41 protein-coding genes are annotated in these 44,278 nt (G+C 69.6%); 13 read left to right on the top strand and 28 right to left on the bottom strand.

Annotated features, from left to right (window positions below; all coding sequences use genetic code 11):
* The 6 genes from B2869_RS03235 to B2869_RS03210 all read right to left on the bottom strand — a co-directional run.
* On the bottom strand, positions 1-667 hold a 667-nt coding region (locus tag B2869_RS03235; protein ID WP_292762660.1), incomplete at its 3' end, for a glycerate kinase.
* Entirely contained in the window at positions 664-1,734 is a 1,071-nt protein-coding gene (locus tag B2869_RS03230) for a LacI family DNA-binding transcriptional regulator (protein WP_292762657.1), read from the bottom strand. The genes B2869_RS03235 and B2869_RS03230, both read right to left, overlap by 4 nt.
* A 142-nt stretch (positions 1,735-1,876) precedes the next feature.
* Complete coding sequence (locus B2869_RS03225) at positions 1,877-2,797, bottom strand: sugar phosphate isomerase/epimerase family protein (protein ID WP_292762655.1); 921 nt, start codon at positions 2,795-2,797, stop codon at positions 1,877-1,879.
* Positions 2,794-4,071, bottom strand: coding sequence for a dihydrodipicolinate synthase family protein (locus B2869_RS03220; protein ID WP_292762652.1), 1,278 nt, complete (start codon positions 4,069-4,071; stop codon positions 2,794-2,796). Before B2869_RS03220 ends, B2869_RS03225 begins: the two co-directional genes overlap by 4 nt.
* A 7-nt stretch (positions 4,072-4,078) precedes the next feature.
* Positions 4,079-5,242, bottom strand: coding sequence for a Gfo/Idh/MocA family protein (locus tag B2869_RS03215; protein WP_029259868.1), 1,164 nt, complete (start codon positions 5,240-5,242; stop codon positions 4,079-4,081).
* A 247-nt stretch (positions 5,243-5,489) separates the two neighbouring features.
* Positions 5,490-6,446, bottom strand: coding sequence for a LacI family DNA-binding transcriptional regulator (locus B2869_RS03210; protein ID WP_292762647.1), 957 nt, complete (start codon positions 6,444-6,446; stop codon positions 5,490-5,492).
* A gap of 206 nt (positions 6,447-6,652) precedes the next feature.
* Between B2869_RS03210 and galT the strand changes: the two genes are divergently transcribed.
* The 3 genes from galT to galE are packed head-to-tail and all read left to right on the top strand — an operon-like array spanning position 6,653 to position 10,075.
* The gene (galT, locus tag B2869_RS03205) at positions 6,653-7,855 is read left to right on the top strand and encodes a galactose-1-phosphate uridylyltransferase (protein ID WP_292762644.1); all 1,203 of its coding nucleotides are present in this window, start codon (positions 6,653-6,655) and stop codon (positions 7,853-7,855) included.
* The gene (gene galK, locus B2869_RS03200; protein ID WP_292762641.1) at positions 7,852-9,045 is read left to right on the top strand and encodes a galactokinase; all 1,194 of its coding nucleotides are present in this window, start codon (positions 7,852-7,854) and stop codon (positions 9,043-9,045) included. The genes galT and galK overlap by 4 nt, the downstream gene beginning before the upstream one ends.
* A gap of 49 nt (positions 9,046-9,094) precedes the next feature.
* Positions 9,095-10,075, top strand: a complete 981-nt coding sequence (gene galE / locus B2869_RS03195) for a UDP-glucose 4-epimerase GalE (protein ID WP_021200024.1) — start codon at positions 9,095-9,097, stop codon at positions 10,073-10,075.
* Positions 10,076-10,078: 3 nt separating this feature from the next.
* Here galE and B2869_RS03190 read toward each other — a convergent pair whose 3' ends face one another.
* The 4 genes from B2869_RS03190 to B2869_RS03175 all read right to left on the bottom strand — a co-directional run bounded on the left by B2869_RS03190 (position 10,079) and on the right by B2869_RS03175 (position 15,366).
* Positions 10,079-11,416, bottom strand: a complete 1,338-nt coding sequence (locus B2869_RS03190; protein ID WP_292762638.1) for an MFS transporter — start codon at positions 11,414-11,416, stop codon at positions 10,079-10,081.
* On the bottom strand, positions 11,413-12,342 hold the full coding sequence (locus B2869_RS03185) for a polysaccharide deacetylase family protein (RefSeq protein WP_292762635.1): 930 nt from the start codon (positions 12,340-12,342) through the stop codon (positions 11,413-11,415). Before B2869_RS03185 ends, B2869_RS03190 begins: the two co-directional genes overlap by 4 nt.
* Before the next feature lie 92 nt (positions 12,343-12,434).
* On the bottom strand, positions 12,435-13,583 hold the full coding sequence (locus B2869_RS03180; protein ID WP_292762632.1) for an ROK family transcriptional regulator: 1,149 nt from the start codon (positions 13,581-13,583) through the stop codon (positions 12,435-12,437).
* 250 nt (positions 13,584-13,833) lie between these two features.
* Complete coding sequence (locus B2869_RS03175; protein ID WP_292762630.1) at positions 13,834-15,366, bottom strand: HNH endonuclease signature motif containing protein; 1,533 nt, start codon at positions 15,364-15,366, stop codon at positions 13,834-13,836.
* A 758-nt stretch (positions 15,367-16,124) separates the two neighbouring features.
* On the opposite strand from B2869_RS03175, the gene B2869_RS03170 reads away from it, so the two are divergent.
* Both B2869_RS03170 and B2869_RS03165 read left to right on the top strand, forming a co-directional pair.
* A complete protein-coding gene (locus tag B2869_RS03170) occupies positions 16,125-16,904 on the top strand; it encodes a M23 family metallopeptidase (protein WP_292762626.1) in 780 nt (259 codons plus the stop codon).
* Between the two features lie 52 nt (positions 16,905-16,956).
* Complete coding sequence (locus B2869_RS03165) at positions 16,957-17,481, top strand: GNAT family N-acetyltransferase (protein ID WP_136023993.1); 525 nt, start codon at positions 16,957-16,959, stop codon at positions 17,479-17,481.
* A 101-nt stretch (positions 17,482-17,582) separates the two neighbouring features.
* Here the strand turns inward: B2869_RS03165 and B2869_RS03160 are convergent, their stop codons facing one another.
* Positions 17,583-19,034: a gamma-aminobutyraldehyde dehydrogenase gene (locus B2869_RS03160; RefSeq protein WP_292762623.1), complete on the bottom strand. Its 1,452-nt coding sequence runs from the start codon at positions 19,032-19,034 to the stop codon at positions 17,583-17,585.
* Positions 19,035-19,133: 99 nt separating this feature from the next.
* On the opposite strand from B2869_RS03160, the gene B2869_RS03155 reads away from it, so the two are divergent.
* Genes B2869_RS03155 through B2869_RS03145 form a run of 3 tightly spaced genes read left to right on the top strand, consistent with a single transcriptional unit; the run spans position 19,134 to position 21,398 of the window.
* On the top strand, positions 19,134-19,601 hold the full coding sequence (locus B2869_RS03155; RefSeq protein ID WP_021200288.1) for an Lrp/AsnC family transcriptional regulator: 468 nt from the start codon (positions 19,134-19,136) through the stop codon (positions 19,599-19,601).
* A 49-nt stretch (positions 19,602-19,650) separates the two neighbouring features.
* Positions 19,651-21,054 carry an NAD(P)/FAD-dependent oxidoreductase gene (locus B2869_RS03150; protein ID WP_292762617.1) on the top strand — a complete coding sequence of 468 codons (1,404 nt, stop codon included), beginning with the start codon at positions 19,651-19,653 and terminating at the stop codon, positions 21,052-21,054.
* Complete coding sequence (locus B2869_RS03145; RefSeq protein WP_292762614.1) at positions 21,051-21,398, top strand: cupin domain-containing protein; 348 nt, start codon at positions 21,051-21,053, stop codon at positions 21,396-21,398. Before B2869_RS03150 ends, B2869_RS03145 begins: the two co-directional genes overlap by 4 nt.
* Positions 21,399-21,470: 72 nt before the next feature.
* Here the strand turns inward: B2869_RS03145 and B2869_RS03140 are convergent, their stop codons facing one another.
* Genes B2869_RS03140 through B2869_RS03130 form a run of 3 tightly spaced genes read right to left on the bottom strand, consistent with a single transcriptional unit; the run spans position 21,471 to position 25,053 of the window.
* Positions 21,471-22,208, bottom strand: a complete 738-nt coding sequence (locus B2869_RS03140) for a phosphatase PAP2 family protein (RefSeq protein ID WP_292762611.1) — start codon at positions 22,206-22,208, stop codon at positions 21,471-21,473.
* On the bottom strand, positions 22,205-23,716 hold the full coding sequence (locus B2869_RS03135; protein ID WP_292762608.1) for a carboxylesterase/lipase family protein: 1,512 nt from the start codon (positions 23,714-23,716) through the stop codon (positions 22,205-22,207). The genes B2869_RS03140 and B2869_RS03135 overlap by 4 nt, the downstream gene beginning before the upstream one ends.
* Positions 23,717-23,745: 29 nt before the next feature.
* Positions 23,746-25,053: an MFS transporter gene (locus B2869_RS03130; RefSeq protein WP_292762606.1), complete on the bottom strand. Its 1,308-nt coding sequence runs from the start codon at positions 25,051-25,053 to the stop codon at positions 23,746-23,748.
* 183 nt (positions 25,054-25,236) lie between these two features.
* On the opposite strand from B2869_RS03130, the gene B2869_RS03125 reads away from it, so the two are divergent.
* Positions 25,237-25,806 carry a TetR/AcrR family transcriptional regulator gene (locus tag B2869_RS03125; RefSeq protein WP_021200294.1) on the top strand — a complete coding sequence of 190 codons (570 nt, stop codon included), beginning with the start codon at positions 25,237-25,239 and terminating at the stop codon, positions 25,804-25,806.
* Positions 25,807-25,815: 9 nt separating this feature from the next.
* On the opposite strand, the gene B2869_RS03120 is transcribed toward B2869_RS03125, so the two are convergent.
* The 5 genes from B2869_RS03120 to B2869_RS03100 all read right to left on the bottom strand — a co-directional run bounded on the left by B2869_RS03120 (position 25,816) and on the right by B2869_RS03100 (position 30,576).
* On the bottom strand, positions 25,816-26,781 hold the full coding sequence (locus B2869_RS03120) for a DNA-methyltransferase (RefSeq protein WP_036331750.1): 966 nt from the start codon (positions 26,779-26,781) through the stop codon (positions 25,816-25,818).
* A gap of 59 nt (positions 26,782-26,840) precedes the next feature.
* Positions 26,841-27,890 (bottom strand): lipoate--protein ligase family protein, encoded by a 1,050-nt coding sequence (locus tag B2869_RS03115; protein ID WP_292762598.1) that lies wholly within the window; start codon positions 27,888-27,890, stop codon positions 26,841-26,843.
* Positions 27,891-27,927: 37 nt separating this feature from the next.
* Positions 27,928-28,719 carry a DUF1684 domain-containing protein gene (locus tag B2869_RS03110; RefSeq protein WP_292762595.1) on the bottom strand — a complete coding sequence of 264 codons (792 nt, stop codon included), beginning with the start codon at positions 28,717-28,719 and terminating at the stop codon, positions 27,928-27,930.
* A 212-nt stretch (positions 28,720-28,931) separates the two neighbouring features.
* Positions 28,932-29,783: an alpha/beta fold hydrolase gene (locus B2869_RS03105; protein ID WP_029259852.1), complete on the bottom strand. Its 852-nt coding sequence runs from the start codon at positions 29,781-29,783 to the stop codon at positions 28,932-28,934.
* 55 nt (positions 29,784-29,838) lie between these two features.
* Complete coding sequence (locus B2869_RS03100) at positions 29,839-30,576, bottom strand: copper homeostasis protein CutC (RefSeq protein WP_292762592.1); 738 nt, start codon at positions 30,574-30,576, stop codon at positions 29,839-29,841.
* 59 nt (positions 30,577-30,635) lie between these two features.
* Here B2869_RS03100 and B2869_RS03095 point away from each other — a divergent pair, with 59 nt between their 5' ends.
* The 3 genes from B2869_RS03095 (at position 30,636) to B2869_RS03085 (ending at position 32,767) form a co-directional block, all read left to right on the top strand.
* The gene (locus B2869_RS03095) at positions 30,636-31,076 is read left to right on the top strand and encodes a MarR family winged helix-turn-helix transcriptional regulator (protein WP_021200300.1); all 441 of its coding nucleotides are present in this window, start codon (positions 30,636-30,638) and stop codon (positions 31,074-31,076) included.
* Between the two features lie 5 nt (positions 31,077-31,081).
* The gene (locus B2869_RS03090) at positions 31,082-32,416 is read left to right on the top strand and encodes an MFS transporter (RefSeq protein ID WP_292762663.1); all 1,335 of its coding nucleotides are present in this window, start codon (positions 31,082-31,084) and stop codon (positions 32,414-32,416) included.
* A 63-nt stretch (positions 32,417-32,479) separates the two neighbouring features.
* Positions 32,480-32,767, top strand: coding sequence for a hypothetical protein (locus tag B2869_RS03085; RefSeq protein ID WP_021200302.1), 288 nt, complete (start codon positions 32,480-32,482; stop codon positions 32,765-32,767).
* 114 nt (positions 32,768-32,881) lie between these two features.
* Here the strand turns inward: B2869_RS03085 and rocD are convergent, their stop codons facing one another.
* The 7 genes from rocD to B2869_RS03050 all read right to left on the bottom strand — a co-directional run bounded on the left by rocD (position 32,882) and on the right by B2869_RS03050 (position 41,385).
* On the bottom strand, positions 32,882-34,123 hold the full coding sequence (gene rocD / locus B2869_RS03080) for an ornithine--oxo-acid transaminase (RefSeq protein WP_021200303.1): 1,242 nt from the start codon (positions 34,121-34,123) through the stop codon (positions 32,882-32,884).
* Positions 34,120-34,998: a dimethylargininase gene (ddaH, locus tag B2869_RS03075; protein WP_021200304.1), complete on the bottom strand. Its 879-nt coding sequence runs from the start codon at positions 34,996-34,998 to the stop codon at positions 34,120-34,122. Before ddaH ends, rocD begins: the two co-directional genes overlap by 4 nt.
* A 171-nt stretch (positions 34,999-35,169) precedes the next feature.
* Positions 35,170-36,183: an NAD(P)-dependent alcohol dehydrogenase gene (locus B2869_RS03070; RefSeq protein WP_292762582.1), complete on the bottom strand. Its 1,014-nt coding sequence runs from the start codon at positions 36,181-36,183 to the stop codon at positions 35,170-35,172.
* Positions 36,180-36,410 (bottom strand): helix-turn-helix transcriptional regulator, encoded by a 231-nt coding sequence (locus B2869_RS03065; protein WP_021200351.1) that lies wholly within the window; start codon positions 36,408-36,410, stop codon positions 36,180-36,182. Before B2869_RS03065 ends, B2869_RS03070 begins: the two co-directional genes overlap by 4 nt.
* Entirely contained in the window at positions 36,410-36,844 is a 435-nt protein-coding gene (locus B2869_RS03060) for a hypothetical protein (RefSeq protein WP_292762578.1), read from the bottom strand. Before B2869_RS03060 ends, B2869_RS03065 begins: the two co-directional genes overlap by 1 nt.
* 81 nt (positions 36,845-36,925) lie before the next feature.
* Complete coding sequence (locus B2869_RS03055; protein WP_292762575.1) at positions 36,926-40,576, bottom strand: proline dehydrogenase family protein; 3,651 nt, start codon at positions 40,574-40,576, stop codon at positions 36,926-36,928.
* A gap of 248 nt (positions 40,577-40,824) precedes the next feature.
* Positions 40,825-41,385 carry an acyl-CoA thioesterase gene (locus B2869_RS03050; protein WP_292762572.1) on the bottom strand — a complete coding sequence of 187 codons (561 nt, stop codon included), beginning with the start codon at positions 41,383-41,385 and terminating at the stop codon, positions 40,825-40,827.
* Between the two features lie 131 nt (positions 41,386-41,516).
* Here B2869_RS03050 and B2869_RS03045 point away from each other — a divergent pair, with 131 nt between their 5' ends.
* The gene (locus tag B2869_RS03045) at positions 41,517-42,026 is read left to right on the top strand and encodes a GNAT family N-acetyltransferase (RefSeq protein WP_029267742.1); all 510 of its coding nucleotides are present in this window, start codon (positions 41,517-41,519) and stop codon (positions 42,024-42,026) included.
* A gap of 78 nt (positions 42,027-42,104) precedes the next feature.
* Here B2869_RS03045 and B2869_RS03040 read toward each other — a convergent pair whose 3' ends face one another.
* A complete protein-coding gene (locus B2869_RS03040; protein ID WP_292762564.1) occupies positions 42,105-43,256 on the bottom strand; it encodes an acetyl-CoA C-acetyltransferase in 1,152 nt (383 codons plus the stop codon).
* A gap of 33 nt (positions 43,257-43,289) precedes the next feature.
* The gene (locus tag B2869_RS03035; protein WP_292762561.1) at positions 43,290-44,153 is read right to left on the bottom strand and encodes a cytochrome b/b6 domain-containing protein; all 864 of its coding nucleotides are present in this window, start codon (positions 44,151-44,153) and stop codon (positions 43,290-43,292) included.
* Positions 44,154-44,278: the final 125 nt, after the last annotated feature.

The following is a 44,278-nucleotide window of genomic DNA, read 5'->3' as shown; positions in this document are numbered from 1 at the left end:
CGATGTCGTCCGGCGATCGCAGGCCCTTCTGCGGGCCGAACACCGCGGCGGCACCGCGCGGACCGGTGAGCGGATTGGTGACGTCGGTGAGCACGCGCACCTCGGGTGCCGGGCGCAGGGCGGTCAGATCCGCCGATGCGACGGAGGCGAGCCCCCGCGCGCCGCGGGGAACCGGCGCCCCAGCGGCATCGAGGAACAGCGCACCGAGCGCCGAGAGCATCCCGGTGCCACCGTCGGTGGAGGCGCTGGAGCCGATGCCGACGACGAGTCGCGAGACGCCATGGTCGAGAGCCGCGGCCAGTGCCTGCCCCAGACCGGTCGTGTCGGCATCCCACGGACGCAGCTCGCGCAGCAACTCGATCCCGGAGGTCGACCCGAGATCGATCACGGCCGTGCCCGCCGGGGTATCGCGCGTCGGCGGGAGCAGCAACCAGGAGGTGTCGATCTTCTCGCCGGCCGGTCCGTCGACCGTGATCGGCATCCGCACGGCGCCGGGCACCGCCGCCTCGAACGCAGCCACCGTGCCCTCGCCGCCGTCCGCCATCGGCCGGTGCACGAACTCGGCGGTGGGATCGACCGTCGCCCAGCCGTCGGCGAGGGCTGTCGCGGCATCCGCCGCCGTGATCGTGCCCTTGAAGCTGTCCGGGGCCAGCACGACCCGCGTCACCCGGTGATCCCCGGGGTGCTGTCGCGCACGATGATCTCGAGCGGCAGGGGCGCCTGCTCCCATTCCGCATCGACCGTCGCGCGGAAAGCCTGATATCCGACCTCGCTCAACGGCACGCGCACGGTCGTCAATCGCGGGGTGGCATCGCTGCTCGCCGGCACGTCGTCGAACCCGCAGACCGCGATGTCGCTGCCGACCTCGCGCCCGGATTCACGGATCGCGGACATCGCACCGAGGGCCACCACGTCACTGATCGCGAAGATCAGGGTGCCGGGTGCGATGCCGTCGACGAGAGCTTCTCTCATCTGGGCCGCCCCCGACTCCCGGCGGAAGTCACCGCGGCGCACGCCCTCGACCGCACCGCCTGCCGCCTCGAACCCGGCATGGAAGCCGGCCAGACGATCATCCGAGGTCCGGACTCCGGCCGCCGCCCCGAGCGCGATCGCCGAACGGTACCCGAGCTCGGCCATCCGTCGGCCGAGCGCCTCCGCCCCGGAGCGGTTGTCGATCTCGATTCGACGCTCGCCCTCGCCGTCCGGCCCGAACGCCACGACCCGGCCGCCCAGGCGCACGAACTCCGCGAGTTCCTGCGCGGTCTCGGTCTCCGTGGGCTCCTGTGTGCGCGAGGCGGCGAGGATCAGACCGCGCGGCCGCTGCCCGCGAAGCGCACGCACGATCCGTGCCTCACGCGCCTGGTCGCGCTCGGTGATCGCGATCGTCACGACCAGGCCCTCCTCGTCGGCGCCGCGGGCCACACCCGACGCGATCAACCCGAAGTAGGGGTCGGCGATATCGGCGACGAGGAGGGCGATGACCGGTGATGTGCCCCGGGCGATCGACTGGGCCGAGACGTTCGCGGTGTATCCGAGCTTCTCCGCCGCTGATTCGACGCGTTCCCGGAATGACTCGGCGACTCGGCGCTCGGAACCGTTGAGCACCCGGGAAGCTGTCGCCAGGGAGACCCCGGCTTCTCGGGCGACGTCGTGCAGTGTGGGCGCCGGCCCCCGGGCGTGGCGCGGAGACCGCGTCGGCGACGGCCGCTCCGCGGACGTTGCGGGCTTGGTCATGACCCAGATCCTACTTCCCGACACGTGCGCCCGCCGGCACGGACGTCGGGTGGATGCACGGCTGTCGGCCCGGATCCGCGGTCTTCTCCGTGCATCCGTGCATCCTCCTGAGAGGCGGTAAGAGACCGGTGTCCGAACACCTTCACGCGAGATGCGGAGAGACCGCGGCGGCGAACGTCTCGGCGGTGCGGCGCACCACGCTCTCGGGATCATCGGCCCAGATCTCGGCGTTGAAGATCTCGACCTCGATGTCGCGGTCGTACCCGGTCGCGACCACCGCGCGGGTGAGGGTGCCGAAATCGATCACGCCCTCGCCGGTGTAGTGCCGTGAGAGCAACACGTCGGATGCGAGAGGCGTCTTCCAGTCGCACACCTGGTACGTGGCGATGCGTCCTTCACGACCGGCCCTCGCGATCTGCTCGAGCACCTGCGGGTCCCACCAGATGTGGAAGGTGTCGACGGCGGCGCCGACCACCTCCGGATCGAAGTCCGCTGCGATGTCGAGCGCCTGGCCGAGCGTCGAGACGACGGCGCGATCGGACGCGTACATCGGGTGCAGCGGTTCGATCGCGAGCGTCACACCAGCCGCCTTCGCCTCGGGAGCCAGCGCACCGATCGCATCGCGCACGCGCTGCCGAGCCCCGATCAGGTCGCGCGATCCCGCGGGCAGGCCGCCCACGACCAGGACGAGCACAGCGGTCGAGCCCTCTGCACCGGCCGCGGCCAGCGTCGCGGTCTCCTCGATCGCCCGGCGGTTGTCGTCCAGCGCCGCCGCCCGCTCCGCCCCGTCCGGCAGCGTGAAGAACCCACCACGGCAGTGCGTCGAGAAGCGCAGGCCCGAGTCGCCGAGCATGCGGGCCGCGACGTCGAGGCCGACGTCGTTCACCGGCTCACGCCACAGTCCGATCGCCTCCACACCCGCGGCCGTCGTGACCCGCAGGGCCGTCGCGAGGTCGGCATGCTTGATGGTCGCCTGATTGATCGACAGGCGCGGGTCCGGGGCCGGCGCCTGGGACTGGGCCTGGGCCTGGGCCTGGGCCTGGGCCTGGGAGGGGAGGCTCATGCGTCCACGCCGTTCAGACGCAGCATGCCGTGCCACCGCTCGCGGGCGAGGTCGGGCTGCTCCAGCGCCAGGGAGGCGTTGGCGAGCTCGATGATCCGGCTCAGGTGCGGCAGGCTGCGCGCGGAGTGCAGCCCGCCCACCATCTGAAAACCGGGCTGATGGCCGTTCATCCACGAAAGGAAGGCGACGCCCGTCTTGTAGTAGAACGTGGGAGTCGCGAAGACCTGCCTGCTCAGTTCCTCGGTCGGTCCGAGGATGCGCCGATACCGTTCCGGGTCGCCGGCGTCGAGTGCCTGGATCGCCGCCGACGCGACCGGGGTGATCGCAGCGAAGGCGCCGAGCAGGGCGTCGGAGTGCGTGCGCACGCCCGCTGCGTCCCCCGTGTCTTCCCCGAGTGCACGACCTGTCGCCGAGTGCACGGCCTGTTCACGCGAGGGAGCCGTCCGCTCGGCGAGATCGCGTGCAGTCGACGAGCCCGCCGCGGCACCTCCGATCAGGCTCACGTAGTTGAAGTCGTCGCCCGTGAACATCCGGACGCCCTCGGGGAGACGATCGCGTACCGAGACCTCGGACTCGGCGTTCAACAGGCTCATCTTGACTCCCGCCACCTTGTCCGGATTCTCGGCGATGATCTCCAGGAGCACGTCCGACGCCGCCTGCCAGTCGTCCGCGCCGAAGTAGCCCGCGAGCTCGGGATCGAACGCCGCACCGAGCCAATGCAACACGACCGGAGTGGTCGCACGCGAGAGGACCTCTCGATACACACGCCGGTAGTCGTCCGCGCCCGTCGCGGCACGGGCCAGGTGACGGGAGGCCATGAGCACGGGGCCGGCGCCCTGCTCCTCGGTGAAGTGCAGTTGCTCGAGGTAGGCGGAGGTGAGCTGGTCGAGCGAGATGTGCGGTTCGGCGATGTGGTCGGTGTTGACCCCCACCACGACGGATCCGCCCTCCTCACGGGCGACCTCGGCGCTGCGGGCGATCAGCTCGCGGGTGGCAGCGGCGTCCAACCCCATGTTCCGTTGCGCGGTGTCCATGGCATCGGCGACGCCGAGACCCCACGAGTACACGTTGCGGCGGAACGCGAGCGTGGCGTCCCAATCGATGTCGGCCGCCTGCCCGGGAGTGTTGTCGGCGTGCACCTTCGGCACGACGTGTGCGGCGGCATACGCGACGCGGCTCTGCAGCGGGCCGGTCGGGCGCGTGTAGGTGCCGAAGTCGTTGAGGGCGACGTCAGCGACATCGCCGTTCGCGCGGAGGAGGCGCAGGGTGCTCATGCTCACCTCAGTCCAGCGTCAGCTGCGACAGGGCGATCTTGCGACCCTCGGCGCTGGAGGTCAGACCGGCCTCGGCGAACTGCACGCCGCGCGCGCCCGCGAGCAGGTCGAACGGGTAGTCGGTGCCTTCGACGTACGAGACCAGGTACTCCTGCCATTGCTGGCGGAACCCGTTGAGGAACACGTCGTTGGTCGGTACGTTCTGCCAGTCGGCGTCGTAGTCGCGGGTGTCTTCCAGATCGGGGTTCCACACCGGCTTCGGCGTGGCATCACGCGGCTGGATCTTCGCCCCGAACAGTCCGACGACGGCGGAGCCATGCGTGCCGTCGACCTGGAACTCGACGAGCTCGTCCCGGTTCACCCGCACGGTCCACGAGGAGTTGATCTCGGCGATCACGCCCCCCTCGAGCTCGAAGATGCCGTAGGCCGCGTCCTCAGCGGTCGCGGTGTAATGCTCGCCCTTCTCATCCCAACGGTCGGCGATGTGCACCGCCGCCTGCGCGTAGACGCTCTCGACCTCGCCGAACAGGTTCTCCAGCACGTAGTTCCAGTGCGGGAACATGTCTGTGATGATCCCTCCGCCGTCTTCCGTGCGGTAATTCCAGCTCGGGCGCTGCGCGGGCTGCCAGTCGCCCTCGAAGACCCAGTAACCGAACTCGCCACGCACCGAGAGGATGCGCCCGAAGAAGCCGGAGTCGATCAGACGCTTGAGCTTCTGAAGTCCGGGGAGGTAGAGCTTGTCATGCACGACGCCGGTCTTCACTCCCGCCCGGTCGGCGAGGCGGGCGAGGTCGAGCGCCTCGTCGAGCGATTCGGCGGTGGGCTTCTCGGTGTAGATCGCCTTGCCGGCTGCGATGGCCTTGCGGATAGCCGTGGCCCGGGCCTTGGTCACCAGGAAGTCCGCGTAGATCTCCCACCGCGGGTCGGCGAGGGCGGCGTCGAGGTCGGTCGTCCAGTCGTCGATCCCGTGCTTCGCGGCGAGTTCGGCGAGCTTGGCCTCGCTGCGGCCGACGAGGATCGGCTTCACCGTGATCTTCGAACCGTCGGGGAGCTCGATACCGCCCTCGTCACGGATCGCGAGGATCGAGCGCACCAGGTGCTGCCGGTACCCCATGCGTCCGGAGACGCCGTTCATGATGATCCCGATCTCGCGGGTGTTCGCCTGTGCCATGGTGTTCCGTTCCTGTCGCGGGACGCTGTCCGTGCTTTCACCGAACGGGCGGGAAAGCGCTTTCCGAGATCATGGCATGAGATGAGCGACGATCGCAACCATGGGTGGGGATCCCACGATCGGCCCGCCGGGAGGCAGACGATTGCGCACGGCGGACGCTGCAGCGTGCGCGGCAGCCGCGTCGTGCGATTCGACGCGCAGGGCCGCCGACCGGTTCGCTGCGTGGGGCGGCCGGCCCGCACGGGAATCAGCGCGACGCGGTACTGGCGCGCTCGACGAGTGCCGTCGGGATGACTCCGGATCCCTCTGCGGGCGCAGCGCCTTCGATCGCGTCCACCAGCGCTGACACCGCACGCTGGGCGAGCGCGGCGAAGTCCTGCCGGATCGTGGTCAGCGGCGGGCGGTAGTTCGCGGCGTCCGGCACATCATCGAAACCGATCACGCCGACGTCTTCCGGCACCCGACGGCCGTAGTCGGACAGCGCCCGCAGCAGCCCGAGCGCCATCTGATCGTTGGCGCAGAAGACGGCGGATGCCATGCGCAGTTCCGCGCCGGCGGCGTAGCCCGAGTCAGCGCTCCAGTCACCCCGGACGACGGCGGGCGGACGGACGCCGGCGGAGACGAGCGTCTCCCGCCATCCGCGTTCCCTCTCGGCCGCCGCGAAGGAGTCGGCTGGACCGGCGAGATGATGCACCCCGCCTCCCCCGAGGGCGAGAAGCCGGCGTGTGGCTGCGGCGGCGCCGCCCGCGTGATCGCTGTGCACCGACGTGACCCCGTCCTCGCTCGAGGCGTCGACGACCACGAGGTGCAGCCCGGCAGGCCGCTGCGCGTCGGAGACCAGGGCCGATGCCTCGTTCAGGACGATCGCACCGTCGACCTCCTGCTCCGCGAGCCGATCGAACGCGTCAGCGACGCCGCGGGTGGCGGTCACGAGGGTCACCGCATACCCCCGTTCCGCCGCAGCTTCGGCCGTGGCCTGCAACATCCGGGAGTTGCCGACGGTGGCGAGGGTGGTGACGACGAGTCCGATCGTCTGCGAGCGTCCGGTGCGCAGAGCTCGGGCCGCGCGGTGGGGGCGATAACCGAGCTCCGCCATCGCGTGCTCGACGCGGGCACGGGTGTCGGGGTCGACGCGGGGGCTGCCGTTGACGACCCGCGAGACAGTCTGTCCCGAGACACCGGCACGGGCAGCGACCATGGCCATGGACACCCGCCCGGATGAGGGATTCCGACGGTCCGGCCCCGATCCGTCGACGCGGTCGCGTCTGCTCTGCCCCACCTCGTCCTCCATCCGCTACGACGTCGCGCGGCCGTCCGCCGTCTGTCCGCGAGGCGTGCGCTCTGGCTGAGAGGCGTGCGCGCAACTCGGTCATGTTGACGTTACCACGGCGCTGCGCGTACCATGTTGACGTGAACACGGACGATCTTCCTGAGTTGCGCACCGAGACTCTCGGCGCCGGCGTCGTCAGACGCGCCACCACCCTCGCCGACGGCCGCGACCTCATCTACTACGACGATCCGGGCACCGCGCTGGGCGCTGACCGAGCCGTCGACGCCCGCGCCCTCGACCCCCGCCCGGAAACCGCGACGATGCGTCTCGACGTGCTCACCGGCGACTGGATCACGGTCGCCGCGAACCGACAGAACCGCGTGATGATGCCCGGCGCAGAAGCCGACCCGCTGGCCCCGCAGACACCCGGAAACCCCTCCGAGGTGCCCTCGCGGTACGACGTCGCCGTGTTCGAGAACCGCTCGCCCGCGTTCGGACCCGCCCTGGCCGCAGCGACGGGCGCCGCACCCCTGGCGTCGAACGCTCCTCGCGGGCTCGATGACCTCGCGGCCCTCGGCCTCGGCCGCACGCGCACCGCCGTCGGCCGCTGCGAGGTCGTCTGCTTCAGCCCCGAGCATGCCGGATCCTTCGGTACACAGACCGTCACCCGGGCGCGCACCGTGATCGAGGCGTGGGCCGACCGCACCACCGCACTCTCACAGCTGCCCGGCATCGAGCAGATCTTCCCGTTCGAGAACCGGGGCGAGGCGATCGGCGTGACCCTGCCGCACCCGCACGGGCAGATCTACGCCTACCCGTACGTGACCCCGCGCACCACCCGCGTGCTGGAAGCGATCGGCCGCACCACCCCCGACCTGTTCCAGCACATCCTCGAGTCCGAGCAGGCGTCCGAGCGCGTGGTGTTCCGCGGCGAGCACTGGACCGCCTTCGTGCCGTTCGCCGCACGCTGGCCACTCGAGGTGCACCTGATGCCGCACCGCCACGTGCCCGACTTCGCCGAGACCACCGAAGCCGAGCGTGACGAGCTCGCCCCGCTCTACCTGCGGCTGCTGCGCGGCGTCGATGCCCTCTACGACTCCCCGACGCCCTACATCGCTGCGTGGCACCAGGCGCCCGTGCAGGTCGGGCGCGACGCCGTGCGCTTGCACCTTCAGCTCACGAGCCCGCGCCGTGCCGCCGACAAGCTGAAGTTCCTCGCCGGTTCGGAAGCCGCGATGTGGGCCTGGGCCGCCGAAGTGCCTCCGGAAGTCGGTGCCGCACGCCTCCGCGAAGCGATCGAGCGCGCCTCGCACGACCAGCCCGACACCGGAGATTCCGCATGACCGCCGCACACGACGATGCCCTCGCCCTCTTCACCCGCCTGACCGGGCGTGAACCCGACGGAGTCTGGTCGGCGCCCGGGCGCGTGAACCTCATCGGCGAGCACACCGACTACAACGACGGGTTCGTACTGCCGTTCGCGATCCCGCAGCGCACGGTCGCCGCGGTCGGTCGTCGCGATGACGACCGCGGTCGCGTCCTGGTCGGCTCCACATTCGCCGAAGAGCCAGTCGAGGTGGCCCTCGACGAGCTCGACCGGCTCTTCCCCACAGCACCCGGCTCGCAGCCGGCCGTCCCGGAGTGGGCCGCGTACCCGCTCGGGGTCGCCTGGGCGCTGGGTCAGGCGGCAGCCGAGCGCGGACCGTTCGGCGGGATGGACATCGCCATCGCCTCCGACGTGCCCGTGGGCGCCGGGCTCTCGTCCTCCGCCGCGATCGAGGGGGCGACGTCCTCCGCCTTGAACGACCTGTGGGGCACCGGGTTCGACGGCACGGCCCTCGCCCGCGTCGGACGACGTGCCGAGAACGAAGCCGTCGGCGCCCCCACGGGGATCATGGACCAGATGGCGTCGATGCTCGGCCGGCCCGACACCGCGATCTTCCTCGACTGCCGCACGCTGGAGACCCGGCTCGTACCTCTCGGCGTCGCCGAGGCAGGCCTCGCGATCCTCGTGATCGACACCCGTGTGAAGCACGCCCACTCCACCGGCGGCTACCGCGAACGTCGGGCCTCGTGCGAACTCGGTGCCTCGATCATGGGAGTGCCTGCGCTGCGCGACATCTCGATCGACGACCTGCCGCGCGCTCAGAAACTGATGGACGACGTCACCTTCCGGCGCGTGCGTCATATCGTGACCGAGAACCAGCGGGTCCTCGACACCGTGCGGGTGTTGCGCGAGCAGGGCGTCCGAGCGATCGGCGACCTCCTGGTCGCCTCGCACGCGTCGATGCGCGACGACTTCGAGATCTCGACCCCCGAACTGGACACCGCGGTGGACACCGCCCTGGCAGCCGGCGCCCTCGGCGCACGGATGACCGGCGGCGGGTTCGGTGGTGCCGCGATCGCCCTCGTCGAGCAGGATGCCGTCGCATCGGTGTCGGATGCCGTGAACGCCGACTTCGCAGCGTCGCGGTTCGCGACGCCAGCGCTCTTCACGGTCACCCCCTCCACCGGCTACCGGCGCGACGCATGACAGAATGATCCATCGGGCCGCGACGACTCCGCGGCAGGAGAGGAATGCAATGTCCTGGATAGTCACCGGAGGCGCCGGCTACATCGGCGCCCACGTCGTCCGCGCTCTCGCGGATGCCGGGCTCACCCCGGTCGTGCTCGATGACCTGTCCAGCGGCGTCGAGTCCTTCGTGCCCGAGGGCGTGACATTCGTGCGGGGCAGCATCCTGGACCGTGAGCTGGTCGAGAAGACGCTGCGCGACCACGGTGCCGAGGGTGTGATCCACGTCGCGGGCTTCAAGTACGCCGGCGTCTCGATGCACCGCCCCCTGCACACCTACGCGCAGAACGTCGAGGGCACGCGGGTGATCCTCGAGGCCATGGAGGCCGCGGGAGTCTCGAACATCGTGTTCTCCTCCTCCGCCGCCGTGTTCGGCACGCCCGATGTGGCCCTCGTCGTCGAAGACACCGCCAAGAAGCCGGCCAGTCCTTACGGCGAATCGAAGCTCATCGGCGAATGGCTGCTGCGCGACCAGGCGATCGCGACGGCGGAATCCGAGCGGCCCCTGCGACACACCTCTCTGCGGTACTTCAACGTGGTGGGTTCCGCCGATCCGACGGTCTACGACGTCAGCCCGCACAACCTCTTCCCGATCGTGTTCGAGGCGCTGCTGGCCGGGAAGACGCCCCGCATCAACGGCGACGACTACGCGACGGAAGACGGGACGAATGTGCGCGATTACGTGCACGTCGGCGACATCGCGGCCGCCCACGTCGCGGCCGCGCAGCGTCTGTCCGACGGTCGCCCGATCGAAGCCGCCTACAACCTCGGCTCCGGCGACGGACTGAGTGTGAAGCAGATCATGGATGCCGTCGCCCGCGTGACCGGCATCGACTTCACGCCCGAGATCGGCCCGCGTCGCCCCGGCGACCCCGACCGCATCGTCGCGACCGGTGAGCTCGCAGCCCGCGACCTCGACTGGACCATGCGGTACTCGGTCGACGAGATGGTGCGCACGGGGTGGGAAGCGCGGCAGGCCGCTCGCCCCTGACGGTCAGAGGTCGCGGGAGCGGATCGGGTACGCCCAGAAGCAGAGCCAGGCGAGGGCGGTGAACCCGAGCGGGATCACCGCGAGCATCAACCGGATGCCGCCGTCGACGCTGTCGGGCTGCGTGTCACCGAGGGCGGCGTCGAAGCCGGAGGCCGTGAGCACCACGGCAGCGACGATCGCCTGCAGCACCACCGAGCCGCGCACCACGAACCCGTTCACCCCGAAGTAGGCGCCTTCGCGACGGTGACCGGTGCGCACGGCATCGTCGTCGATGATCTGCGCGAGCATGACCTCGAGCAACTGCAGCAGGCCCCCGACCCCCACGCCGACCGCAACACCGACCAGAGCCGCGCCGATCACGTTCGACGGCGCGAGGTAGCCGAGCACGGAGACCCCGAACACCGCGACGCTCCACAGCACAGCGGTGCGGGGTGAGGTCCGGCGGACGACCGCGCTCCACAGCATGATCGACGGGATCGCGGTGACGAAGATGGCACCGAGCAGCAGGCTGCCCTGCCCCTCCGGCGCATGCAGGGAGTAGCGCACGTAGAAGGGGATCGCGGCGAGGATCACCGCGATCGAGGTCTGCACGAACAGCGAGCCGAGCACGTACGGAACGAACGCCCGGTTGCGGAACGTGTACTTCAGCTGGTCTCCCCAGCGCATCGCTTCCGACGATGCCGTCGACTCCGCGTCCGGAATCCGGCGCTCGATCATCCCGCCGAAGAACGACCAGACGAGCAGCACGAGGCAGACGGCGGCGAGAACCAGCGCCATTCCGGGCCACCCGATCGCGCTGTACAGCGCAGGGGCACCCGCGGTGCCCAGGACCATGCCGAAGATCGCGAAGATCTGTCGCGGCACGTTACCGCGGGCGCGCTCCTCCGTGGTGCGGAAGATCTCGGGGAACAGCGCCGAGATGTTCAGCACCACCACGACGAAGGCGATATCGTACACCGCCACGACGACCAGGAACCAGGTGATGAGGCCGACGACGGGGAGCTCCGGCGGCATCCAGACCAGCGCGAACGCGACGACCAGCGGCACGATGCCCAGGCCGATCCACGGGATGCGCCGGCCCCACGGAGTGCGCAGTCGGTCGGAGATCGTGCCGACGACGGGGTTGAGCACGGCGTTCAGGATGCCGTGAGCGATCATCGCGGCCGCCACCCACGTGGCCGGTACGGCGAGGTGCGAGACGTAGAAGTAGACGACGAACGCCGAGAACGTCTGCGCCATCAGCTGCGTCGGGAAGCCCGAGGCTCCGAAGGCGATCGTCTGCGACCTGCTCGGGGCCGCGTCGAGGCGCCGGTCGCGCACCCGATCGCCCAGGGAGATCACCGCACCTCTCCCCGCTGCAGGTCACGCAGGTCGCGCCAGCCGATGCGCACGAGCCCCTCATCGTCGATGGCCTGCCGAACCGCCGGGTCCTTCAGCAGACGAAGCTCATATCCGCGCTTCGCCGCGCTGAAGTCCACGGCGGCGCGGAGCTCATCGTCGTCGACCATCGGATGGAGGTAGATCTCGGTGACCCCTGCCGGCACCGCGCGCAACAGCGCGATGAAGCCGTCGCGCATCTGCGCGTACGTCTCCTCGTCCGGCGTGCCTTCGCGCAGCAGCTCGAACGGGTGCGACCAGAGCCGATCGATGATCTCGACGCCGGAAGCATCGGCGGCCGTTGCCGCGGCATCGAGTTGAGACTGGAGCGCGGAGTCCTCGCCCACGCCGTCCATGCTGCGGGGCAGCCGGAACGGGAGGCCGTGGCGTGCAGCGAGCTCGAACACCGGCTGGAGGAAGCCGCGTCCGGTCACGAGTCCGTAGACCGAACCCATGTGATTGTCGAGATGCGTCACATCGACGCCGGCATCGAGCGCGGCCTGCACCTGAGCGGCGAGTTCGGCAGCGACGTCGTCGTCGGCGGCGTTCCGCTCGACGGAGAGCACATCGGTCGGGAAGAAGCCCGCATCATCGACGAGGGTCGTGGCGGTGCCGGTGAGCGGGCGCCACCGGTAGCGCGCCCATTCGCTGGTGAGCACGAGATGCACGCCGATATCGAGGTCGGTGCGGGATGCAGCGAAGGCGAGCGCCTCCGGCGACCACGAGCACGGGACCATCACGGTCGACGAGTCGATGCTCCCGGATGTGAGCAGGTCCACGATCGCGGTGTTCGCCGCATGGCACATGCCGAAGTCGTCCGCATTGAGGATGATCGCCCGTGCGCCGGGCGGGAGGCCGAGTCGATCGGCGAGATCGGACGGTGCGGTCATCGGGAGTCCTGTCGGGTGGTTCGAGCGACACTGCTCGGGCGGGTGGAGTTCGGCGGATGGTGTTCAGCAGGCGTTTCTGGGGGCGGGGGTGTTCAGCGGGCGCTCTTGGGGGCGGGGGTGAGGATCCGGGTGAAGAGGTCGCCTCGGAGTGCGGCCGCGGCCTGGTCGACGGCGCCGATGAGCGGAGCCTCAGGCCCGAAGGAGGAGACGAGGAAACGCAGCGGGAGCTGCGCCTCATACTCGCCGGCGATGCGCTCGATGGCAGCGACGAGCACGGGATGAGCCGCCTTGCCGCCGAGGACGAACGCCTCAGGGTCGAGCACCAGCCCCACGCTTCCGGCCACGAGAACGATGCGGCGCGCGACCTCGGAGATGATCTGGAGCGCCCCATCGTCTCCGAGAGCTGCGGCCTCCAGATGATCGCCGAGAGACGCGGCGGGATCGCGACCGACGCCGAGCGCGAGGTCACTGACGACCGCATCACCCACGAGGGGAGCACCGATCGGGATGGGGGTCTGCGGCAGGTACATGACCTCACCGGCGACGCCGGAGAATCCACGGTGCAGCGCGCCGTCGATCACGATGCCCGCTCCGAGTCCGTCGTCGAGGAGCAACAGCGCGAAGCTGGTGAGGCTTCCTCCGCCGCCGCCGGTGAGTTCGGCGAGGGCCGCGAGGTTGACGTCGTTCTCGATGCGGACAGGACAGTCGAGGGCCGCGGCCAGTGCCGCACGGAAGGCGCCGCCGTCGGGACCGAGGTCGTCACGGATGCCTCCATCAGCGGTGACGATGCCGGGCACCCCGACGACCGCGATGTGCACGGCGCCCTTCGCCGCCTTCAACGAACGGCGGCACTCATCGACGAGCCCGACGATGTGGGCGACACGGTTCTCGGCGTCGGGGAACGGCGAGTGCGCCTCCGCCCGCACGATCCCGGTCGCGTCGACCAGCACGACGTGCGCCGCGTGGTGATCGACGTGCACGGCCGCGGCGAATCCGAGGCGCGGATGCAGGGCCACACGTCCGGCGGCGGGACCCCTCGTGTCCCGATCCACTCCCGCGGGCGCGACCGCCCCGGCGTTCTCGAGCATCCGCAGCACCTGCGTCACAGCGGTACGCGACAACCCCGTGGTGGACATCAGCTCCGAGCGGGTCTGCGGCCCGCTGCGGGCGAGGGCCTCCAGGATCGCGCGGCCGTTGAGGGTGCGTAGCAGGCCCTGCGGTCCCGCGAGTGGTCTGGACATAGGTGTTCCGGAGGCGCCTCTCGTTTCGCGTACTTCGCCCGACTCCTGAGGCGGGCGCAGTGCCCGCCAGCATGCCACATCGCGTCGCACCAGTCGAGACTTCGCGCCGATTCCGGTGCCGGTGAGTGCCGTGGGGCAAGTCACGGTCACGGTCACGGTCAGAGCCTCGAGTCGGCTCGGCTCGGCTCGGCTCGGCTCGGCTCGGCTCGGCTCGGCTCGGTGGCAACAGTTCACCCACTGAATGGTGGCGTCACACCCTGAGTGGTGCCGCGCGACTGATGGCCGACTCTTTGCGCCCGCCACCTCGGAGTCGCCGCGTTCGCCACTGCCGGGTCGGGTCCCACCAGACGGGGCCACGGATGTGGGGGATGCCGTGGTGCATGCGGATCTCCCATCCGCTGGTGGCGAGGGTGCGGTGATGGTGCCAGCAGAGAGCGACGCCGTTGTCGGTGTGGGTGGGCCCGCCGCGCGCATGCTCTTGGACGTGGTGGATCTCGCACCACGTGGCGGGGACATGACAGCCGGGGATGAGGCATTCTCCGTCGCGGATGGCGATCGCGCGGCGTTGATGGGCGGTGAAGATCCGGTCGGTGGCGCTGATCCCGATGATGCGCCCGCCGGAGTCGAACATCACGCGCTGTATTCCGCCGGCGCAGGCGGTGTGCGCGGCGACCCGGATGGGAACGGGGGTGTCGATGCCGTCGATATGGGCCCATCCGTTTCCAGCGGCGTAGTCGTCGGCAGCGACGGTCACGACCAGGGTCGGGGCGGCGCCTCCGAGGCGGGGCATGTCGTCGTGGCGGGCGGCGATCCCGAGCGCGGCGGCGAGGATGTCATGCTGCGTCTGTGCCCGAGATCGGGTGTCGACCATTCGGCCCGGATCACCGGATGGAAGGTTGCCGTCGTCTGGCCCCGTGGGCTCGGTATCGCGACAGGGGGATTCTTCCGAGGGTCGGAACATCACTCCGGGGAGGGGAGGCCCGTCGACTTTCGGATTCAGGTAGGCGTCGAAGATGCGTTGCAGCTGTCCCGCGACTTCGGGCAGGAGCCCGCCACGGATCGGAATGAGCCCCTGTTTCGCCCGCCCGAGGACGATCCCGCGGGCGCGCATCGCGATGTCGTCCGCGGGTTCGGCACCATCAGGATCGAGGTACTGCACGATGACCTGCGCCAGAATCCTCAAGTCCTCCGGCGTCGCCGCCGGTGCAGAGTCTCCCTCGACGCCCGCACCCGGATCCGCTCCTGAAGCGTCTTGCGCTCTCGCACCCGCGGCCGGGATCCCCCGCGAGTAGGCCGCCAGCTCCCCGTCCGCGAGCAACCGGTCTGCTGTCCCGACACGGATCCCGGCCTGTTCCACCGGCCCGATCGCGGCCAACAACCCGGCCACACCGAGGGCCCCGTCGAGTAGCGCCACCCGCAGTTCGGGCCATCGCGCGGGCGAGCGGGACCCGGATGACAACTCCACCTCCCGGCGCACCGCCCGCGCCGCCTTCAGCATCCGCCCTGCACCGGGCCCGTCCGTCCGCAGGACCCGCTGCAGCAGTTCGCTCATCGTCCGGCACCCGAACTTCCCGCAGAATCCGGCCTCTCCCGACCCGGCGGGATGCCCATCGACCGACGCGACCGCCTCCACGACCACTGCCTCCGCCCGCCGCTGCACCTCACCCGCCACACGCAGCAGGTCCATCTTCACCGCATCGGACATCCCCGCCACCGCGTCAGAGCGCAACACGGCACCCAGGTCGGTCACGACCTGTTCGAGCACTTCCACGGGGTTGTTCATGAGTCGAGTCAACCCGGGGGTGCCGACATTCCTCCCCGGATAAACCCCGATCAGAGCAATATTCCGGAACACGTGCTGACCTCACGCCTCCTCCACGAACTCGCCTCGAATCCGTCTTTCCACATCTCGGGTAAAGGCGTGATGCCGCCGCCCCCGAAGGTCCGACGCCGGAAGCAGAATCGGTACATGAGCATCGACACGACCCGCACAGAAGCCCATGACCAAGAGCACCGATGACCGAGAGGAGAGTCGATTCATCCGCCCTCGATTTGACGCTCGCGGTTTCGCGAATTAAATTACAGATCGGTAACGGTGGCATCCGGGGGGATCGACCGCCGCGCACGCCAGCCTCCCGGAAGGATCCCGTCACGAATTCCCTGCCACCCGAGCGCGATCACGACGCCTCGGAAGCTCCCACCGAAGTCCCTGACTCGTCCCGACCGCTTTTGCGGCGTGACCTGCGGCGCTCCGTTTCCGCGGACTCGCAGAGTCACCGTCCGGCGAACACCGCCCATGCTGCTGCGGCACCGGAGACGACCCCGGAAACCGATCCGGCCGCCGCCTCCGCAGCAGACCCGGAACCCGCATCCTCTGCAACCCCCACATCCCTCACGCCGGAGACAGCCCAGGCCGCACCCGACGCGGCTCCCCCTCGCGCACAGGCACAGCCAGAGGCACAGGCACAGACACAGACACAGGCACAGGCACAGCCACCCCACACCCCTCGCACCTGGGATCCTCGCCTGCGCCCCCGCCACATGGCACCGAGGTCGACGCCGAAGACGGCCCCGACCTCTCGCGGCGAGGCCCGGCGACAGAAGCGCCAGTGGGCGAAGACCAAGGCACTCGGCGCCACGCTGGCGATCGGCGTGATGATCACCGGGGCAGCGCTTCCCGCCCTCAACCCCGCGGGTGGCCCTGCCGCCGCCGCCAGCTCCAGCGTCTCGACCGTCGCCGACGGCACCGCGCAGTCCTACACGGCGAAGTCCGAGATCCGCGCTGTGATCGACCCACGGGGCAACTTCTCCGCGACCACGCCCGAGGAGATCAAGGAGACCCGCTCGCGCGCCGCCGCCGCAGCGGTCGCCGCCGGCATGCCGCTCTCGAGCGCGATGGACATCCCCCTCGCCGGACGCATCGTGATGCCGATGGCCGACGGGACCTACTCGTTCACCGACGGCTTCGGCGCCTCACGGCCGGGACGTTCGCACCTCGGGCAGGACTTCGCCGCCCCGGTCGGCACACCGATCAATGCCGCCATGAAGGGCTGCGTCTCACGGTCCACGGAGAGCTACCAGGGCTACGGCGTGACGATCCAGATCGAGAGCATCGTCGACGGGCAGGCCGTGAGCACGGTCTACTCGCATATGACGTACGGAAGCCGTGCGGTCGAGGTCGGGGACTGCGTCGACGAGGGGCAGTACATCGGGGACGTCGGATCGACCGGCTACGTGTTCGGCTCCTGCCTGCACTTCGAGGTGCACATCAACACCGCGCCCGTCGACCCGCTGCCGTGGCTCAAGAAGAACGTGAGCTGATCGGCGTCGACCGACCCCCTTTCCGGCCTGCGGTTCACCGTAGGGTGGATGGATGAGCCCCCTGGAGATCCGCAGCGCCCGCGCGGAGGACGCCGACGACATCGCCGGGGTACACGTCCGCTCGTGGCAGGTCGCCTACCGCGGGCTCATCGACCAAGCCGTGCTCGACGGCCTCTCCATCGACGAGAGAGCTGCGGGCTGGCGTCGCACCCTCGCCGAACCGTTGCCGACGAGCCTCGGGACCGTCGTCGCCCTGCGCGACGACCGTATCGTCGGATGGGCTTCACTCGGCTCCGGACGCGACCCCGACGGGCTCGCCGACGGCGAGGTGTACGGCATCTACGCCGATCCCGCCGCCTGGTCTACGGGCGCGGGTCACGCCCTGTTGGAAGCCGCCGAACAGCGGATCGCCGAGGCCGGCCACAACCGCGCCTACCTCTGGGTGCTCGACGGCAACGAACGCGCCGATTCGTTCTACGCCCGCCACGGCTGGATCGAAGACGGCGCGATCAAGATCGAGGAACGCCCCCAGCTCACACTGCGCGAGCATCGTCGCGTGAAGCTGCTCGGCACCTGACCTCGCGCCTTCCCCCACCTGACCTCGCGCCTTCCGGCACCTCAGTCCCGCCTGCCCTCAGTCCCGCCTGCCGTCCCGCCTTCCGGAACCTCCGGCACCGCTCAGTCGAGAGCGCTCATGACGTGCTTGATGCGGGTGTAGTCGTCGAACCCGTATTGCGACAGGTCCTTGCCGTAGCCGGAGTGCTTGAACCCGCCGTGGGGCATGTCCGACACGAACGGGATGTGGGTGTTGATCCACACGCAGCCGAAGTCGAGGTCGCGAGAGAACCGCATCGCCCGGGCATGATCCGTGGTCCACACCGAGGCGGCGAGCGCGTAGGGCACGTCGTTCGCCATCCGCAGAGCCTCGTCGTCCTCCGAGAACGCCTGCACCGTGAGCACGGGTCCGAAGATCTCCCCCTGCACGACCTCGTCGTCCTGTCGTACTCCCGACACGATCGTGGGCTCCCAGAAGTACCCTCGATCGCCCTGGCGGCGTCCGCCGGTCTCGATCGTCGCGTGCGCGGGGAGCCGGTCGATGAATCCCTGCACCTGCGCGAGCTGCGCGGCACTGCTCAGGGGCCCGTACAGCACCCCCTCCTCGCGCGGGCCACCGGTGCGAGCGTGCGTCTTCGCCCGGGCGACCAGAGCAGCCACCAGCTCATCGTGCTTCGATTCCTGCACCAGCACCCTGGTGGCGGCAGTGCAGTCCTGTCCGCCGTTGAAGAAGGCACCGGTGATGATGCCCTCGACGGCCTTCTCGATCGACGCATCCGAGAACACGATCGCCGGAGCCTTGCCGCCCAGCTCGAGGTGCACCCGCTTGACGTCGTTCGCCGCTGAACGGGCCACGGCCATACCAGCCCGCACGGATCCGGTGATCGCCACCATCTGCGGCGTCGGGTGCTCGACCAGCGCGACACCGGTGTCCCGGTCGCCCAGGACGACGTTGAGCGTGCCGGCGGGAGTGTGCCGGGCGACGATCTCCGCGAGCAGCAGCGTGGTCAGTGGCGTGGACTCCGCGGGCTTCAGCACGACGGTGTTCCCGGCGGCCAGCGCGGGGGCGATCTTCCACACGGCCATATTCAGCGGGTAGTTCCACGGCGTGACCTGACCGATCACGCCGACCGGCTCGCGCCGCACGAACGAGGTATGCCCGGCGAGGTACTCCCCCGCCGCCCGACCCTCGAGGCTGCGCGCCGCACCCGCGAAGAAGCGCAGCTGGTCGACCGACTGCATGATCTCGTCGGCCACCAGGCTCGCGCGCGGCTTACCCGTGTCCTGCGATTCCAGGTCGGCGAACTCCTCCGCCCGCGCCTCCATCTCATCGGCGATGCGGAACAGCGCCAACTGGCGGTCGGCGGGCGTCGTGTCGCGCCAGATCGGGAAGGCGGCGGATGCGGCGGCGTAGGCGGCATCGACGTCGACGGCGTCCGACACCGGGAGTTCCCCGTACGTCCCTTCGGTGACAGGATCGAGGAGCGGCATCCGCTCGGAACCACTCGCGTCGACGAAACGGCCGCCGATGAAGTTCTGCAGCGGCGCGGAGTTCTTCAGAAGATGACTGGGCATGGCGCCATCGTACCGACATCAGTACGGAATCTGAAGATCTAGCAATATGAAACAACTGAATCAGTTGCAGATCGTTGGCATGACTGACAATATCGACACATGAGCACGAAGTCTTCCCAGCCTGCCCTTGATGACATCTCGAAGCGCATCGTCGAGCTGCTGCAGGAGGACGGGCGACGCCCCTACGCCGAGATCGCCCGCGAGGTCGGCCTCAGCGAGGCTGCGGCGCGCCAGCGGGTGCAGCGGATGACCGAAGCCGGGATCATCCAGATCGTCGCGGTCACCGACCCGATGCAGCTCGGCTTCCACCGTATGTCGATGATCGGAATCCGCGTCTCGGGCGATCCGCGGGAGATCGCCGAAGAACTCACCCGGATCCCCGAGCTGGCGTACGTCGTCGTCACGCTCGGCACGTTCGACATCCTCGTCGAGGCCGTGTGTGAGAACGACGAGCACCTGATCGACCTCATCGCGACCCGCATCCGCACCATCCCCGGCATCACCCACACCGAGAGCATGCTCTACGCCGGTCTCTACAAAGACCTCTACAACTGGGGCACGCGCTGACGCGCACCCCGCTCCCGTACCTCGCACCCGCACACCACGGAGAGAAACCATGGGCACCACCGTCTTCGAACGTCAGCAGCCGTCGCCGTCCGTCATCGCCGACTCCCTCCGGGACACCGCCCTGCGGGTGTTCTGGCTCGACGATGTCGACCGGCCGACACATCCGCGGCTGAACGGCACGGTCCGCGCCGACCTCGCCATCGTCGGCGGCGGGTACGCCGGACTGTGGACGGCGGTGCGCGCAAAGGAGCGCGACCCCGAACGCCGCGTCGTGCTGCTCGAGGCCTCGCGCATCGCCTGGGCGGCCTCCGGCCGCAACGGCGGCTTCTGCGAGTCGAGCCTCACACACGGACACGAGAACGGCGTGAACCGCTGGCCGGAGGAGATCGACCGCCTCGAAGAGCTGGGACACGCGAACCTCGACGCCATCGGCGAGACCGTCGAGCGCTACCGGATGGATGCGGAGTTCGAGCGCACCGGACAGCTGGCCGTCGCCATCGAGCCCCACCAGGTGGAGTGGTACCGCGATGAGCCGGGCTTCCTCGACCGCGCAGCGGTTCAGGCCGAGGTGCACTCCGAGACGTTCCTCGCCGGCGACTGGGACCGCGACGGCTGCGCGATGGTGCATCCGGCCAAGCTGGGTGTGGAGCTGGCCCGCGTGGCCGCCGACCTGGGCGTCGAGATCTACGAGCACAGTCTGGTCCGCGCCATCGAGGGCGACGGATCGGGACCGATCACGCTGGTCACTGCGAACGGCCGCGTGATCGCGGATGCCGTGGCGCTCGGGACGAACGTCTTCCCCTCGCTCCTCAAGCGCAACCGCCTGATGACCGTGCCCGTGTACGACTACGTGCTGATGACCGAGCCGCTCTCCTCCGAGCAACTGGCCTCGATCGGCTGGTCGAACCGACAGGGGCTCGCCGACAGCGCGAACCAGTTCCACTACTACCGGCTCACGGGCGACAACCGCATCCTGTTCGGCGGCTACGACGCCATCTACCACTTCGGCGGCAAGGTACGTGCGGAGTACGAGGACCGCATCGAGAGCCACCGCAAGCTCGCCTCGCACTTCTTCACGACCTTCCCGCAGCTGGAGGGTCTGCGCTTCACACACCGCTGGGCCGGGGCCATCGACTCGTCGAGCCGCTTCTGCGCGTTCTTCGGCACCGCCCGCAAGGGCCGCGTGGCCTACGCGACCGGCTTCACCGGGCTCGGCGTCGGGGCCGCACGCTTCGCGGCCGACGTCATGCTCGACAAGCTGTCCGGTGAGGAGACCGAGCGCACCGCGCTGCGGATGGTGCGTGAGAAGCCCATCCCGTTCCCGCCCGAGCCTGCCGCCTCGATCGGCGTCAACCTCGTCCGTGCCGCGATGAACCAGGCCGACCACAATGAGGGCAAGCGCAACCTGTTCCTCAAGACGCTCGACGCCATCGGAATGGGCTTCGACTCGTGACCGGTCTCGCCGCCGGGGCGGGTGTGGATGCGGGCGCCCTGGCGCTCTCCCATGAACCTCTGCCCGTGGACGAGGTGATCGCCGGGGCGCCGACGGCCGCCGTGCGCGAGCTGGCGACCCTCGGCGGGATCGAGATCGGCGTCTGGGAGATGACCCCCGGCACTGCGACCGATACCGAGGCCGACGAGGTGTTCGTCGTGCTCTCCGGCCGCGCCACGATCGCGTTCGCCTCGTCGGGGCTGCCCGACCTCGAGGTCGGCCCCGGCTCGGTCGTGCGCCTCGCCGAGGGCATGCGCACCACCTGGACCGTCACCGAGACCCTCCGCAAGATCTACATCACCTGACGCGCTCGAATCGCGCGAAGGGCTGCATCCCCGGACGAGATGGAGCCGTTCGCGCGATTCGAAGGCGAGAGATCAGCCTTTCCGAAGGAACCAGACGCGGCGCTCCTGATCGCGCCGCAGCCAGGGCAGGAACGCCCACCACAGCAGGAGCGCGACCGCCGCGCCGCCGATCAGTCCGGCGCACGTGTCGGTGAACCAGTGCGCGTTGATGAGCGTGCGCTGCCACACCATGCCGACGGCCAGGAGCACTCCGAGCACGATCCAGACGCGGCGCGCCCAGACCGCGGATGCCGGGATCACTGCGAGCACCGTGATGATGATCGCGGCCATGCTCACGGAATGTCCGGACGGGAACGAACCGTGGTCGACCTGCACGAGCGGTCCGAAGAGTCCGCCGGCCACGTCTTCGGCCGGGCGCGGCCTGTCGACGAGGTTCTTCGTGAGCTGCGACAGCACCCCTGGACCGGCGAGCTGCACCGCGATCACGAACAGCGCGGAACGCCAACGCCCCATCAGCGACAGCACCAGCGGGAGGAGGATCATCATGAGCACCGCGCCAGGGAGCTGACCGAGATGCTGGAACATCTGCGCCAGCACGAAGCCGGGCAGCGTCGATTCCGGTCCGACCCCGACACCTCTGCGCCACAGGTCGTCGAGGCCCTGCGTCCACGGCGCATCGGGCGCTCCGAGCACGCCGATCGCGAGAGCCACGAACACCGCGAGCAGCCCGAGAGCGGTCCACAGCATCCGCCGAGGGCGCGGCGAAGCCACCGGTCGGGTGGCATCCCCGACCGCGACAGCCGTGGTCACGACGGCGTTCCCAGCAACGGCCACACGGAGGCGTAGGCGTCGGCGACATCACGCGTCGGCACGTCGTAGACCCGCGCGATGCCCTTCGATCCCTGGTGACGCGGCCAACCGGGGTCTCCCCCGACGATGAACGCGACAGCGGCGCCGTGCACCTCGTCAGCCAGCTCCTGCGGCGGGTTCGGACCCGCGAGCGGCTCCATCGCCGGACCGTCGAGGCAGTCGAAGAAGAACGGCACATCGAGGCAGTGCTCGGCGAAGCCGAAGTGTCCGGACGGCCACGAGAAGCGGTACAGCCAGGTGGGAGCGGCACCGCGGTCGGCGACGATCTTCAGCAGCGCCGAGCGGAACATCCGGTCCGTCAGCAGCCGACCGCCCACCCGGGCGTTGCCGAGTCCGGTGATGTCGGCGTTGGCGGCGAGGTACTGCCGACGCGCACTCTTCGGCAAGCCGAGCTTGTACAACAGCAGCGACCTCGGCACCCAGCGCAGCTTCTTCTCGGAGCCTGTGAAGACCATCGTGAACTCGTCGTCGGTCGCACCGATCACGAGCGGCTTGTCGGCACCGACACCGGCGCGGAGGGCCTCACGCGTCGGGCGTGGCAGCAGGTCGCCGTCGACGGCCGGACCGAGCGGAAGGCCCTCTTCGACCACACTCCCGAGCGAATCAGCACCGAGTTCGGTCGCCTTCTTCTGCAGCTCGAGGATGCGGTCCTCGGACAGCGTCGAGAACCCGGCCACGGTGGGCGCGACCCGGGCCGCTTCGGCGAGTCCGCGCCCGAAGGCCTCGGCGCGGGCCGGAGCCACGTCGGCGAGCGCACCGGAGATCGCGTACACGCGGTGGAACAGATGCTGCGCCTTCTCCATGCCGAGCAGGGTCAGCACGGCTCCTCCGCCGGCGGATTGCCCGGCGATCGTGACGCGCGACGGATCCCCGCCGAACTCGGCGATGTTCTGCTGCACCCATTCCAGGGCGAGCAGCCAGTCGCGCACGCCCCGGTTCGAGGGGGCATCCTCGATCCAGCCGAAGCCGTCGAAGCCCAGGCGGTAGGAGAGCGACACGGTCACGACGCCGTCACGGTTGAAGTTGCGGCCGTCGTACCAGGGACTCGCGGGTGAGCCGGCGAAGTATCCGCCGCCGTGGATCCAGACGAGAACGGGAAGACCGGCGCCCTGCGCGGCAGGGGTCGGGTCCGGCGTGAAGACGTTCACGTTGAGCGTCGAGTCGCCCTCGACGCTCGGTTCGGGGATGAGCGTCACACCGGGGTCGCCGCGCTGGGCCGTGGCGGCGAACTCGAGCGCATCGCGTACTCCCTCCCACGGCGCTTTCGGCACGGGCGCCTGAAAACGCAGGGCGCCTGTCGGCGCCTCCGCGAACGGGATGCCCAGGAAGGCCGCCGACCGCGGATTCCCGCGCCCGCCCGTGGTCGGGCGCCAGCGGCCCCGCACCCGTCCGGCGGCCGTGGCCACCTCGACGAAATCGGCGGTCGTCTCGAAATCGGTATCCGTCATCACAGCATTCTCCTGCTCATTCCCGGTCATCAGCGCACTCCCTTGATCGGCGCGGTCGCGACGGCGGCGAGGATCACGAACACGATCGCGAAGACGAAGAGCATCGCGTAGCCGCCGACGGAGGTGATGATGACACCGCCGATGGCGGGACTCAACGCCTGCGGCACATTGGTCGCGACGTTGAGGATGCCGAGATCCTTACCCGCCGAGACGCCCTCGTTCGGCAGCACCTCGGTCATGAGCGCCGCATCCACCGACATGTACAGGCCGAAACCGACGCCGTTGATGATGCTCATCAGGACCATGCCGGTCATGTTCGGCTGCAGCAGCGGCATCGCGAGGCCCGCGACCATCACGGCGGAGGCGGCGTAGATGAACACCTTGCGGCGCCCGACCCTGTCGCTCCACCACCCGGAGAGGGCGATCGCGATGAGCGTCGGGATGAAGGCCACGAGTGTGAGGGTGACGACGGCCCCCTGGGCATCCGCGAGTGGCAGGCCGATGTAGTCGGTGAGCATGTACAGCTGGTACGCGCTGACGACGAAGTAACCGAGGATCAGCAGGAACCGCGCGGCGAACGCCCAGGCGAAGTCCGGGTGACGGCGCGGGTCGATCCAGAATCCTCGGAAGAATGCACCCCAGCGGAACGCATCCACGGCCGCGTGCTTCGACGACCAGTCGCGGTTCACGAGTGCGAACAGCAGTGCCGCCACGATCACGGCACCGCCGAACACCGCGTAGCCGATGCCGATCTGCGCGGCGAAGGCACCGGCGAGCATGATGCCGACGGTCATGCCGACCTGCGTGCCGAGTCCGATCATCGCGCTCGCCCCGCCGCGCTTCGAACGCGGGAACCGATCGGCGGTGATCGCGGTCAGGGGCGCCTGGAAGAAGTTCAGCGCCACCTGGATGATCGCCCAGAACACCGTGATCCAGAGGATGTCGGTCAGCGAGCCCAGCCCGAACAGAAAGATGCCGCCGATGATCGCGCCGAGCACCATCCACGGCACGCGGCGTCCGAAGCGCGAGCGCGTGCGGTCGCTCAACGCCCCCACGATCGGCTGCGCGAACAGCGTGAACACGAAGGAGATCGTGGTCACGACGGCGAGGTTGCCGACCTTGTTCGCCTCGTCGATCATCAGGATCTGGCTGGGAAGAAGAATCGCGATGAGTCCGCCGTAAGTGGCGAACAGCGTGAGGGAGGCGATCAGCAGGCTGGGCAGCAGCCGCCGGTTCGCCGGCGGACTCGCCGCCGGCTCCCCCGCTTCGGGTGGGACAGCGCGGATGGTGCCGGTCGGCGCCAGTTCGGCGGCGGGGTCGAGCGGGGACACGGACATGTCGGCTCCTCGTTGAGCGGAATGTTGAGCGGAATGTTGAGCGGAATGTTGAGCGAATCTGATCAATACCAAACGGCATTCGGTATTCACCCGACATGCTGACAGATCGTCTCCACCCTTCGCAAGTCATTCACGAACGTTGTTTGGTTTTTGTGATCTGGTCGTGACGGTTACCCTGGAGCCATGGCGACACGAGGGGCGTATGCGAAGGGTGTCGCCAAACGCGAGGAGATCCTCGAGGCCGCCCTCGCCGTCGTCGCGGAGCACGGATACCGCAAGGCCTCCGTACGCGAGATCGCGGATGCCGCCGGACTCAGCCCCGCGGGACTCCTGCACTACTTCGGCAGCAAGGAAGAGCTCTTCGTCGCGATCCTCCGCGCCAGAGACGACCGCGACGAGCAGGAATACGCGGGCGAAGACGCCTCCTCCGCGTTCCTCGCGGTCATGCGCCACAACACCTCGGTACCCGGTCTCGTGCAGCTCTACGCACAGCTGGCCGCCGAGGCCGGAGACCCCTCCCACCCCGCCCACGCCTATTTCCGCGAGCGCACCGAGCGGGTCGAGGCCTTCACCCGCGCGCAGGTCGCCGAAGACCAGAAGGCCGGACGGATGCGCGACGACCTCGACCCCGCTTGGGTGGTGCGCACTCTGCACGCCCTGGCCGACGGGCTCCAGGCCGCGTGGATGCTCGATCCGTCCCTCGACATGGCCGCCGAGATCGAGCAGTTCCTGGTGCTGCTGCGTCCGGCCTGACGACCCGCCTCAGTCGAGCGTCGTCGCGACGGCGTGCGGCATTCGGGCCCTCATGATCCGGACAGCCTCGGGGTTGTCATCGACGAGCACAGCGTCGCGGCCGAGCGCCGAGGCGACAGCTCCCGTCGTGCCACTCCCCGCGAACAGATCGAGCACCCGGTCGCCAGGGCGACTCGACGCCGTGACGATACGCCGCAGGATCCCCTCGGGCTTCTGCGTGGGGTAGCCGGTCTTCTCCCGTCCGGTCGTCGGCACGATGGTGTGCCACCAGACGTCGGTGGGGAGTTTGCCGCGCGCGGCCTTCTCGGCCGTGACCAGCCCGGGCGCCATGTAGGGCTCGCGGTCGACCTCGTCGGAGTTGAAGACATACTCCCGTGGGTTCTTCACGTAGACCAGGATCGTGTCGTGCTTGGTCGGCCAGCGGCTGCGCGACTTGGCACCGTAGTCGTACGCCCAGATCAGCTCGTTGAGGAAGCAGTCCCGTCCGAAGACCGCGTCGAGCATGACCTTCGCGTAGTGCGCCTCGCGATAGTCGAGGTGCAGGTACAGAGTGCCGTCGTCGGCGAGCAGCCGCCAGGCCTCCTCGAGCCGCGGCATCAGGAAGGCGCCGTAGTCGTCGAAGCGGTCGTCATAGGCACGCAGCATCCCGCGTACGCGCTCGTACGCATGGCCGTGGAAGCCATGCCGCACCTCGGTCCCCGGCTCGGACTCACCGGCACCCGGTGCAGAACTCAGGACGACCGGCTCCGTGTTCCCGGTTCGGACGGCTGCCGTGCCTGAATCCGCGCTCTCCTCCTGAGTCATGAACGTCCGCCGCGCAGTGACCACCTGCCGCTCCTGCGTGCGGCCGGTGTTGAACGGCGGATCGAGGTACACCAGGCTGAAGGACCCGGAGGGCAGGGTCGCCGCGACGGCGAGGTTGTCGCCCTCGACGATCGTCACCGCCCCCGGCACGACCGGCGCGATCACCGGCATGACGTCAGGCGCCACGCCCTGCGGGTCCGCCGCGGCGGGAACAACCGGGTCCGGCGCCGTCACGGCACCCGATGCAGCCACGCCTCGGTGGCGAACTTCGACTCGACGAGCGCCTCGGCGTCGGCGTACTCGTCCGCAGAGATCGAACCGGTCTCGGCATGGGTCAGCGAGCGGAAGGTGTCCTTGAAGCGCTCGATGATCTCGGCGCGCTCGAGTCCGGTCTGGCTGCGCAGCGGATCGACGCGCTTGGCGGCGGATGCAGTGCCCTTGTCGCTGAGCTTCTCGCGGCCGATGCGCAGCACCTCGGTCATCATCTGCCCGTCGATGTCGTACGAGAGGGTGGCGTGGTGCAGGACGCCGCCGTTGGCGAGGCGCTTCTGGGCGGCACCGCCGATCTTGCCGGTCGGGCTCGCGATGTCGTTGAGCGGCTGGTAGACCGCGTCGATGCCGAGCGAGCGCAGCGCCTGCAGCACCCAGTCGTCGAGGAAGGCGTAGGAGTCGGCGAAGGTCATACCCGCGACCAGGGATGCCGGCACATAGAGCGAGTACGTGATGATCTGCCCGGCGGCCATGAGCATCGCACCCCCGCCGGAGATGCGGCGGACCACGTCGAATCCGTGCTTCGCGGCACCCTCGGGGTCGACCTCGTTGCGGTACGACTGGAACGAGCCGATCACCACGGCCGACTCGTCCCACTCCCAGATGCGCAGGGTGGGTCGGCGGCGCCCTTCGCCCACGCGGGAGGTGAGCACCTCGTCGAGGGCCAGGTTCATGCGCGGCGAGACCGCCTTCTCGTGCACGATCTCCCAGTCGAAGTCACGCCACCCCGGGGCGGTCACGAGTGCGCGGCGCACCGCGGTGCCCACGGCCTCGGGTGTGAAGCCGAGCAGCTGAGCCCCGTCGGGGAGGGCTTCGCGCACCGCGGTCGCGATCGCGGTCGCATCGGACTCCACGGGCAGCCCATCGACCGCGGCGTTGATGTCGTCGAGCGCCGAGTCGGGTTCGAGGAAGAAGTCTCCGGCGAGGCGGAAGCGCGAGATCCGGTCGTCTTCGATCTCGAGGTCGACGACGACGAGCTTTCCCCCTGGGACCTTGTATTCACCGTGCACGGTTCCAGCTTAAGGCGCGCAGCCCTCGTTCCGGCGGTCAGCCTCCGAGCACCACCACGCGCTCTCCCGCCCTGATCGGCGTCGAATACCTGTTGCCGGCGGGCGGCAGCGGGCACACGAACTGATCCGAGAACGCACACGGTGGCAGGTAGGCGCGGTTGAAGTCGATCACGGCCGTGCCATCGGCGGCGGGTTCGTCGACAGGGAGGAAGCGGAAGCGGTAGGTCTCGAGCCCGTTCGTCCCGTCGGCGAACACCGCGCTCAACGTGCCCTGAGCGCTCCTGGTCACGGTGAGCGTCTGCGGCGCCCCCGCCAGCTCGAACCGCAGCCGCCCGGCGACGGGAGTCTCGCGCGCATCGCCGTCGACCGAGGTGATCACGATCCGCTCGTCCGGGGTCTCCTCGAACACGGCCGGCAGCCGCCAGCGCTCATCGGGGGCGTAGGCGTCGATCGCCGTGAACCACTCGCGCTGCGGGCGCGCCGGATTCAGCACACGCAGGGCGAGCGTGCCGTGGCGCTCGAACACCCGCAGCTCACGCCGGCCGAGACGGATGCTCTCGCCTCCGCGCAGCACGACGGTGGATCCCGCCTGGCCGAGCTCGCTGCCACGGATACCCCCGTCGCCGGTGAGCGCCCAGAGCCCGGGGATGCCGTCGACGGCCGCCGCTTCGGTGATGAGCCAGTTCGTCGACTCGAGCGCCGACGGACCGTACTCCGAGCCCGCATAGCGTTCGCGTGACGCGTGCCAGTCCTGCCAGTCCTTCACGAAGCTCAACGGAGCGCTCCCTCCCGGCGAGGGAACCGCACAGCGGGGGCTCTCCTCGCTCATGCGCGGAATATTGCCCCGAATCTACGGGGGCTCCGCGGCCGGCGAGGCGGTCGTGTCACACGCCTTCACCGCGCGTAACGCCGCGTCATACCGGCATCGTCGGAAAGATCTCACACCGAGACCCACGCTCTCCGCCGACACCCATGTTCACGTACGCGCGCCACGGTGGGTATGGGCGCGGGCCGTGGGTCTCGCCGATGGCGACGTGGGTCTCAGCGCGCGGGGATGTGCGTGTCGAGCCAGGCGAGCACGTCGGCGCGCACCTCTTCCTGCTGCAGCTCGGCGAAGATCTCGTGCCGCGCATCCGGGTAGACGAGCGTCGTGACGTCGGTGAGACCGGAACGGCTGCGGTACTCGTCGGCGAGCTTGTGCACGCTGCGGGGTCCACCCACCGGGTCGTCGCGACCCACGAGCAGCAGCATCGGGATGTCGTGTCCCAGGTCCTTGGCAGGACGACCGTAGAGCTTCGCGGCCTCGATCGGGCCGAAGAGCTTGAGCAGCGGCACGTCGGTGGTCAGCGGATCCTCATCGAACGCGGCCCAGACGGCGGGGTCGCGGCTGAGCCATTCGAGACCGGTCGCGCCCTCGCCTGCCCAGCGCGCGTTCAGGGGCGCGGCGTTGAGCGACCCCGGCATCCGCAGTGCCGAGCCGGAGAGGATGACGGCGTCCCAGGCTTCCGGGTGGTCGTTGACGAGCATCTGCGCCAGGAACGAACCCCAGGAATGACCGAGCAGCACGAGGGGCAGATCGGGGTTCTCGTCGCGGATGATGCCCGTCAGCTGCCAGACGGCGTCCTCGGCCGCGCGCAGCCCGCCCTTGCCCAGACGGCCGAGCTTCTCCGGGCCGCCGTGCTGACGGATGCCGGTGCGACCGTGTCCACGATGGTCATCGGCGTAGACATGGAAACCGGCAGCGGTGAGCGCCGCGATCAGCGCGCCGTACCTCCCCGCGTGCTCGCCGACGCCGTGCAGCAGCTGCACCACGCCGCGGGGAGTCCCCTCGGCGGGATGGACGTCGTAGACGATGTCGACGCCATAGGCATCGGTGAACTCACGGGTATCCATCACGGTGCGAGCCTACCCATCACGCGAGAGGGCGGCTACCGGGCGAGGCGGGCGGCTACCGCGCGAGGGCATCCCGGATCGCGAAGGCGATGTCGCGATCGGTGACCTCGTATCCGCCGACCCCGTCGGAGGCGGAGCCCATGCGCACGCCGCCGTCCTGGGTCACGGCGCGCTTGGCGGAGAAGTGGATCGCATCGACCCCCGCCGCCGCCAGAACCGGGGCGCTGGCCACGTCGACGCCGCTGCCCGCCATGATCTCGATCTCGCCCTCGGCTGCGGCGACGAGGGCACGCAGCGTGTCGATGCCGTCGATCGCCGCGGACGCTCCCCCGGACGTGAGCACACGACGCAGGCCCAGCTCGCGGGCGCTCTGCAGTGTCGCGACAGGGTCGGCCGTCACATCGATCGCACGGTGCAGCGTGACGGGCGCTCCCCCGGCCGCATCACGCAGACGTGCCATCGCGAACAGGTCGAGACGCCCGTCGGCATCCAGGGCACCGATGACCACACCGGAGGCACCGGAGGCGATCGCACGGCGCACGTCGAGCTCGGCGACCGCCAGCTCGTCGTCGTCGTAGTGGAATCCACCCGCGCGTGGGCGGATCAGCACGTGCACCTCGGGGCCGTCGGCTCCTGCCGCCTCGACGGCGAGTTCGAGCGTTGCCGGCGACGGGGTGAGTCCGCCGAGGGCGAGGGCGGTGGCGAGTTCGACGCGTGCAGCGCCGACCTCCTTGGCGATCCGCACTCCGGCGGGGTCCTGCACGGCGATTTCCAAGGCGAGCGATCGGGTCACCCCTCCATTGTGCCCGCTCTCCTGCCGACATCCGGAAAATTAGATAGGCTATCTAAGTAATGTCTGCGTCTGATGAATCCCTCGACCTCACCGCCACAGACCTTCGCATGGCCACGTTCCGGCTGGCCCGCCGCCTTCGCTGCGCCCGCGCCGCCGACTCGATGAGCGACGCGCAGCTGGCGGTGCTCGCCGACCTGCGCATGAACGGACGCCGTACGATCTCGACCCTCGCCCAGCGCGAGCGCGTCACCGCACCGTCGATGACCAGCACGATCAACGGCCTCGAAGAGCAGGGCTTCGTCGTGCGCACCCCCGATGAGGACGATCGCCGCCGCGTACAGGTCGACATCACCGAGGCCGGCAGCGAGATCGTCGTCGAGACCATCCGCCGTCGCGACGAGCTGCTCGCCGACATGCTGCGCGAGGTCGACTACTCCGAGGCCGAGCTGACCACGCTGCGTGAAGCCAGCGCCCTGATGAGGCGGGTGGTGGAGCGATGAGCGCCATGTTCCGCTCCTTCGCGAACATCAACTACCGGATCTGGTTCGCGGGCGCCCTGATCTCCAACGTCGGCGGGTGGATGCAGGCCACGGCGCAGGACTGGGTGGTGCTCACCGAGCTCACCGACAACGACGCCACCGCGATGGGCGTCACGATGGCCCTGCAGTTCGGGCCCCCGCTCGTGCTCGTGAGCCTGACCGGGTGGGTGGCCGACCGCTTCGACCGGCGGCACATCCTGTTCGCCACCCAGTCGGCGCTGCTCGCCCTCGCGATCGCGGTCGGCGCGCTGCTGCTCGGCGGCCTCATGACCCTGCCGATGATGTTCGGCTTCGCCCTCGGATTCGGCATCGTGAACGCGTTCGACGCTCCGGCTCGACAGGCGTTCGTCTCCGACATGGTCTCCACCGGCGACACCTCCAACGCGGTGGCCCTCAACTCCGCGTCGTTCAACCTCGCCCGTATGGTCGGACCCGCCGTCGGCGGCCTGCTGATCGTGGCGATCGGCTCGGGCTGGGTGTTCATCGTGAACGCGGCGACGTTCCTGGCGATGCTGCTCGCCCTGCTGCTCATGCGCCGCAGCCTGCTCGCCCCACGTCTGAAGAACCGCAATCGCGGGGGGCTCGCCGACGGGTTCCGGTACGTATGGGGGCGCAGCGACCTGCGCGTGGTGTTCGTGACGGTCTTCCTGATCGGCGCCTTCGGCATGAACTTCCCGATCTTCGCCTCGACCATGGCGCTCGAGTTCGGCGCGGGCGCCGACGGCTACGGCGTGCTCAGCTCGGTACTCGCGATCGGATCCCTCATCGGGGCGCTCCTCGCCGCCCGGCGCGATCGCGCCAGAGTGCGCGTGGTGATCCTCGCTGCCGGAGGTTTCGGCATCGCCGCGTTCGTGTCGTCGGCCATGCCCACGTATGCCTCCTACGCCGTCACTCTGACCTTCACCGGCTTCATGATCGTGACGCTGCTCACCACCGCCAACGGCTACGTGCAGATCACGACCGACCCCGCTCTGCGCGGACGCGTGCTCGCCCTGTATATGGCCGTCATCATGGGTTCTACCCCCATCGGGGCCCCCATCGCGGGATGGGTCGCCGACACGTTCGGCCCGCGGGCCGCGATCATGCTCGGTGGCACGGCCGGGTTCGTGGCCTGCGCGATCGGGGTGACCTGGGTCGCGACCTCCGGCCGACTCCGCCGGGACGAGAACCGCCGGTTCCTGCTCACGCTCGACGAGACCCGCCCGCTTCGCGTGATCGAGGTCGACCCGATCGAGTTCAGCGACGAGGCCGCCGTGACCACGCCGATCCGCACCGCCGAGAAGCGCAACCTCGGAGACTGACCCTCCTCGCGGGATTTGTCAACGCCCTGCACGACCCGGGGCGACCGGTCGTACCGTCTGTGCATGGACGAGAACACGGAACGCACCCCCCATCCGCAGGATCCGGCAGAGGGCGCGCCCGGCGTCGGAGCACCGGACGAAGACTCGGGCCAGGGCGACGGCACCGGCGGCGCCATCCAGGGCGACAGCTCGCGCGGCGAATCCACGGGCGGCGCCATCCAGGGCGACGCCGGCCAGGGCCATCGCGCAGCGCTCGGTGGCGACGAGCACACCGAGGATCAGCTCGACGCGGACAACGCCGCCGAAGAGGACACCCTCAAGACGCTCGATCCGGATTCCCCGCCCGCCTGAGCGTGCACGAGGGCAACGCCACCGCCAGCCGTCCATCCCCAGAGACGGCCCTCCCCTGCGGTGGCGTTGCTCGTGTCGCGTCGAGCCGCGCGGGTAGGGTTCTGCGCGTCGGGCCTAGGCGCCCAGCACGAGCTTGAGCTGCTCCACCGCCCAGTCGAGCTCGGTCGCGCGGATCACGAGCGGCGGAGCGATGCGCACCGTCTGTCCGTGCGTGTCCTTGACGAGCACGCCGCGTTCGAGCAGCTTCTCGGCGATCTGACGCCCGGTGCCCTTCGCGGGATCGATGTCGACGCCGGCCCAGAGCCCGGCGATGCGCACGGCCGTGACGCCGTGCCCGATCAGCGGCTGCAGCGCCTGCTCCAGGTGGGCGCCGAGTGCGCGCGCCCGCTCCTGGAACTCACCGGTCTGCAGCATCTCGACCACGCGCAGGCCCACGGCCGCGGCCAGCGGGTTGCCGCCGAACGTCGACCCGTGCTCGCCCGGTCGGATGACGCCCAGCACGTCGGCGTCGCCGACCACGGCGGATACCGGGAGGATGCCGCCGCCGAGCGCCTTGCCCAGGAGGTACAGGTCGGGCACGACGCCTTCACGATCGCACGCGAAGGTCTCGCCCACGCGGCCGAGCCCCGCCTGGATCTCGTCGGCGATGAACAGCACGTTCTTCTCGTCGCAGATCTCGCGGATGCGGCGGAGGTAGCCCTCCGGCGGGATCACGACACCGGCCTCGCCCTGGATCGGTTCGACCAGCACGGCCGCCGTGTCGTCGGTGATGGCCGCGGCGATCGCATCCGCATCTCCGTACGGCACCACATCGAAGCCCGGTGTGTAGGGGCCGAAGTCGTCACGCGCCGTGTCGTCGTCGCTGAAGCTGACGATCGTCGTCGTGCGGCCGTGGAAGTTGCCGGCCGCGACGATGATGCGCGCCTTGCCCTCGGGGATGCCCTTGACGCGATAGCCCCAGGCGCGGGCGACCTTGATGCCGGTCTCGACGGCCTCGGCGCCGGTGTTCATCGGCAGCACGAGATCCTTGCCCGCCAGCTCCGCGAGCGCCGCGGCGAACGGCTCCAGCCGGTCGCTCTGGAACGCACGGCTGACGAGCGTGACCCGGCCGAGCTGCTCGGTGAGCGCGGCGACGAGGGCCGGATGCCGGTGGCCGAAGTTCACGGCCGAGTACGCCGCGAGCAGGTCGAGGTAACGCTTGCCCTCGACGTCGGTCACCCACGCACCCTCCGCGCGGGCGATGTTCACCGGCAGCGGGTGGTAGTTGTGGGCGACGTGCGGCTCGGTGCCCGCCTCTCCCGCCGTGGCCGCTGTTCCCGGGGTCGCTGTTCCCGTGGTCTCGTCGACCGCGGTCACTTCGCACCCCGCAGCTCGAGCGTGCAGCACTTGATGCCGCCGCCGCCGAGCAGCAGCTCGGACAGGTCCACCATGATCGGGTTGTAGCCGCGCTCGCGCAGCTGCTTCTCGAAGCCCTTCGCCCGCGGCGAGATGACCACGTTGTAGCCGTCGCTCGCCGAGTTCAGGCCGAACACCGAACCGTCCTCGTCAGAGACCAGGATCGCGTCGGGGAAGCGCTCCTCGAGAATCGCGCGGCTGGCGTCGTCGAAGGCGCCGGGGAGGTAGGCGATGTTCGCGCGCTCCGGGCCGCCGTTCTCCACACCCTGCACCGGATCGAGCACGGCGATCGCGGTGTCGAGGTGGTAGAAACGCGGGTCGACCAGGTTGAGCGACACGACCTCGCGCCCGAAGACCTCGCCGACCTCGCGGTGGCTGTCGCCCGTGGAGCGGAAGCCGGTACCGGCCAGGATCACGTCGCCGACGAGCAGGAAGTCGCCCTCGCCCTCGTTGACCTCCTTCGGCATCACCGTGTCGTAGCCGGCGGCACGGAACCAGTCGGCAAAGGCCGGCGACTCGCCCTGACGCTCGACGAAACGGAACTCGGGCACGTAGGCGCGACCGTCGATGAGGAATCCGCCGTTGGCCGTGTAGACCATGTCGGGGTAGCCGGGAAGCGGCTCGATGAGCTCGACCTCGTGGCCCAGCTCGATGTACAGGTCGTGGAGCTTCTGCCACTGCGCGACCGCGTTGGCGGTGTCGGTGGGCTTGGTCGGCTCCATCCACGGGTTGATGGAGTAGTTGACCGTGAAGTGCTCCGGCTTGCACATGAGATAGCGGCGGTGGTGCGCGGTGCGGGCGGGGGCGGTGGAGACGGCGGCTTCAGGCGTCGACATGGGTGCTCTCCTCGTGGGACGGGCGCGGCGGACGCTGTCCAGGGGCCCGGCGGTCCTTCGACCCTTCGCTCGATCGAGCGGGCGTCGGGGAAGATGCGACTCGGGCACGCCGAGGTCCATTCTGTCACCCGCCCCCTGTACGCCGCCAGAGCGCCGACGGGCAGGAACGGATCAGAGGGCGGAGCCGGTGACCACCAGCTTGCCGACGGTGTGGCCCGCTTCCAGACGGGCGAGAGCGGCGGATGCCTCGGCGAAGGGGTACTCCCGCTCGATCACGGGAACCAGGCGGCCATCGGCGACGAGTTCGAGGAGCTTCGCCAGCACCTCGGGACGCGGCGTCGCGGCGAGTGGTCGGATGCTCCGCGAGCCGATCGACAGGAACACCGCGCGGAGCATCCGCGGGATCGGGCCGAGCACGTGTCCCCCGTCGCCCGTGACCAGCACGACCGTGCCGCCGGGAGCCACGAGACGCTTCAGCTCCCGCAACGGCATCCCTCCGGCGATGTCGACGATCGCATCGAATCGGCCGTCCGGCAGCGCGCTCAGGGGCGACGTCCGGTGGTCGAAGGTGCGCACGGCACCCAGCTGCTCGATCAGCGGTGCGTTGCGGTCACGGCAGGACGCCCAGACCTCGGCGCCGCGGAGAGCTGCGAGCTGCACCGCGAACGTGCCCACCCCTCCGGAGGCACCGATGATCAGCACTCTCGGCGCGCCATCGGCGCGAGCACGCTGCGTGAGGCCGACGCCCGCGAGGTCGAGCGCCTGCCAGGCGGTTCCCCCGGCCACCGGGAGGCACGCCGCGGTCTCCGGGACGATATCGATCGGGACGGGAACGAGCCGCGCGGCGGGAACGCTCACGTACTCGCCGAGACCTCCGCCGCCGACGAGCTCACCCACCACGTCTTCGCCGATCTCCGCGCCCACGACGTCGGGTCCGACGGCGACCACGGTGCCCGCGACCTCCATCCCGCGCACCGGGTGCTTCGGGCGGGTCAAGCCGAACACCGGACGCACGAGCAGCGGATCGCCGAGCAGGAGGCGCACATCGCCCGCGTTCAACGCCGTGGCGCGCACCCGCAGCAGCACCTCGCCGCGGCCGGGCGTCGGAACCGGGATGCGCTCCAGGGCGACGCCGTCGGCCGGACCGTACGTCTCCCGACGCCACGCCTTCATCGAACGGCTCATGATGATGCTCCTGACGTGTCGGGGTATTCGAAGATGTCGTCGAGCCCCACGCCGAACGCGCGGGCGATCTGGAAGGCGAGTTCGAGTGTCGGCGAGTACTTCTGCTGCTCGATCGCGATGAGGGTCTGGCGCGTCACGCCGACCGTGCGCGCGAGCTCGGCCTGGGTGAGTCCGGCCTGTTCGCGATGCGCGCGGATGGTGTTCGAGACGCGGGTGGGCTTGACCATCAGACGAGGCCCCGCCGGTAGGCGACCACCCGGGCGATGCCGCCGATGAACGCCGACACCGCGAAGCCCGCGAACATGGTGTTCGCGATCCAGAAGACATCGGCGCCGACGGCGCACAGCGCGATGACCCCGAGACCGGCGATCACGACGAAAGCCTGCTCCACTCGGCCGCCCATGCGGCTGATGTCGCGGTCGCGGATGTCGGAACGGCCGACACCGTCGGGGTCTCTCAGCCCCGCGATGACGCCCCACCCGACGCTGAGGATGATCGTCGCGACGATGCCGCCGCCGATCACCCACAGCATGAGCGGGAACCAGTCGACAGCGGTGAGCGGCCCTCCCCCGGCCTGCTGGAGCACCAGCACGACGTAGACGACCATCACGATCGGGCTGACGATGAGTCCCGCCCAGGCATTGCGCTCTTCGTAGACCATGACGACTCCGATGTAAAAGATTATTGACACGCTCAGCGTACGTCCGTCGGGGAAGTGTGTCAAGAATTCTTTACACCAGGCTCAGATCACGTCGCTGCTCCACGGGTCGAGGTTGCCGTAGCGGTGGGCGGTGATCGAGATCGACTGCTCGTGCACGAACGGCAGCAGCTCGATGCGGGCGGCGGCCGTCACCTCGCCGTCGTACACCGCCAGGTCGGGGTCGCCGGCGGAAGCCGTGGCGAGCTTCGCGCGAAGGGCGGCGACACCGTCCCGCCCGCCGACCAGCCGCACCCGATCGCTCACCGGCAGCGCGACGCCCTCGGGTGCATCGTCCTGTCGCAGCAGCCGCTGCAGCCACTCGTCGTCGCTCTCCAGGAACACCGGGGCATCCAGGTCACCGAGAGCGCGACGCACCTCGCCGGGCACCCCGACCGGGGTCGAGATGACGAACTTCGCCCCTGACCGCACACCTGCGATCACGACGCGCAGCAGATCCTGCAGTGCCGCATCGTCGGTCGCGCGGACCTCGACCGGCACCGGGCGATAGCGGAACAGGTTGCGCTCGACGCCGAGACGCGAGACATCACGGACCTGCCCGAACTCGCGGTCCCAGGCCAGCGCATCCGACAAGGCCGAGCGCCGCAACCACTCGAACGACTCGTAGGCGAGCGACGACTGGGCCGCCTCGATGAGGGCGGTGATGCGGGAGTCGAGTCCCCGCAGATGCAGCGTGCTGGAGGCCGGCCCACCCGGCAGGGAACGCCAGGATCCCAGACCGATGAGGTAGTTCGGGCCGCCCGCCTTGGCACCGGGGCCGACGGAGGAGCGCTTCCACCCTCCGAACGGCTGGCGCTGCACGATGGCTCCGGTGATGCCGCGGTTCACGTAGAGGTTGCCCGCCTGCACACGGCCGAGCCAGAACGCGAGCTCCTCCGGGTCCTGGGTGTGGAGTCCTGCGGTGAGGCCGTAGGCGACGGCGTTCTGCATCTCGACGGCGCGCGCGAGCGTCGGCGCATGCATCACGCCGAGCACCGGCCCGAAGAACTCCTCGGTGTGGAAACGCGACCCCGGCTGGACCCCGACCCGCACCCCGGGCCGCCACAGGCGTCGGCTGCCGTCGTCCCCCGCAGCGAGCGACGGTTCGATCAGCCATTGCTCGTCGCCCTCCAGCTCGCTCAGCGCCCACGCGAGCTTTCCGGTCGGCTGGTCGATCACCGGGCCCACCTCGGCCAGCGGATCGGTGGGCTGCCCGACGTGCAGCGACCGCACGGCGTCGGCCAGCTGACGCGCGAACCGGGCGGAGCGTCCGACCGGTCCCACGAGGATGGCGAGCGAGGCCGCCGAGCACTTCTGCCCGGCGTGGCCGAAGGCGCTCTTGACGAGGTCGCCGACCGCGAGATCGAGATCCGCCGAGGGGGTGATGATGATCGCGTTCTTGCCGCTGGTCTCCGCGAGAAGCGGCAGATCGGAGCGCCAGGAGCGGAACAGCGCCGCCGTGTCCCACGCGCCGGTGAGGATCACCCGGTCGACGGCGTCGTGCGTGATGAGCTCGCGGCCGAGCTCCCCCTCCTCGATGTCGACGAGCGCGAGCAGGTCGCGCGGCACCCCCGCCTGCCACAGGGTCTCGGCGATGACGGCGGCGCAGCGGCGGGCCTGCGGAGCGGGCTTGAAGACGACACCCGAACCTGCGGCGAGCGCGGCGAGCACCCCACCCGCGGGGATCGCGAGGGGAAAGTTCCAGGGTGGCGTGACGACGGTGACGGATGCCGGAACGAACACGGCGCCGGCGATCGCGTCGAGCTCGCGCGCCTTGGCGGCGTAGTAGCGGGCGAAGTCGACGGCTTCGCTGACCTCGACGTCGGCTTCCGCCAAGACCTTGCCCGTCTCGGAGGCCGCGACCTCGATGAGGTCCCCTCGCCGCGACTCGAGTGCGGCCGCCGCACGCAGCAGCACCTCGGCCCGCTCGGCAGCCGGCCGCCCACCCCATGTTGGAGCGGCCCGGCGCACGCCCTGCACGATCCGCTCGAGATCCTCGGGATCGGACACCCGGGCAGATGCGATCGTGGCGTCTCCCAGATCGGAGGCGGCGATGCGCTCGCGCACCTCGCGTGCCCACTCCCGGTTCGCGGGGAGAGCAGGATCGGTGTCGACCGTGTTCGAGAAGCCCGGAGCGCCACCGGCATCCTGGTCCAGCTCGCGCGCCGAGTACACGGCGGTCTCGAGGAACGCCTCGCGCCCGCCGTCGTCGGATCCGCGCGAGATGCCGAGCACCGCCTTGGTGAGGTCGGTCTCGGGCACCGGGGCTGCGGGTGCCGTCCGCACGGACTCGTGCACGGGCGCGCTGCGGTCCTGCGTGCGACGCGGGCCGACGCGGAGCGTAGCGTCGGCCGACCTGTCGAGCGCATCGAGGAAGCGATCCTGCTCGCGCACGAACAGCGCCTCGTCCTCTCCGAGCCGGAACGCGGCGGAGAGGAAGTTGTCCGACGAGGCGTTCTCCTCGAGCCGGCGCACCAGATAGCTGATCGCCACATCGAACTCGGCGGGCTCGACCACCGGCACGTACAGCAGCACAGGGCCGACCTCGCGCGACACCGCCTGCACCTGCCCCTGCGCCATGCCCAGGAGCATCTCGAACTCGACGGCCTCGCGCACCCCCCGTTCTCCGGCGAGCAGCCAGGCATACGCGATGCCGAAGAGGTTGTGCCCTGCGATGCCGAGCTTCACGGCCGCGGTGTGCTCGGGCTGCAGAGCCCAATCCAGACAGCGCAGGTAGTTCGCGTCGGTGTCGAGCTTGGTGTCGTAGGTCGCAGGCGTCCACCCGTGCATCCGGGCCTCGACGTTCTCCATCGCGAGGTTCGCCCCCTTCACGAGGCGTACCTTGATGCGGGCGCCGCCGTGCGCGACGCGGTCCTGCGACCAGGCGGTGAGCTCCTGCAGGGCGGGCAGGGCGTCGGGCAGGTAGGCCTGCAGCACGATGCCCGCTTCGAGCCCGGCCAGGCGCGGGTCCTCGAGGATGCGCGTGAAGACCGCGATCGTGAGGTCGAGGTCGCGGTACTCCTCCATGTCGAGGTTCAGGAAGGTGCCGTCGGCCGCCGCCGTCAGGTACAGCGGGAGCAGTCTTTCGACCACCTCGTCGACGACCTCGTCGAACGCCCACATGGAGAGGTGGCTGATGATCGCCGAGACCTTCACCGAGACGTAGTCGACATCGGGACGCCGGATGAGCGCGTGGATGCCGTCGAGCCGTCGCCGCGCCTCCGCCTCGCCGAGCACGGCCTCGCCGAGCAGGTTCAGGTTGAGACGGGAGCCGCTCTCCCGGATCCGCTCGATCGCAGCCCCGAGCTTCGCAGGTCGCGCATCCACCACGAGATGCCCGACCATGTCACGGAGCACCCGACGGGCGATCGGCACGACGGGTGACGGCAGAACCTGCGCGACACCACCACCGAGACGCACGGCCGAGCGCAGGTACCAGGGCAGGAACTCCGGCACGATCGGGGCGATCCGGTGCAGCTGCGAGGCTGCGGCGGTCAGGCTCTCCGGGCGCATGACGCCGTCGACGAAGCCGAGGGTGAACGGCAGCCCGTTCGCGTCCTGCAGCACTCCGGCCAGACGTGCGGCCGCGGGGTCGGGCTCGATCGCCGCGGCTTCGATCGCCCACCGCCGAGCGAGCTCGACGGCACGGTCGGCGAGGGGTGCGGATGCCACGGCATCCGGCGGGAGATCTGACATGGATTTCAGCCTAGGTCTGGTGCAGTATCCTCCCGCCGTTCGAATCGCGCAAATGGTCGCTTTTCCCTCCCGGATGCCGTCATCTGCGCGATTCGAAACGGCGCCGGGGTGCCGGTCGTTCGCTTCACGGAACCATCGGCGTGCCGACGGTACGAACAGCAGAAGTCCCTGCCCGATGCCGACGGGACCGACCCACATCGGGCCCCATCACCCTGGGTCGCGCGCGAAGCGATGTCGAGAACCGCTGCTCAGCCCCAGACGCTCGGGGTCTTCACCCGCACGGGAGGGAGGGCGGATGCCGCGGCCCAGTCGTGCACCCACGCATCGATCTCCGGCACGCCCTCGGGCTTGCCGACGGCGGCGAACAGCTCTTCGTTGCTGACGGTGCCGCCGGTACGGCGCAACATGCGCGAGCGCACGATCACCCGCGCGTAGATCTCTCCGTCGACGACGGCCCTGTGCTCGAGGAACACCGCCTTGTCGTCGTGCCCGATGAAGCGCGACTGCACCTCGAACCGCTGCCAGAGCTGGAGCGACTTGCGGAACGTGACCGTCTCGCTGGAGACGACCGCGTACCAGCCGCGGTCCTTCATCGCGTCGAACAGCCCGGTGCGTATCAGCAGATCCCAGCGTCCGAGGTCGAAGAGCGACAGGTAGCGCCCGTTGTTCATGTGGCGCAGGATGTCGATGTCGGTCGGCAGCGTGGTCAGGTGGATGCTGCTGACCGACGACGCATCGAGAGTCCTCCCCCGTCGCACGCGGCGGCGAGCGCCGAGGATCACCAGGAGGGTCCGCCAGATCACGTTCACGAAGAATGATCGTAGCCAGGCGTGCACGATTCGCGAACATCATTGTACGAACCCTCCATGCCGATGCATCGGGTGTCATCGAACATCCCCTCGATTTCCTCTTCGTGGACGCCGCGCGTAGAGTCACGAACATGAGCGCCGAAGCCCAGCCTGAAGTCATCGTCCGTCCGGTTCGTGATGTGGATGCGGAAGCCCTCGGTCGCGTGCATGCGCAGTGCTGGCACGAGACCTACGACCACCTGATCAGCAAGGCGGCGCTGGAGAAGGTCTCGCCCCGCCGCATGGCCGAGCTGTGGACGCACTGGGCCTCGCAGGGCCCCGAGTTCAAGATGAACGCCGCGCTCGTCGACGGCGAGATCGTCGGCTTCGTCGGCTCCGGTCCTGCCCGCGACAAGGATGCCCCCGCGTTCCGCGAGCTGTACTTCATCTACCTGCTCGACGCGTGGCACTCGACCGGCATCGGTCAGAAGCTGTTCGACGCGGCCGTCGAGAAGGACGAGCCTCTGTACCTGTGGGTGGCCGAGGACAACCCCCGCGCGCACCGCTTCTACACGCGCAACGGATTCCACCTCGACGGAGCATCGCACACGGAGCCGTTCCTCGGCGAGACGCTGACCGAAGTGCGCTTCGTCCGCCCCTGATACACCGCCGCGCACGCAGAACGGGCCGTCTCCCCTCGGAGGCGGCCCGTTCTCGCTGTCGGTTCCGGTCGCTCCGGCTCAGAGGCGCTCGATGATGGTCACGTTCGCGATGCCGCCACCCTCGCACATCGCCTGCAGGCCGTACCTGCCGCCGGTGCGCTCGAGTTCGTTCAGCATGGTCGTGAGCAGTCTGGTGCCGGTCGCACCGATGGGGTGCCCGAGGGCGATGGCCCCGCCGTTGACGTTGACCTTCTCGTGCGGGGCATCGAGTTCGCGCATCCAGGCGAGCACGACGGGCGCGAAGGCCTCGTTCACCTCGAACAGATCGATGTCGGCGACACCGAGTCCCGCGCGCTCCAGAGCATGCCGGGTCGCCGGGATGGGCGCGGTGAGCATGAGCACCGGACTGGCACCGCGAACGGTCATCCGATGGATGCGCGCGCGGGGCGTGAACCCGTGCTCGCGCACCGCCCGTTCGCTGGCGATGAGCACGGCGCTGGAGGCATCGCTGATCTGCGACGACACGGCAGCGGTGATCCGTCCCCCCTCCCGCAGCGGTGCGAGTCCAGCCATCCGCTCCAGGGTCGTGTCCCGCCGCACCCCCTCGTCGTTGGCGAGGCCGTTCAGGGGCGTGATCTCGTTCGCGAAACGCCCCTCGTCCTGAGCGACGGCCGCACGACGGTGGCTCTCCAGGGCGAACTGCTCCATCTCCGCACGGGAGATGTCACATTTCTCGGCGATCATCTCCGCACCGGCGAACTGCGAGATCTCCTGATCGCCGTAGCGCTCGCGCCACCCGGGAGACTCCGCGTACGGGGTCGTGAAATCGTACTGCTCCCCGACGGTCGCGGCCGCGGTCAGAGGCACCTGCGACATGTTCTGCAGACCGCCCGCGATGACGAGGTCGTTCACACCGCTCATCACGGCCTGCGCCGCGAAGTGCACGGCCTGCTGGCTCGATCCGCACTGACGGTCGATCGTGACGCCGGGCACGTGCTCGGGGAATCCGGCGACCAGAGCGGCGGTGCGTGCGACATTGCCCGACTGCCCGCCGATCGCGTCGATCGTGCCGAGCACGACGTCGTCGATCGCGGCGGGATCGACACCGACGCGGTCGACCAGCGCCCGCAGGCTGTGTGCCCCGAGATCAGCGGGATGGATGCCGGAGAGCGATCCCCCACGCCGCCCCACCGGGGAACGGACCGCGTCGATGATGTATGCCTCGACCATGATCTTCCTTCCGTCGCGGGAGACGCGGTGACGTCAGCGGCCCGAGACCTTGCCGAACGCCTTTGCGATGGGCGCGAGCACGAGGGGCCGGGCGGCTACCCAGCCGATCGCGATCACCACGAGCGAGAGGATGAACACCCAGAATCCGGTCCAGGTGACCGCGTCCTGCGAAGCGAACATGTGGTTCAGGTTGCGCAGGAAGCCGGTGAGCATCACAAGGGCGACGTGGGCGATGATGAATGCCACGAAGTAGAGCATGATCGGGAAGTGCAGGGCGCGCGCCCACTCGACCGGGTAGGCCTTCGACAGCTTCTCGGCCTTCTTCGGCCAGAGCCCCGACATGCGGAATCCGGTGATCGCCGCCAGCGGCGCGGCGATGAACACGGTCGCGAAGTAGGCGAGCTGCTGCAGGCTGTTGTAGTTGTTCCAGCCGTTCTCGTGCGGCCAGTCGAACGAGACGTACTGGAGGACCGCCGACAGCGCGTTCGGGAAGACCTCCCAGCTCGTCGGCACGATGCGCACCCAGTGACCGGTCACGAACAGCAGCACCACGAAGATCACGCCGTTCACGAGCCACAGGATGTCGAGCGACTGGTGGAACCAGAGGTTCAGGCTGATCTTGCCCTTGGCGTTGCCGCGGGGCGTCCAGAAGACGGTCGGCCGCTTCTCGGTACGCACCTGGAGCCCGGAACGGATGATCAGCACCATCAGGAACATGTTGAAGAAGTGCTGCCAGCCGACCCAGGGCGAGAATCCGGGTTCGACCGCGATCCCCGGCTCGTACTCGCCCGGGAAGGCTGCGAGGAAGTCCTGCATGAACGGGAAGCTCAGGAGTGCGCGCACGAACGCGATGGCGGCGCCCGCGAGGACTCCGAGCGCGGCGGCGCCGAACAGCACGGCGATGGCCTGGGGCCACGTCGGACGGCGTCGACCGGTCGCAGCGGCGGGTGGCTCGGCGATGCGACGTGGCGCGCGCCCGTTTCAGACCGTGGGCGTCCACCGCAGCGGGGGCGCGCGGTCGG

Source organism: Microbacterium sp. UBA3486, assembly GCF_002377845.1.
Classification (GTDB): Bacteria; Actinomycetota; Actinomycetes; order Actinomycetales; family Microbacteriaceae; genus Microbacterium; species Microbacterium maritypicum_A.
Note: the sequence above shows the minus strand (reverse complement) of the source record. Positions and strands in the feature narration are given on the sequence as shown.

Bases quoted from the DNA above. Each gene is read 5' to 3' on its own strand.
- B2869_RS03230 (WP_292762657.1), bottom strand. From the start codon at position 1,734: ATGACCAAGCCCGCAACGTCCGCGGAGCGGCCGTCGCCGACGCGGTCT.
- B2869_RS03225 (WP_292762655.1), bottom strand. From the start codon at position 2,797: ATGAGCCTCCCCTCCCAGGCCCAGGCCCAGGCCCAGGCCCAGGCCCAG.
- B2869_RS03220 (WP_292762652.1), bottom strand. From the start codon at position 4,071: ATGAGCACCCTGCGCCTCCTCCGCGCGAACGGCGATGTCGCTGACGTC.
- B2869_RS03215 (WP_029259868.1), bottom strand. From the start codon at position 5,242: ATGGCACAGGCGAACACCCGCGAGATCGGGATCATCATGAACGGCGTC.
- B2869_RS03210 (WP_292762647.1), bottom strand. From the start codon at position 6,446: ATGGCCATGGTCGCTGCCCGTGCCGGTGTCTCGGGACAGACTGTCTCG.
- galK (WP_292762641.1), top strand. From the start codon at position 7,852: ATGACCGCCGCACACGACGATGCCCTCGCCCTCTTCACCCGCCTGACC.
- galE (WP_021200024.1), top strand. From the start codon at position 9,095: ATGTCCTGGATAGTCACCGGAGGCGCCGGCTACATCGGCGCCCACGTC.
- B2869_RS03185 (WP_292762635.1), bottom strand. From the start codon at position 12,342: ATGACCGCACCGTCCGATCTCGCCGATCGACTCGGCCTCCCGCCCGGC.
- B2869_RS03180 (WP_292762632.1), bottom strand. From the start codon at position 13,583: ATGTCCAGACCACTCGCGGGACCGCAGGGCCTGCTACGCACCCTCAAC.
- B2869_RS03175 (WP_292762630.1), bottom strand. From the start codon at position 15,366: ATGAACAACCCCGTGGAAGTGCTCGAACAGGTCGTGACCGACCTGGGT.
- B2869_RS03170 (WP_292762626.1), top strand. From the start codon at position 16,125: ATGGCACCGAGGTCGACGCCGAAGACGGCCCCGACCTCTCGCGGCGAG.
- B2869_RS03165 (WP_136023993.1), top strand. From the start codon at position 16,957: ATGAGCCCCCTGGAGATCCGCAGCGCCCGCGCGGAGGACGCCGACGAC.
- B2869_RS03160 (WP_292762623.1), bottom strand. From the start codon at position 19,034: ATGCCCAGTCATCTTCTGAAGAACTCCGCGCCGCTGCAGAACTTCATC.
- B2869_RS03155 (WP_021200288.1), top strand. From the start codon at position 19,134: ATGAGCACGAAGTCTTCCCAGCCTGCCCTTGATGACATCTCGAAGCGC.
- B2869_RS03150 (WP_292762617.1), top strand. From the start codon at position 19,651: ATGGGCACCACCGTCTTCGAACGTCAGCAGCCGTCGCCGTCCGTCATC.
- B2869_RS03135 (WP_292762608.1), bottom strand. From the start codon at position 23,716: ATGACGGATACCGATTTCGAGACGACCGCCGATTTCGTCGAGGTGGCC.
- B2869_RS03130 (WP_292762606.1), bottom strand. From the start codon at position 25,053: ATGTCCGTGTCCCCGCTCGACCCCGCCGCCGAACTGGCGCCGACCGGC.
- B2869_RS03125 (WP_021200294.1), top strand. From the start codon at position 25,237: ATGGCGACACGAGGGGCGTATGCGAAGGGTGTCGCCAAACGCGAGGAG.
- B2869_RS03120 (WP_036331750.1), bottom strand. From the start codon at position 26,781: ATGCCGGTGATCGCGCCGGTCGTGCCGGGGGCGGTGACGATCGTCGAG.
- B2869_RS03110 (WP_292762595.1), bottom strand. From the start codon at position 28,719: ATGAGCGAGGAGAGCCCCCGCTGTGCGGTTCCCTCGCCGGGAGGGAGC.
- B2869_RS03105 (WP_029259852.1), bottom strand. From the start codon at position 29,783: ATGGATACCCGTGAGTTCACCGATGCCTATGGCGTCGACATCGTCTAC.
- B2869_RS03095 (WP_021200300.1), top strand. From the start codon at position 30,636: ATGTCTGCGTCTGATGAATCCCTCGACCTCACCGCCACAGACCTTCGC.
- B2869_RS03090 (WP_292762663.1), top strand. From the start codon at position 31,082: ATGTTCCGCTCCTTCGCGAACATCAACTACCGGATCTGGTTCGCGGGC.
- B2869_RS03085 (WP_021200302.1), top strand. From the start codon at position 32,480: ATGGACGAGAACACGGAACGCACCCCCCATCCGCAGGATCCGGCAGAG.
- ddaH (WP_021200304.1), bottom strand. From the start codon at position 34,998: ATGTCGACGCCTGAAGCCGCCGTCTCCACCGCCCCCGCCCGCACCGCG.
- B2869_RS03070 (WP_292762582.1), bottom strand. From the start codon at position 36,183: ATGAGCCGTTCGATGAAGGCGTGGCGTCGGGAGACGTACGGTCCGGCC.
- B2869_RS03065 (WP_021200351.1), bottom strand. From the start codon at position 36,410: ATGGTCAAGCCCACCCGCGTCTCGAACACCATCCGCGCGCATCGCGAA.
- B2869_RS03060 (WP_292762578.1), bottom strand. From the start codon at position 36,844: ATGGTCTACGAAGAGCGCAATGCCTGGGCGGGACTCATCGTCAGCCCG.
- B2869_RS03055 (WP_292762575.1), bottom strand. From the start codon at position 40,576: ATGTCAGATCTCCCGCCGGATGCCGTGGCATCCGCACCCCTCGCCGAC.
- B2869_RS03045 (WP_029267742.1), top strand. From the start codon at position 41,517: ATGAGCGCCGAAGCCCAGCCTGAAGTCATCGTCCGTCCGGTTCGTGAT.
- B2869_RS03040 (WP_292762564.1), bottom strand. From the start codon at position 43,256: ATGGTCGAGGCATACATCATCGACGCGGTCCGTTCCCCGGTGGGGCGG.